The sequence below is a fragment of the Psychrobacter sp. APC 3279 genome (assembly GCF_030407795.1).
GTDB lineage: Bacteria > Pseudomonadota > Gammaproteobacteria > Pseudomonadales > Moraxellaceae > Psychrobacter.
Genome location: NZ_JASDCR010000012.1, coordinates 1 through 57671 on the forward strand (window position 1 = coordinate 1; position 57671 = coordinate 57671).

General features: G+C 43.8%; 42 protein-coding genes, 2 tRNA genes and 1 rRNA gene (1 of these 45 running past the window's edge). 27 read left to right on the top strand and 18 right to left on the bottom strand.

Going from position 1 to position 57671, the window contains the following annotated elements:
- The first annotated feature begins 6 nt into the window (after positions 1-6).
- Positions 7-120, top strand: a 5S ribosomal RNA gene (gene rrf, locus QL898_RS07830).
- A gap of 376 nt (positions 121-496) precedes the next feature.
- On the opposite strand, the gene QL898_RS07835 is transcribed toward rrf, so the two are convergent.
- Complete coding sequence (locus tag QL898_RS07835) at positions 497-2215, bottom strand: hypothetical protein (protein ID WP_290176401.1); 1719 nt, start codon at positions 2213-2215, stop codon at positions 497-499.
- A gap of 121 nt (positions 2216-2336) precedes the next feature.
- On the opposite strand from QL898_RS07835, the gene QL898_RS07840 reads away from it, so the two are divergent.
- From QL898_RS07840 to QL898_RS07850, 3 genes are all read left to right on the top strand, one after another.
- Entirely contained in the window at positions 2337-2750 is a 414-nt protein-coding gene (locus QL898_RS07840; RefSeq protein ID WP_290176402.1) for an OsmC family protein, read from the top strand.
- 1 nt (position 2751) lies between these two features.
- The gene (locus QL898_RS07845) at positions 2752-3216 is read left to right on the top strand and encodes a flavodoxin family protein (protein WP_290176403.1); all 465 of its coding nucleotides are present in this window, start codon (positions 2752-2754) and stop codon (positions 3214-3216) included.
- A gap of 100 nt (positions 3217-3316) precedes the next feature.
- On the top strand, positions 3317-3976 hold the full coding sequence (locus tag QL898_RS07850) for a DUF938 domain-containing protein (protein WP_290176404.1): 660 nt from the start codon (positions 3317-3319) through the stop codon (positions 3974-3976).
- Between the two features lie 114 nt (positions 3977-4090).
- On the opposite strand, the gene QL898_RS07855 is transcribed toward QL898_RS07850, so the two are convergent.
- Positions 4091-4882, bottom strand: coding sequence for a dienelactone hydrolase family protein (locus tag QL898_RS07855; protein ID WP_290176405.1), 792 nt, complete (start codon positions 4880-4882; stop codon positions 4091-4093).
- Between the two features lie 551 nt (positions 4883-5433).
- On the opposite strand from QL898_RS07855, the gene QL898_RS07860 reads away from it, so the two are divergent.
- Together QL898_RS07860 and QL898_RS07865 are read left to right on the top strand one after the other, a co-directional pair.
- Complete coding sequence (locus tag QL898_RS07860; RefSeq protein ID WP_290176406.1) at positions 5434-7521, top strand: catalase; 2088 nt, start codon at positions 5434-5436, stop codon at positions 7519-7521.
- Positions 7522-7834: 313 nt separating this feature from the next.
- On the top strand, positions 7835-8623 hold the full coding sequence (locus QL898_RS07865) for an MBL fold metallo-hydrolase (RefSeq protein WP_290176407.1): 789 nt from the start codon (positions 7835-7837) through the stop codon (positions 8621-8623).
- A gap of 102 nt (positions 8624-8725) precedes the next feature.
- Here QL898_RS07865 and QL898_RS07870 read toward each other — a convergent pair.
- From QL898_RS07870 to leuS, 7 genes are all read right to left on the bottom strand, one after another.
- Positions 8726-8801, bottom strand: a tRNA-Lys gene (locus QL898_RS07870).
- A 160-nt stretch (positions 8802-8961) separates the two neighbouring features.
- Positions 8962-9037 (bottom strand) — tRNA-Lys (locus QL898_RS07875).
- Between the two features lie 194 nt (positions 9038-9231).
- Positions 9232-11181, bottom strand: a complete 1950-nt coding sequence (locus tag QL898_RS07880) for a MacB family efflux pump subunit (protein WP_198327634.1) — start codon at positions 11179-11181, stop codon at positions 9232-9234.
- A gap of 332 nt (positions 11182-11513) precedes the next feature.
- Positions 11514-12839: an efflux RND transporter periplasmic adaptor subunit gene (locus tag QL898_RS07885; protein WP_290176408.1), complete on the bottom strand. Its 1326-nt coding sequence runs from the start codon at positions 12837-12839 to the stop codon at positions 11514-11516.
- A 281-nt stretch (positions 12840-13120) separates the two neighbouring features.
- Complete coding sequence (locus QL898_RS07890; protein ID WP_290176409.1) at positions 13121-14221, bottom strand: DNA polymerase III subunit delta; 1101 nt, start codon at positions 14219-14221, stop codon at positions 13121-13123.
- 162 nt (positions 14222-14383) lie between these two features.
- Positions 14384-15097 carry a hypothetical protein gene (locus tag QL898_RS07895; protein WP_290176410.1) on the bottom strand — a complete coding sequence of 238 codons (714 nt, stop codon included), beginning with the start codon at positions 15095-15097 and terminating at the stop codon, positions 14384-14386.
- Between the two features lie 66 nt (positions 15098-15163).
- On the bottom strand, positions 15164-17851 hold the full coding sequence (gene leuS, locus QL898_RS07900) for a leucine--tRNA ligase (protein ID WP_290176411.1): 2688 nt from the start codon (positions 17849-17851) through the stop codon (positions 15164-15166).
- 226 nt (positions 17852-18077) lie between these two features.
- Between leuS and QL898_RS07905 the strand changes: the two genes are divergently transcribed.
- Positions 18078-18449, top strand: coding sequence for a Spx/MgsR family RNA polymerase-binding regulatory protein (locus tag QL898_RS07905; protein ID WP_290176412.1), 372 nt, complete (start codon positions 18078-18080; stop codon positions 18447-18449).
- Positions 18450-18576: 127 nt separating this feature from the next.
- On the opposite strand, the gene argB is transcribed toward QL898_RS07905, so the two are convergent.
- The 5 genes from argB to QL898_RS07930 all read right to left on the bottom strand — a co-directional run bounded on the left by argB (position 18577) and on the right by QL898_RS07930 (position 25749).
- Complete coding sequence (gene argB, locus QL898_RS07910) at positions 18577-19488, bottom strand: acetylglutamate kinase (RefSeq protein WP_057758912.1); 912 nt, start codon at positions 19486-19488, stop codon at positions 18577-18579.
- Between the two features lie 77 nt (positions 19489-19565).
- Positions 19566-21368: a phosphomannomutase/phosphoglucomutase gene (locus tag QL898_RS07915; protein ID WP_201547613.1), complete on the bottom strand. Its 1803-nt coding sequence runs from the start codon at positions 21366-21368 to the stop codon at positions 19566-19568.
- A 137-nt stretch (positions 21369-21505) separates the two neighbouring features.
- Positions 21506-21970 carry a dUTP diphosphatase gene (gene dut / locus QL898_RS07920; protein ID WP_290176413.1) on the bottom strand — a complete coding sequence of 155 codons (465 nt, stop codon included), beginning with the start codon at positions 21968-21970 and terminating at the stop codon, positions 21506-21508.
- A gap of 191 nt (positions 21971-22161) precedes the next feature.
- Positions 22162-23565 (bottom strand): magnesium transporter, encoded by a 1404-nt coding sequence (gene mgtE / locus QL898_RS07925; protein WP_290176414.1) that lies wholly within the window; start codon positions 23563-23565, stop codon positions 22162-22164.
- Between the two features lie 150 nt (positions 23566-23715).
- A complete protein-coding gene (locus tag QL898_RS07930) occupies positions 23716-25749 on the bottom strand; it encodes a UvrD-helicase domain-containing protein (protein ID WP_290176415.1) in 2034 nt (677 codons plus the stop codon).
- A gap of 845 nt (positions 25750-26594) precedes the next feature.
- Here QL898_RS07930 and ndhC point away from each other — a divergent pair.
- From ndhC to QL898_RS08000, 14 genes are all read left to right on the top strand, one after another.
- Complete coding sequence (gene ndhC / locus QL898_RS07935) at positions 26595-27218, top strand: NADH-quinone oxidoreductase subunit A (RefSeq protein ID WP_290176416.1); 624 nt, start codon at positions 26595-26597, stop codon at positions 27216-27218.
- Between the two features lie 174 nt (positions 27219-27392).
- Positions 27393-28061 (top strand): NADH-quinone oxidoreductase subunit B, encoded by a 669-nt coding sequence (locus QL898_RS07940; RefSeq protein ID WP_101206265.1) that lies wholly within the window; start codon positions 27393-27395, stop codon positions 28059-28061.
- A 152-nt stretch (positions 28062-28213) separates the two neighbouring features.
- Complete coding sequence (nuoC, locus tag QL898_RS07945) at positions 28214-29989, top strand: NADH-quinone oxidoreductase subunit C/D (protein ID WP_290176417.1); 1776 nt, start codon at positions 28214-28216, stop codon at positions 29987-29989.
- 166 nt (positions 29990-30155) lie between these two features.
- Positions 30156-30665 (top strand): NADH-quinone oxidoreductase subunit NuoE, encoded by a 510-nt coding sequence (nuoE, locus tag QL898_RS07950; protein WP_058024550.1) that lies wholly within the window; start codon positions 30156-30158, stop codon positions 30663-30665.
- Entirely contained in the window at positions 30662-32086 is a 1425-nt protein-coding gene (gene nuoF / locus QL898_RS07955; RefSeq protein WP_290176418.1) for an NADH-quinone oxidoreductase subunit NuoF, read from the top strand. The genes nuoE and nuoF overlap by 4 nt, the downstream gene beginning before the upstream one ends.
- 10 nt (positions 32087-32096) lie before the next feature.
- Positions 32097-35177, top strand: a complete 3081-nt coding sequence (gene nuoG, locus QL898_RS07960) for an NADH-quinone oxidoreductase subunit NuoG (RefSeq protein ID WP_290176419.1) — start codon at positions 32097-32099, stop codon at positions 35175-35177.
- Between the two features lie 52 nt (positions 35178-35229).
- Positions 35230-36222, top strand: a complete 993-nt coding sequence (nuoH, locus tag QL898_RS07965; protein WP_179798733.1) for an NADH-quinone oxidoreductase subunit NuoH — start codon at positions 35230-35232, stop codon at positions 36220-36222.
- Between the two features lie 55 nt (positions 36223-36277).
- Positions 36278-36826 carry an NADH-quinone oxidoreductase subunit NuoI gene (gene nuoI / locus QL898_RS07970; RefSeq protein WP_010198902.1) on the top strand — a complete coding sequence of 183 codons (549 nt, stop codon included), beginning with the start codon at positions 36278-36280 and terminating at the stop codon, positions 36824-36826.
- The gene (nuoJ, locus tag QL898_RS07975; RefSeq protein ID WP_290176420.1) at positions 36823-37554 is read left to right on the top strand and encodes an NADH-quinone oxidoreductase subunit J; all 732 of its coding nucleotides are present in this window, start codon (positions 36823-36825) and stop codon (positions 37552-37554) included. Before nuoI ends, nuoJ begins: the two co-directional genes overlap by 4 nt.
- Before the next feature lie 98 nt (positions 37555-37652).
- On the top strand, positions 37653-37961 hold the full coding sequence (gene nuoK / locus QL898_RS07980) for an NADH-quinone oxidoreductase subunit NuoK (RefSeq protein ID WP_025653102.1): 309 nt from the start codon (positions 37653-37655) through the stop codon (positions 37959-37961).
- Between the two features lie 4 nt (positions 37962-37965).
- On the top strand, positions 37966-39840 hold the full coding sequence (gene nuoL / locus QL898_RS07985) for an NADH-quinone oxidoreductase subunit L (RefSeq protein ID WP_201547621.1): 1875 nt from the start codon (positions 37966-37968) through the stop codon (positions 39838-39840).
- A gap of 3 nt (positions 39841-39843) precedes the next feature.
- Positions 39844-41469 carry an NADH-quinone oxidoreductase subunit M gene (nuoM, locus tag QL898_RS07990; protein ID WP_201547622.1) on the top strand — a complete coding sequence of 542 codons (1626 nt, stop codon included), beginning with the start codon at positions 39844-39846 and terminating at the stop codon, positions 41467-41469.
- 3 nt (positions 41470-41472) lie between these two features.
- Positions 41473-42951, top strand: coding sequence for an NADH-quinone oxidoreductase subunit N (locus QL898_RS07995; RefSeq protein ID WP_201547623.1), 1479 nt, complete (start codon positions 41473-41475; stop codon positions 42949-42951).
- Positions 42952-43144: 193 nt separating this feature from the next.
- Positions 43145-43972, top strand: coding sequence for a ferredoxin--NADP reductase (locus QL898_RS08000; RefSeq protein ID WP_201547624.1), 828 nt, complete (start codon positions 43145-43147; stop codon positions 43970-43972).
- A gap of 108 nt (positions 43973-44080) precedes the next feature.
- On the opposite strand, the gene QL898_RS08005 is transcribed toward QL898_RS08000, so the two are convergent.
- Positions 44081-44860, bottom strand: coding sequence for a hypothetical protein (locus QL898_RS08005; protein WP_290176421.1), 780 nt, complete (start codon positions 44858-44860; stop codon positions 44081-44083).
- Positions 44861-45441: 581 nt separating this feature from the next.
- Here QL898_RS08005 and QL898_RS08010 point away from each other — a divergent pair.
- Positions 45442-46329, top strand: coding sequence for a TonB family protein (locus QL898_RS08010; RefSeq protein ID WP_290176422.1), 888 nt, complete (start codon positions 45442-45444; stop codon positions 46327-46329).
- Between the two features lie 116 nt (positions 46330-46445).
- Positions 46446-47321 (top strand): mechanosensitive ion channel domain-containing protein, encoded by an 876-nt coding sequence (locus QL898_RS08015; RefSeq protein ID WP_290176423.1) that lies wholly within the window; start codon positions 46446-46448, stop codon positions 47319-47321.
- 49 nt (positions 47322-47370) lie between these two features.
- Here the strand turns inward: QL898_RS08015 and ybeY are convergent, their stop codons facing one another.
- Both ybeY and QL898_RS08025 read right to left on the bottom strand, forming a co-directional pair.
- On the bottom strand, positions 47371-47970 hold the full coding sequence (gene ybeY / locus QL898_RS08020) for an rRNA maturation RNase YbeY (protein WP_290176424.1): 600 nt from the start codon (positions 47968-47970) through the stop codon (positions 47371-47373).
- A gap of 319 nt (positions 47971-48289) precedes the next feature.
- Positions 48290-49393: a PhoH family protein gene (locus QL898_RS08025; RefSeq protein WP_290176425.1), complete on the bottom strand. Its 1104-nt coding sequence runs from the start codon at positions 49391-49393 to the stop codon at positions 48290-48292.
- 600 nt (positions 49394-49993) lie between these two features.
- Between QL898_RS08025 and QL898_RS08030 the strand changes: the two genes are divergently transcribed.
- The 3 genes from QL898_RS08030 to QL898_RS08040 all read left to right on the top strand — a co-directional run bounded on the left by QL898_RS08030 (position 49994) and on the right by QL898_RS08040 (position 54042).
- Positions 49994-51322, top strand: a complete 1329-nt coding sequence (locus tag QL898_RS08030) for a UbiH/UbiF/VisC/COQ6 family ubiquinone biosynthesis hydroxylase (RefSeq protein ID WP_290176426.1) — start codon at positions 49994-49996, stop codon at positions 51320-51322.
- A gap of 167 nt (positions 51323-51489) precedes the next feature.
- Positions 51490-52773 (top strand): FAD-dependent monooxygenase, encoded by a 1284-nt coding sequence (locus tag QL898_RS08035; protein WP_290176427.1) that lies wholly within the window; start codon positions 51490-51492, stop codon positions 52771-52773.
- Between the two features lie 36 nt (positions 52774-52809).
- Positions 52810-54042 (top strand): PIN domain-containing protein, encoded by a 1233-nt coding sequence (locus tag QL898_RS08040; RefSeq protein WP_290176428.1) that lies wholly within the window; start codon positions 52810-52812, stop codon positions 54040-54042.
- Between the two features lies 1 nt (position 54043).
- On the opposite strand, the gene QL898_RS08045 is transcribed toward QL898_RS08040, so the two are convergent.
- Positions 54044-54955: a lysine exporter LysO family protein gene (locus QL898_RS08045; RefSeq protein WP_160021578.1), complete on the bottom strand. Its 912-nt coding sequence runs from the start codon at positions 54953-54955 to the stop codon at positions 54044-54046.
- Between the two features lie 265 nt (positions 54956-55220).
- Here QL898_RS08045 and QL898_RS08050 point away from each other — a divergent pair, with 265 nt between their 5' ends.
- Positions 55221-57671: the 5' portion of an alpha/beta fold hydrolase gene (locus tag QL898_RS08050; RefSeq protein WP_290176429.1), read on the top strand. 243 nt of this gene lie beyond the right edge of the window; only the first 2451 of its 2694 coding nucleotides appear in the window; its start codon is at positions 55221-55223; the stop codon falls past the right edge of the window.

Sequence of the window (57671 nt, forward strand, 5' to 3'; positions counted from 1 at the left end):
CCCTTTGCTGACGACAATAGCGCGATGGCCCCACCTGATCCCTTCCCGAACTCAGAAGTGAAACATCGTAGCGCCAATGGTAGTGTGGTTCGCCCATGTGAGAGTAGGTCATCGTCAGCTCTCTATTCTAGATAAATCCCCCGACATTAGCTTGTCGGGGGATTTTCTTTGTGTCTATCTTTTATTTCTAGTGACTTACGTAACAATTCGTATTTAAGGGTGAGCAAGGAGTAACGACTGTCTGGGAGACAGTCGTCCGTAGCGCAAGACAAGAGCTGTGCTCGCAGTTAGCAGTGCGCTGCCTTAACGGCGCTCTTCTCGTTCGTCAGCTCTCTATTCTAGATAAAGCCCCCAATGCTCACGCGATGAGGGCTTTTCTTCGTCTGTAGATTGGTGCTGAAAAGCTACTAGTAATTGAGTTCATGAATTTTCCCTATGATAGTCAAATAAGACTCTTATACGAAAAATTTGTCTAGAAAATATATAAAACAACAGATCACGATACATGTTTCTTGTCGAATATAAATACGTTGTGATGAATTGCTTCATTAGTCTTTTGAATATTAAATGTTTTCTTATCTTCAGGTAATCGTAGTACTTTTGGTAGTCGTGCTATTGCCATTTTTTCATTAGCAATGGCATAGTGACGATAGTATTCATTTAAGATTTCATTGCAGTCAAATTCTACGTAAACAATATTATCATTATGTTTTTTAGCTAAATTTATTATGGACAGAAAAAACTCATTTTTCGCTTCATTTTTTGAATGTTCCACATCTTCTAAAGTACAATTTGGTGGGAAACCGACCTTTATTTTTTGCCAAATACTACCATTTTCCTTAGTTTCAAGATAAAATTTTAATTTTTCTTCTAATTGATTCAACTTTATCAGGTTCTGTTCAGTACTATCGAAAGCTTCCTTAACAATTGCAATTATTTCTTTAGAAGCATTAGTGAAATTTTTAATCTCAAATTTTTTATCCTCTAATGAATCATAAATCGTATCTAGAAAATATTTGAAGCTAATTAGCCTGGCAATCATAATTTCTACATTAGAAGAGTATGTAGCGATAGGTCTTAATTGAAAGTTTTGGAGATTATCTATAAGTTTATTAAAAATTTTAGTCAAATAATAGAATAAATAGTATCGATCATCACTATCAGTGACTGCATTATTAATTATATTAGGTAATTTATTCAAAATCGAAATTGTGATTTGGTGCTCATAGTCATTCATACGCTTACTGATATGATACTCTGTCTCTTCGCCGTCTTTTTTCAATTCTTTTTTGAGTAGAGGTATAATTTGTGTCTTACAGAGATGTTGTGCTTCTGCTATAAATTTGATGATTGTGTCTGATACACCAGCATCCAAAGTGTATAGTCGACTTGTACAGTATTTAACGTGTCGTATATAACGTTCTTCATCTATAAGCTCTTTTCTAATGACAACGTGTGTCAGATATACAAATAAATCATTACTACCGCCATCTTCATGTAAAAAACGTTTAATAGAATAAGGATTTTGTCTTGATTTGTCGGCAATACCTATTAAAAACCAGTAACGCTCACTTTCAATGACAAAGAACTTTTTACGCTTTGCCTCTCTTCTTATAATATCAGGTAATTTGTCTTGTTCCTGAAAGTCTATATCAGTAGAATCCCATGCGCGAAAGTCTCGCCCCTGAATCTTTTGCTTAATAAATACTTCTTTAAAGTATGTTTTTACGATATCAGTATTTAAGTGCCTTATACCAGGTTGTACTATGAGATTTACATTATCGATCCAAAATGCTAAATCGTACAAAAATGCTTTTTTTATACTTTCACGACTTTTTTGGTCTAAAATATGATCACCTATATCAATACGGTTAAGATAATCGATCATCGCCTCTACTTTATCAGCAAGTTCAATAGCATCATATGAATCCGGCTTGGACTCAATAAATTTCAACATCTGTATAGCAATTGCTTTTAGCTCTCGATGACGAATTGCTGTTTTAGATAACAAACTTCTCAAATCATCTGGAATAATATAAGTAAAATTTGGGCTAATGTTCCTTTTTGATAATATTTTTTCGTACACACTTTTACGACTGGGTATATCGAGCTGCGGCAAAATACTGATAAGAATGGTTTTCCAGTTACCACCTAATGCTGGGTCTATCGATTTTAATTGATAAACTTGGTATTCTGAGAGCTCATATACATACATATTACAATTTCCTTTACAGAACTAATGTTTGCACAAATGCTCGCTATCTTAGCATCTATCAAATAACTATCACAGCATCTTTATTTCTCAGGCAGCTAGTTTAATAAATTAAGGCAAGATTATGACTACCTCAAAAGTAACTTACCAAGGCGATTTGCGCACCCAAGCTATCCATTTGCAGTCGAATAATCAAATCATCACTGATGCGCCGACAGACAATCATGGTAAGGGCGAAGCGTTTTCTCCCACTGATTTGCTAGCCACTAGTTTGGGCAGTTGTATCTTAACGATTATCGGTATCAAAGCCGAAGCGATGGATATCGATATTTCAGGTACGACCGCAGAGGTCACCAAAGTCATGGCTGCCAAACCAAGACGTGTAAGTGAAATACACGTTGTAGTCAATTTTTCGAAGGCACTGGATGAGAGTACCCTAAAACGATTTTATAAAACCGCATTGACCTGCCCAGTAGGCAATAGCTTGGATCCTGCCATTACTCAAAATCTAGTGTTTAACAATGGCACAGACGCCTAATATGTCCACTAAGACTTTACTCATCGTCGCTCATGCGCCATCGCCCAATACTCAGAAATTGGCGCAGGCAGCTTATGACGGTGCTAATCATCCTGATATAGATATCACTGTCATTTTGAAATCACCGCAGGATACGCAGCCTGAGGATGTGTTGGCTGCTGATGCGTTGCTGTTAGGCACGACTGAAAATCTGGCGTATATGGCAGGGCTGACTAAGGACTTTTTTGATCGTTGCTACTATCCTGTGTTAGAAGAGAAGCAAGGCATGCCGTTTGCGGTATATATACGGGCAGGGCATGATGGTACAGGTACCAAGCTTGCACTCAAAACGATTGCAACGGGGCTACGTTGGTCGTGGATTCAAGAGGCGCTGATATTACAAGGCGATTGGCAAGAGAGCTTTGCTGAGCAAGTAGAAGAACTTGCCATGACGCTTGCCGCTGGGGTAGAGGCAGGTATTTACTAATTGTAAGTTGTTAGGCGGCCACTAGGTTAGTATTAGTCAGTGATTGTTAATCTACTGCTATCAATATTGAGAGTACAATAGACGGTCTGGGAGAATAGCGATGCAAGACGATAATCTGGATAGTGATAATCCAAATAATAAAGTAGATATTTCTGCATTGCCGTTTTCTCAAGCGTGTGAAAATAATAAGCAGCCTATTCTAAAAGTACTTCAAACAGAGTTGCAAGGCTTTAATCATGTGCTAGAGATTGGTTCTGGGACAGGTCAGCATAGTGTTTACTTTGCGCCTAATCTGCCTGAGATACAGTGGCAAACGAGTGATGTCACTGGTAATCACCGCCATATCATTGCTTGGCACAATGCGTATCCTGCACCTAATTTATATGCCCCTTTAGCGTTTGATTTGAGTACGGATTCCGTACCTGTCAATAGCCAGTTCAACTTACCTTATGATGCAATATTTACAGCCAATACTTTACATATCATTAGCTGGGCTTTGGTGGAGCGTTTACTTGCATTGGCTGGTGATGCGTTACCTGTGGACGGTAAGCTGATTATATATGGCCCATTTAATGAGCATGGTAACTATACCAGTGAGGGGAATCGGCGATTTGATGCGATGTTGAGAGCAGGTAATCCTGACAGCGGCATTCGCGATAAAGAAGATATTGTTAGTCTAGCAAATGCTTATCATCTACAACTTTCGAAAACGTATGTAATGCCTGCTAATAATCAGCTATTAGTATTTCAAAAAATATAAAGCATCAAATTCTTAGAACAGAAAAGCCACCTCAATTATTAGAATATGATCGATTGAAGTGGCTTTTTAATTAGGTTTTCTTATTTAGGCTTTCTTATTTTTTACGCTGTTAGACTATTTATATTCTTCTGCTAAAAAATCCAAGTAGCGTTTCCAAGAGCGTTCATCGGCGCGGGCATCATATCTATCGCTGCCAAATACGCTAAAAGCATGTGGTGCGCCGCTATAGGTAACCATCTCGTGAGGGATTTTGGCTGCTTCTAAGGTCTTGCCCAAAGTGGCAAAGCTCTCTAGCGAGACAGATTGGTCAGCAGAACCGTGGAATACTAGGATTTCTCCTGTAGTTTTGTCATAGCTTTGACCGGTTGGAATATCGAATGCACCGTGGAAAGGTACAAAGGCTTTTTGCTCAAAACCTGAGCGTGCTAGCTCTAACGCGACCGTACCACCGAAACAATAGCCCATAGTCGTGCCTTTACGCACATCATTGCCTTGTAGTTGTCCTGCCGTTAATGCCCCTGCCAATATGCGACGCATTTTATTACGATCATCATATAGCTCCCCAGTTAGGCGTTTGTTTTCTTCGATAGAAGTGGGGCGAATGCCTTGTCCAAACATATCGGCTGCCAGTACGTTGTAGCCTTCAGCCGCTAACATATCAGCACGTTTACGCTCATAGTCAGTTAGACCATCCCAATCATGAATCAATAAGATAAAAGGTGCGTTTAGCTTGTCTGCCTTGGCGTAATAGCCTTCGTATGCTTTATCATCGACCGTATAGGTCACGTTTTTGGTTGTGATAGCAGCAGCCGTTTGACTGAACGTTAATGCCATTAGACCCATTGACGCGCCTACTAGCAATGAGTGATAAGGTTTTTTAGTCGAGGAGCTTAGAGTTGGTAACATGGTAGGTAGCCTTATAGTTATATAAAATAGTCGCATCATCAAATCCCTACAAATCCGCTACATTATCATCCTCGCTAACCATACTAAGGTATAGCTTGCGCTCGGTTCTCTTGTAACGAAATCATTTGAATTCAACGATATAAAGAAGATAAATATAAGGCTAAAACCCTGCCAATTTATTTATCAATAGTCTTTGGTACTTCATAAAAAGCATACCTTAAAGAATAACTACATTACAAGATTCTATTGTTAACGTTTATGCGCCTTTAAGACCATCTAAAGTAGTCGTTTTATGGTGTCTATAAACGTTAACTAAATATCAACAAGGTTTACTATATACGCAACTATATTTGACTTATTTTTTGGGTAGTATAAGTCCTAAGCCTATTATTCCTTTACGAATTTTAGTGCGGTATCAATTTAACGCTCGGCAATGCTGAAAACACAGATAAACAAATGAAGTCACCATTATCTCAAAGGATATCAAACCTGTGTAGGCACTCTTTTAGTGAGTTAAAAGAGCACTCTCAATCTATTAGCTAGGACTTTTTATGAATAATAATATCGATCATACGGACCCCGCCAAAGACATGAATACGGAACGTGGCAATGGTGGTGAAACCCATCAGCGCGCAGGTGACGACACTAAAGTATTAACCACTCAACAAGGTGTGGCAATCGCTGATAACCAAAACTCTCTAAAAGCAGGCTCACGTGGGCCAACGCTATTAGAGGATTTTGTATTACGTGAAAAAATCAATCATTTTGACCATGAGCGTATCCCTGAACGTATCGTCCATGCTCGTGGTAGTGCAGCACACGGTTATTTTGAGCTGACAGAGTCACTAGAAGAATATACGACTGCCAAAGTATTGACAGAAACAGGCAAGCAAACGCCATTGTTTACGCGTTTCTCAACGGTAGCAGGTAACAAGGGCTCAAAAGATACGCCACGTGATGTGCGCGGTTTCGCTGTGAAAATGTATACAGAAGAAGGTAACTGGGACATTGTTGGTAACAACATGCCAATCTTTTTTATTCAAGATGCGATGAAGTTTCCAGATTTGATTCATGCGGTAAAACCAGAACCAGATCGCGGTTTCCCGCAAGCAGCGTCTGCTCATGATACGTTTTGGGATTTTGTCTCGTTAAGTCCTGAAACCATGCACAATCTAATTTGGCTGATGAGTGATCGCGGTCTACCACGTAGCCTACGTATGATGGAAGGTTTTGGTATTCATAGCTATCGCTTAATCAATAAAGACGGTAAGAGCACCTTTGTACGTTTCCATTGGAAGCCAGTATTGGGCGTACAGTCAACCACATGGGATGAGGCAGTGAAAATCTCAGGCGCTGATCCTGATTATCATCGTCGTGACTTGTTTGAGTCAATCAATAACGGTGACTATCCTGAGTGGGAGTTTGGCGTACAGTTATTTACTGAAGAAGAAGCCAACGAATTCCCATTTGACCATCTTGATGCAACCAAACTGATTCCAGAAGAATTGGTACCAGTGAAAGTTGTGGGTAAAATGGTATTGAACCGCTATCCAGATAATTTCTTTGCAGAGACTGAGCAAGTAGCATTCTGCCCATCGCATCTGCCACCGGGCGTTGACTTTAGTAATGACCCATTATTGCAAGGTCGTCTGTTTAGTTACTTAGACACTCAGCTATCACGTCTAGGGTCGCCAAACTTTGCCCAGATTCCTATCAATGCACCAAAATGTCCGTTTGCTAATAATCAGCAAGATGGTCATATGCAAATGCAAGTGCCTAAGACACGTGTACTCTATGAGCCGCAAAGTCTAGATCCAACTCGTCCTCGTGAAAGCGCTAAACGTGGTTTCAACTCATTCCATGAGCAGCTAGATGATGGTGTAAAAGGTCGCGTACGTGACGAGAGCTTTGCAGATCATTATAGCCAGCCACGTATGTTCTACCGTAGTCAGACAGCAACTGAACAAGCACATATCGCAACCGCTTATGCGTTTGAGCTAGGTAAAGTAGACACAGCCCATGTACGTACGCGTATGCTTAGCCATTTGATTCATATCGATGAAGACTTGGCCAATCGCGTAGCAACGGCATTGGGTATGGAGTTACCAGAGCCAGCTGATGCAGTTGCACCGGTGCAAGACTTAGGAACGTCTAAAGCGGTACAAACTATTGGCCTAACGCCTGATAGCTTAAAAGGTCGTATGATTGGTATATTAGTCGCGGAAGGTTCTAATAGTAGTGAAGTCAAAAAGTTCGAAGATGCTGCCAAAGCGCAGGGTGCTAGCGTCAAGATTGTAGCGCCTAACAAAGAAGTCGTATTGGATGATGGTACACGTATACAAGCTGATGAGCGCCTCGCTGGTGGTCCGTCAGTGATGTTTGATGCCGTCGTTAGTATCATCATGCCTGACCAAGCGAAAAAGCTCGCAAAAGACAGCTCTGCGTTAGATTGGTTCAACGACGCGTACAACCATTGCAAAGCCATCGCTTATTGCGGTGCGACTGATGAATTTATCCTAAGTAAACTGCCAGTTGAAAAAGATGAATTTGTCACACCATTGGCCGAGCTAGATGCCTTTATTAGCAATGCTAAGTCTCGTCTATGGGAGCGTGAGCCAAAGGTTCGTGATCTTGCATAGTCGATAAGTAGATAATTTACAAACTCTCTAAGATAACAAATAAGATATTAAGTGTTTCCTTAAACCCAGCCTAAGCGCTGGGTTTTTGCTTTTTATTAATAAGTGAAGAATTGTATAGGCGGTTATTAATAGTGAGTTGTGCATAGTTAGTTATTAGCCGCATCGTCTCTGTATGTCGCATTACTTTTGTATATAGTCACAAGCGTTCACTCAAAGTCGTTTTATTTATGGTGACGGGCGCTATACTAAAGATTGGTTATAAAACTGAACAAAAGCCTCACAATAATAATGACGAATGAGGTAGGGAACACCAATGAGTCTATGTGAAATTGTACGATTAGAAGGATATATCCAGAGTAGCTATCTGGCAGTATATCCAGATAAAATAATGCTGTTAGATGGCTGCTGCCGTGCTGATGTACCGATGGTGCTTGACTATATTAAAACAACGTTAAAACGACCCGTCACCGACCTAAAAGTAGTAGTGGTCACGCATATGCATCCGGATCATGCAGGCGGTGCGAATAAGTTTCGAGAAAAGACGGGCTGTCTAATTGTCTCAGCAGATAGAAAAAAGCAGTGGTATAGCGGTATTGGTGGGCGCACGATGCACTTCGTAGATATACATCTAGGATATTATGTGGCCAGACGTCAAGGACGCCCACTTAAAAACCTATATTACTCGGCAAGTCTGAAACCGGATATCACTGTCACAGATGGTGAGATTGTGCCACATTTTGATGAATGGCAAGTACTAGAGACGCCAGGTCATACGGATCGTGATTTGTCTTTGTTTCATCTGCCCAGTCGCGAAGTATACACCGCTGATTTAATTATTAAGTTGCGCCATAAATTTGTAGCGCCATTTCCTGTCTATTACCCTAAAAACTATGTCCAGTCGCTAAAAAAAATTAGAGCTTTGCAACCGTCAATGGTGATGATGGCACATGGACGAGAGTTGGCGATGAGTGAGGCAGAGTTTGATGAGTTTATCGCTCATGCACCTAAGCATCCACGTACCATCAAAGATACGATTAGACATAAACTACTATGGCGCAAGAGAGATAACTTTCGACTGTTTAAACGCAGGCATAATAAATAGAGGTATATAAAAGCTAAGAAACTAATAGCTAAAAAACAACGTTTAAAAAACCTAGACGAAAAAAAGCCCAGTTACTAAGATAGTAACTGGGTTTTCTAAATATGGTGGGCTGTCCGCGACTCGAACGCGGGACCAATTGATTAAAAGTCAACTGCTCTACCAACTGAGCTAACAGCCCTGAAGAGTATATAAAAAAGCGATGCTTTTTTAACTCTGCAAGAGAAAATTCTAACTAAAGAACTTTCTAAAACTAAACATCTTGACGATGTCTTTTAAACTTACCTTTATTAGTCTACTACCGGATAGGGTAGAACGATTAATAAAGATTAAACTAAATATGGTGGGCTGTCCGCGACTCGAACGCGGGACCAATTGATTAAAAGTCAACTGCTCTACCAACTGAGCTAACAGCCCTAACGTTTAAAGTGTTTGTATCCCTAAACGTGAGAGCACATTATATATATTATTATGACAATTACAACCCCACATGATAAAAAAAGTGTAATTCTCTTATAAAATTGCCAATTTATTTTAGTTTCTTTAAATTTTTGCCATTATATCGATATTGACTGCTCTAGATTTGGTTAAAACGAGTCAATAATCGATTATTAGTCTCGAGAAAGTGCTTCAACAGGATCTAATTTGGCGGCATTACGTGCTGGCAAGAATCCAAATACTACGCCAATTAACGTCGAACAAACAAAAGCGGCAATAATAGAGGTTGATGAATAGATAACTTTAAAATTATCACCGCCCACACTATTAATCAGCTCGCCAATGGCAAAGGCCAGTCCGATACCAATCAGTCCCCCTAAAATACAGACCAGAACAGCCTCAATAAGGAACTGCTGCATGATATCGCTCTGACGTGCGCCTACTGCCATACGGACACCAATCTCGTTGGTGCGCTCAGTGACAGAGACTAGCATAATGTTCATCACCCCAATACCGCCGACGATTAATGAAATGACCGCGACTGATGAGATAAGTAGGGTCATCGTACCTGTCGTCGACTCGATCGTTTGACGAATAGAGTCTGAATTGCGCAGCTCAAAGTCATCTTTGCCATGGCGACTCTCTATCAAGTCAGAGATGGCCGTCTCTGCGGCGCTAGAAGAGATACTATCGTCTAATAACGCTACAAAGCGGTCGATATTGGTACTACCCGTGACACGCGACATTACCGTCGTATAAGGCATATAGATGGTAGGCGTTGTCACACTGGGCCCAAAACCACCATCGCTCTCTTCGAGTACGCCAATCACGCGTCCAGGCACACTACCAACCAATATCACTTCGCCAACAGGATTATCAATATCTGAGAAAAAGGTCTGCTTAGCATTGTCATCGATGATGATATCTTGACTACGTAATGTGACGCTTTTTGCATCAAACCCTTGGCCCAATGCCAATGTCTCACCAGTGACGGTTAGATAGTCTTCGCCAACGCCGTTGACGGTAGCATCCTCTTGTATACTACGATAGCGAACGCTAGAGTTGGCATTTACCTGAGGACTGACGCTGATAATATAGGGTTGATTGCCTACCGCTTCTGCGTCTTCTGGCGTCAAGTTGTCATCATTGTAACGGCGTCTAGGGTCGCCTCTAGGGTAGCCATCATTGACGGTAATAGTATTGGTGCCTAGCGAGCTAATATTAGCGAGGATTTGCTGCTGAGAGCCTTGTCCAAGACCTACGATAGATACGACCGCAGCGATACCGATGATAATGCCGAGCATAGTCAGTAGGGTACGCATCTTATGCGCGCGCATGGCAAGCAAAGACATCTTAAACGCTTCAAGCAGTCGATCAATAAAGCTACCAAAGGCACTTTTACGGTGTTCACCAAGGATAGATTCTGGTTTTTTGTCTGTGTGCTTATAATGTTCAGTTTGATAATCAGCGATGACATAGCCGTCTTTTAGCTCAATCACACGCTCCGCTTGCGCCGCTAGCTTTGGATCATGAGTTACCATGATAATGGTATGACCTTGTGCACTGAGGTCATGCAAAATTGCCATGACGTCTTCGCCAGACTTGCTGTCTAGGGCACCAGTTGGCTCATCTGCCAAGATCACGTCACCACCATTCATCAGTGCACGAGCAACAGAAACACGCTGCTGCTGTCCACCTGAGAGCTGATTGGGACGGTTATTGACCTTATTGCCAAGGCCCAAATCCGTTAATAGCTTCTCAGCACGATTGGTGCGTGCCTCGGTATCCATGCCCGCATACACGGCAGGGACGGCGACGTTGTCTTTGGCACTGATATCACCAAGCAAATGATAGCGCTGAAAAATAAACCCAAAATGCTCACGGCGCAGTTCGGCCAGCTGATCGGCATCAAGCTTACGCGCAGATTGACCATAAATCTTATAATCGCCAGCAGTGGCTTGATCCAAGCAGCCTAAGATATTCATCAAGGTGGACTTACCAGAGCCTGATTGTCCAATGATAGCAACCATCTCACCTTGATTGATGGTTAGATTGATATCATGCAAGACGCGAATCGTTTGCTCACCAGCAGGGAACTCTCTGATAATGCCAGACAACTCCATAATGGGTTTGCCTGGTGCAGGGAGATTAACGGTATTGGTTTTTGCCGGATTATTTAAGTTATCGAAGTTATCTGAGCTGTCTAAGTTACTTAAGTTATCCAAATTGTCTAAATTTTCTAAATTATCTGAGCTGTTTGAAGGGTTAGCAGAAGTGTGTGACCCTAAGTTTTGAGCCGTGCTACTTTCAGAGCTATCTTCAGTCGACGGTTTAGGAGATTGAGATATAGTCATAGCAGTGTCTTTAATAAAGGCTAATAAGCGTTATAGCGTTGTTATGAAAGGGCTTCTATATTTAATAAGCCCTTTTTTATTCAACATAGTCAAAGAACAAGTTACATTCGAGGTCCACCAGGGATACGGCCGCTACCTGATTTCTTACCGCTTTCTTCACTGATGATTACTTCTTCCCCTTCTTTCAAACCACTTAAGATTTGCGCGTTTACTCGGTTATCGATACCGACTTCTACAGTACGCTCTTCTACGGTTCCGTCCTCTTTTAATACACGTACAAACTTGCCAGTGGCTGCTTTGCCTTTTTCTTTACCTTTAGAGCGTTTTTCTTGTATCACTGTTGACGGTACTAATAAGGCGTTTTTGGCTTCATTGACGATGATATAAATCTGCGCGGTCATATCAATGCGGAACAAGCGGTCAGGGTTTGGCACTTCTACGTAGCCGACATAATAGATAGCGGCGTCTGTTGAGCTGGTACTACTAATTTGCTCTGGGGCAGGCTCGATAGCAGTCAACGTCGCATCATATTGCTGATCTGGATTACCGATAATATTGAAATAAGCAGGCATACCAGCACTGACATTGATAACGTCAGCTTCCGAGATTTGCGCGTTGATACGTACGGTCGATAAGTCCGCTAACGTCACTAGTGTGGGCGCTGTTTGATTAGCATTTACGGTAGTGCCTTGCTCAGTCGTAATAGAAACGACAGTACCTGATATCGGGGCGCGAATCGTGGTATAGCTCAAATCTTCTTCAGCAGTACTGACGTTGGTTCGAGATTTGCGTAACGCCGCTTGCTGGCTATTGATATTGGCTTCGGTGGTCGCAATTGCGGCTTTTGCTGTATCGATAGCAGCACGTGCATTGGCAACCGCTGCTTTTGCGGTGTCGACACTGGTCGCTTGCGTGTCGTATTCTTGCTGAGAAATAGCGTCGATAGCGACTAAGTCTTGCAAACGCGCAAAATCAGACTGTGCTTGTTTGAGCTCAGACTGACGGCTGGCAAGATCGGCATAGGCACTTTTTAGACTGGCTTGTTTGCTCAACGATTCTGCTTGGGCACTTTGTAGCGCGGCTTCGCTTTGTTCAAGACTGGCTTGTTCATTGCTCAGGCTGTTCTTCTGAGTCACTTGATCAATCTGCGCAATCAAATCGCCCTGTTTGACTTCGTCACCGACTTCAACGTACAGGCGTTTTACTTCACCAGACACCTGTGCCCCTACATCGACGGTATTTAACGCTTTTACTTTACCGGACGCCATGACATTGTTTTCAATATCACCGACTTCAACGGTTGCGGTTAAATAGTTAGGTGTGGTTTCTTCTGGTTTTAAAAAAGTATAGGCCAAAGCCCCTAATGCTACGATAATTAAGGCAATAACACCCCATTTGATAGCAGACTTTTTGCTTATTTTGCGCATGACAACAATCCAATCACAATTAAATCAAGTGTAGATATAGTAGAGACTTCACCTACAAAAGGGAATGGAAATTAGTTTACGAAAGGTTAAGGTAGCCAAGAATAGAGACAGGTACAGAAAAGAAACGCTTACTAAAAATCAATAAAACGGAGATTATAGGAGAACAAAATAGGGTAGTAAAATCTGGATTTATAGCGTTTAAATGTATAAACCAGTAAGAGAAGAGATGGATAACTTGTTAATAAGAAAAATAATATAAGGTGGTGACAAGCGGATTAGTCTTAGCGCATAGTAAATAAACGCTTACCTGCGAGCTCTAGTGCTGCTTGCAATAATAGCTCCCATGCTGGCTGGCGAATAAGTCCTTTGATAGCTTGGTCACAGCGATAAAGCAGGGCAGGCCATTCGCTCGTTTGTTGTTTTGACTGACGGCGGCAGGCTTGTTGGTACAACCCTTGTTTACTACGCCAAATACCTAATGCTTGAGGGTCTTGACCGTCCATAAGTTGAATGATTTGACGCATGTCTTTGCTAATAGCCCAGAGCACTAAAGTAGTGGGCTCATCGGTCGATTTTAGCTGAAACATGATTTTGGCGACCTGCGTACTATTACCCGCGAGCATCGCATCAGACAAATCAAACACACTAAATTGCGCGTCGCTGACCAATGCTGCTTGTAGGTCTGCAATATCCAATGCCACATTATTCACAGGTTGTGAAAAGCTATTAGATTGTTCGGTACTTGTGTCAGTAGCACTATCTTTGCTAGTACTGTTATTAGCAACTAGCTGCGGTGCAAACAAATAGGACAATCGCCATAGAGTTTGATAAGCACTTAGCAAATGGTGTTCAGTGTGTGACATGAGTAGCTGCCACGCTTCTTGAGACAGTCGTAAGCCAAACTTCTGAGCTTGTATCTGTAGTAGCTGTTGGCGCTGCTGCTCATTGTATAAATTGCAATCAATGACATTGCCATATTGCGCAAAAGGAGCAAACCATTTGCTGCTCTGGCTGCGTTTGTCTTGCTTAGGTGTAAGCCACAACACACTATGACCATGTGTGCCAGCTTGTGCCTCGACCGCAAAACGTTCCAGCTCGGCGATAACTGCTTTGTCAGGCTTATGATTGCCCGTCACGATTACCGCACTGGCGTCATCAAATAAAGACTGGCTGCCAAGCTCGGACAGTACTTCTTGCCAGCTTTTGACGGAAATCAGCTCTATGCGTTTGATTGCATAGTTCTGCGCGCGCCAGTGTGGACGCAGCGCATCTATCAACCATTGACTCAGTAGTGGCTCGTCACCGTGCGCCAGCCACAAGCCAGCTACCGCAACGGAAGGCTGCAGTAGTTTTGGATAGGCTTTTATGAAAGTATCTTGCATAGCGTGGTGTTACACAGGTTGATGAGCAGGTAATACCAATTCCAAAAATATGATCAGCATTGCCAAGCTAGCTTAGTCTACTCAAGGTAGTACTTACGCTAGCTTATTTTGCTACTCATACTTCTAGAAATGGTGTCGTTTGATAATCAGAACGACTAACTCTTACGGTTGTGGTACGACGACAACGGTTGGCGTCACGCCTTTATTTATTTGCAGAGATTGTTTGGCAGCAGGTGCGACTTTTGGAAGCGAGATTGCGACATATTGGTCAGTGATACGGCGAGCTAAAGTATCATAGAGCCAATCGCGAGTCTGATCGCCTTGCTGATCGTCAGTACTAACAGATGCTTCGTTGTACTGGTAGCTTCGCTCGACCTGAATGGGGTTGCTCAGGGTTACAGGCTTACCATTTTCCATCGTTTGATAGCTGACATCTGCTGATAGTACCAAGCGAATCTCTGTTAATACGCCAACCAATTCGTAACGCTTAAAACGTACATTACGAATGTCGATAGCAGCAATAGACTCAGCCCCTGCTTGTTGGTTATTACGAGCAACTTCTTCTGAGCTCATATTACTAATAACATCGACACCTAACGTCTTTAGGCGACGCGTCAATGGTAGTTTCAGCGGGAATGAGGTGCGATTGTCTTCGATAATGACCGCTGTTTTTTCGACGTCAAGCAGCATCGCTGAGTCGTAGCCACGCAGCTGGAAGCCGCAGCCGCTAAGAGCCGTCGCTGCACCTACCACGGCGAACATTGGCAGCGTGGCAAGTAAGACTGCTCCGAGCTTTTGGCCATGGGACTTTCTGTTAGCTAGGCTGTATGCGCTTAATCTTGGTTGCGCCTGCTCAGCTCGATGCTTGTATGACATAAACGCTATCCTCATATGATAAGAAGGCTTAGAGCACTAAGCCTAAAATACTTAGCTCAAGATACCTCAGCCTACAACCACGATGTTAACCAATTTGTTAGGAACAACGATTTCTTTTTTGATCTCGCCCGTGATGAATTTTGCCACGCTTTCCATAGTGCGAGCTTGCTCTTTTAGCTGCTCAGGATCGCTGTTTGGTGCGACATCCATCTTACCACGCATCTTACCATTGACCTGTACCACCATGGTGATCATGTCCTGTACCAGCGCACTTTCGTCCACGGTTGGGTAATCTAAGGTTAAGGTATCAAGACCCAACTGCTCAAGCAGATGCTCGCCAACGTGCGGCGCATATACAGATAGCATAATCAGCAGGTTGGTCAACGCTTCGTGTTTGACGTGCAGCTCTTGCTCATTACTCGCGTTAAAGCCAGTCAGCTCATTAGCAAGTTCCATCAGGCTTGATACTGGCGTGTTCAATGCCAGACGATCACCCAAATCACTATCAATCTTAGCAATCGTTTCGTGCGTTTTACGGCGTAAGTTTTTGGCTTCTTTGCTTAGACCGTCTGTGTTCAAGGTAGCACTGTTCAGCGTATCAATGCTGATATTGGCGGCTGTTAGCGCTTGCATATGGTCGGTTGCAATACGCCATACTTTTTTCACAAAGTTATAAGGGCCTTTTAGCGCGTCGTCTGACCATTCAAGCGTTTGATCCGCAGGCGCAGTAAATAGCGTATATAGACGAACCGTATCAGCACCATATTTATCAATGGTTAGCTGTGGATCTACGCCATTGTTTTTTGATTTAGACATTTTTTCGATTTTGCCAATCGTCACTGGCTGACCATCTGACTTCAAGATAGCTTTAATGGGTTGACCACGTTCGTTGAAGTCAATATCGATATCTTCTGCAAAATAGTAGGTCGTACTGCCATCCGCATTGACGCGGTAGAACGTACCAGCAAGAACCATGCCTTGAGTCATTAGATTGGCAAATGGCTCATCACCTGTGACTAAATTTTCGTCGCGCATCAGCTTATGGAAGAAACGTGCATACAACAGATGCATCACCGCATGCTCGACACCGCCGACGTATTGATCAACAGGCAACCATTTATTGGCAGCAGACTTGTTGACCATGTTTAGTGCGTCATTTGGGCTAGCAAAGCGTGCATAGTACCAGCTAGATTCTACAAAGGTATCAAAGGTATCGGTCTCACGCTCAGCAGGATTACCACATTTAGGACAAGTAGTATTGACAAATTCTGGGATGTTCTTGAGTGGGTTACCGCGACCATCAGGTACGACGTCGGTTGGCAATACAACTGGTAGGTCTTGCTCTTCAACAGGCACAGTACCACAATGCTCACAGTTGATCATTGGGATAGGGCAACCCCAATAGCGCTGGCGAGACACACCCCAATCACGTAGCCGGTATTGAATTTTTTTCTTAGCCAGCTCTTTTGGTTCAAGCTTGGCTAGCATTGCTTCAAATGCTTGCTCAAAATCTAGACCATCAAACTCACTTGAATTAACCAAGGTATTGCGTTCAGTATAAGCAAGATTCACTTCACTATCGTTCGCTTTGGCATCTGCTTTTAGCTCATCAAAATAGCCATCAGGGGTATTGATGACTTGCTTGATTGGTAGGTTGTACTTAACCGCAAACTCATAGTCACGCTCATCATGAGCAGGTACTGCCATGACTGCGCCTGAGCCGTAGCTCATCAGCACATAGTTGGCAACCCACACTGGCACTTCTTCACCAGTCAAAGGGTGCGTCACAGTGAGGCCTGTATCCATACCGATTTTTTCAGCTTTGGCCAAATCCGCTTCAGCGACTGAGCCTTTTTTACAAAGCGCACAGAATTGAGCGATTGCGTCATCTTGCTCAGAGGCATACTGTGCAAGTGGATGCTCTGCGGCCACGGCAACATAAGTCACACCCATCAAGGTGTCAGGACGAGTAGTGAACACATCTAAGGTGTTTTCTTCACCAGCAAGCTCATAAGGGAAGTGGACTTCCATACCAGCACTACGACCAATCCAGTTGCGCTGCATAGTCAGTACTTCAGATGGCCAATGACCTTCTAGCTGATCCAAATCATCTAATAGCTCATCAGCATAGTCAGTGATGTTGAAGTAGTACATAGGGATGTCGCGTTTTTCGACCGCAGCACCACTACGCCAGCCTTTACCATCGATGACTTGCTCGTTTGCTAAGACGGTGTTATCAACAGGATCCCAGTTGACCGTCGATAGCTTTTTGTAGACTAGTCCTTTTTTGTACAATTGCAAAAATAACCACTGCTCCCACTGATAATACTCAGGGCTACAAGTGGCAAACTCACGTGACCAGTCAATAGACAGGCCTAGCAATTTAAGCTGTGCACGCATACTGTCAATATTGGCAAATGTCCATGCAGCAGGTGGCGTTTGGTTAGCAATTGCCGCGTTTTCTGCTGGCAAGCCAAAACCATCCCAGCCCATTGGCTGCATGACTTCATAGCCTTTTAGGCGATAATAACGGCTTAATACGTCAGAAATCGTATAGTTACGGACGTGGCCCATATGCAGCTTACCACTTGGATAAGGGAACATCGACAGCATGTAACGGCTTGGCTTGTCGCTTGGCTCATTGCTTACTTCAAAGCGCTTGTCAGTTGCCCATTTGGTCTGCTGCGCGGCTTCTATCGCTTGTGGGTTATAATAATTGTTTTCTGCTTGGTCTGCTGTCACGGCGTTGCTCATAGTCGGCTCGAAATTGGTTGATACTGATTTGTTTAATACGGATTTGTTTAATACTGATCAAAATAGGTGGAATTTGACAATGCCATAGCATAGCGTAATTTGGCGAAAATTGCGACGATATGATGCAGTTGCTTACTAGGTTTGACGATTAAAAGTAATGCATTCTCTATATCCCGTCAGCCTTAGGTATAATAGACAAATTAATGAATATTTATGAGGATTTATCATGACCATCACCATTTACGGTATCAAATCTTGTAGCACGATGAAAAAAGCGTTTACTAAGCTAAACGATCTAGATGTCAGCTATGATTTTCACGATTATAAGAAACAAGGTATAGAGAAAGAAACAGTACAGCGCTGGGTAAATGAACTAGGTATCGAAAAAGTGCTCAATAAGCGTGGTACGACATGGCGCAAGCTAGACGACAGTCAAAAGCAAGCGGCTGACGCTAATGTAGACAACGCGATAGATTTACTCGTGGAAAATACCAGCATGATTAAACGTCCGATTGTAGAAGGTCAGTTGGCAGATAGAGATCAAGCCGTATTACTATGCGGATTCGATGAAGCGGAGTTTGATAAAGCTTTTTCGTAAAATTAATTTATAAAAATTAAGCCAGTTTCATTATTAAAGATAAAACTGCACAAAAAAGCCCGAGCGTTTATATTAACTCGGGCTTTTCTATATTTAGCTTTTTTACATTTAGTATTGCTAGATTTTGCTAGCTCAATGATGAGTCTATCTCACGACTAATGAGCGTACCAACCCCTTCGTTGGTAAAAATCTCAAGCAAGGTCGCATGAGGAACGCGTCCATCGACGATAACGGCACTTTTGACGCCGCTACGTACCGCATCAAGCGCACATTGAATCTTAGGAATCATACCGCCTGAGATAGTACCGTCTTCGATTAAGCTATCGACTTTCTTTGGTGTGAGTCCAGTCACCACTTCGCCATCACGGCCCAATACACCTTTGATATTGGTCAATAGCATCAGCTTCTCTGCTTGCAAAAACTCCGCTACTTTACCTGCAACGAGATCAGCATTGATATTATAGGTGTTACCTTCAGCATCAACGCCAAGTGGCGCGATTACAGGAATAAAATCCGAAGCAATCAGCATGTTAATCACATCTTTATTGACGCTGACTACATCACCGACGAATCCTAAGTCAACTGGTACAGCGATACCGTCTGCGCCAATTTTTTCCATCATCAGTTTTTTGGCTTGAATCAAATTGGCATCTTTACCTGTAAGACCAATCGCGCGACCGCCGTGTTTGTTAATCAAGCTAACAATCGATTTGTTGACGCTACCGCCCAAGACCATCTCTACGATATCCATGGTGCTTTTGTCAGTGACACGCATGCCATCGATACGGTCTGATTGACGACCGAGCTCTTTTAGGAGGTTGTCAACTTGCGGGCCACCACCATGTACGACTACTGGATGCATACCGACGGTCTTTAACAAAACAATATCGCGAGCAAATGAGCTCTCAAGCTCAGGGTCGGTCATGGCGTTGCCGCCGTATTTTACGACGATGAGTTTATCAACAAAACGCTGGATATAAGGCAGAGCAGTGGTCAATACTTCAGCGGTGTTTTTGGCATCATCTAAATTAAGCGTCATTACAAACTCCTAAGGGCCGGGTTTAAATTGGTTGTTTTTCTATTATGTCTAATGAGACAGCTATATGTCTTATGAGGCTACTCCGCAGGAATAGCAAGAATCTGTTCAGCTAGCGCTGCGTTAAATGGTCGGCATAAAGTGGCAAATGTCGCCTGAATACTTTTTAGGTCATCTACACTGTCACCTGCAAAGCGCGCGGTCAGGCTATTGCTGGTATTTGATTGACGCAGTACGCCAAAACCATGCGCAAAATCCAAACGCACACCATCGATACAGCTCAGTTTAGTTCCCATAGGTAATAATTCATGCGTCTGTTTTACTGCTATTTGCGCCTTCGCAGTAGTGCAAGTACACGCTGATGACTTGCATGTTGTGGCGGGCAGGCAAGTACCTTTTAACTGCTGACTAGATGAAGAATCAGTATGAGTAGACATATCTACTAGATACTGCAAGTAATAACAAAATCTCGTTAGTTGCTCTACAAGTGAGCAGTCGGTAGTAGCGGTCTGCGGCATTGGCAAATAATGGTCAGCAGTACTGACTATAGTGGGCAAGTTTTGGATGATATCTGATAACGGTTTTTTATCGTTAATACCATTCTGAGTTTGGTCAAGCCAATGCAGCAACCGTAATGCAGCATACATCGCATCATCGTAGGGAATAAAGCGGCTGTCATTAAAGATGAAATGCCCTGATAATTCACCAGCGAAGACAATCTGATTGTCAGGATGCTGTACCTGCTGGCGCATAAAGCTGCTGCCAGTCTTGCTAATCACAGGTGTAGTACCAAGCTCAGATAACAGTCTTGGCAAATGATGGGCGCACTTAATATCGAAAAGAACTTCAGATGCTAATAAAGAGTCGCTAAGAGAGTTAGGATGTTCAGTAATAGCAATACGTGCCAATAGATAGAGCAAATGATCGGGCGTAACTATTTTGCCGTTGTTATCAACGATCATCAAACGATCGCCATCGCCATCAAACGCCAAGCCTATATCTGCTGCATTCGAAACAACGGCTCGTTGCAATTCGTTCAAGCGGTTTGGTTCGGTGGGGTCTGGATTACCAAGGGGGAAATTACCATCGGGTATGTCATTGAGAAAAATAACATTCTGACAAAAACGTTCGAACAAGCGTTGAGCAATTCTACCAGTTGCACCGTGCATACAGTCAATAACCACGATCAAATCAAGTTTATAAGCGCTTTTCTGATTGTCTGCAGTTGCCGAGTGATGGTGTTGAAATAATTGTTCAAATACCTGCGCAATAGCATCGATATAGACGCTTGCTACTTGATGAGCAGGTAGTTGCTCAAGCAAATCAATTGGTAATTTTGAGTCGTGGCTACTCTTAAGATTTTTAATGCCTTCTGAAAACCAGATAGGGTTGTTAGCTTGATTATCGGGATAGGTGTGATGACCATGATTGGCGGTGAGTTGATGATAGAGCGTCTGTATCTCTGAGCTACTAGGGGACTTGTTATTTACTAACCATTTGATACCTAGTATGTCTTTAGCAGAATGGCTCGCTGTTACGACAATGCCATGACCTTGATACTGCATTGCCCAAAATGCCATCATCGGCGTGGTAACCAGACCTAATTGGATTACGCGTAAACCCTGCTGAGCTAGTACAGTAGAGAGCGTACGTGCAATAGCCTCACTACCAATGCGCATATCATAACCAATAACGACAACATTCTGCTTAGTATCAACAGAGGCATTAGCATTGTTGTTTTGAGTCGGTTGGCTATCTTGGGCATTGTAGAGAGTAGCAAAAGCATTGCCTAACGCTTGTATAAAACTGCTAGTAAAATACTGGTTGGTACCACGAATATCATAAGCACGGAATAAGGATTGCTGCGCCGCAAAAGGTGGCATTGCTTACTCTCCTTATAACCATGATAGATGTTCAATGATAAATAAAAAATGAATAGCGCAAGGCTTTATATATAGCTCAAGCAAAATTCTAATCGCTATCTAAAAATTACTAACAGGATGGACCATCAAAATAGCTACTATTGGCGACCTGAGTGTCCAAACCCGCCCGCACCGCGTACGCTTTCATTACTAAATTCTGCAACCACTTCAAACTCAGGACGAGCAACAGGTACCACGATGTACTGTGCCATACGCTCAGCTGGGTTAAGAACAAAGTCGTCGCTACTGCGGTTCCAAATACTAACCATCAGCTCACCCTGATAGTCGGCATCAATTAGCCCAACCAAGTTACCCAAGACGATACCGTGCTTATGACCAAGACCTGAACGCGGTAAAATCATACCTGCATAGTTAGGGTCTTGAATATAAACCGCAAGGCCTGTGCCAATTAAATGGGTTTCACCTGCTTTAATCGTTAATGGCTCGTCAATACAAGCACGCAAATCAATACCTGCACTGCCATCGGTGGCACGAGTTGGTAAAGAAAACGCTTTATCTTCAGTAATTTTAGGGTCTACCACTTTAACTTGTACAGCTTGCATAACACACTCACTTAACGATTTGATGGTTTTTAAATTATGATTTTAAACTAGGGCCTTGAACTATGATTTTAAATAAATCTTATTCGACATTTTTATATAAATAACAATTCTATATTTTAATTATTCAGCAATTCAGCAATTCAGCAATTCAGCAATTCAGCAATTCAGCAATTCAGCAATTCAGCAATCAGCTATAGTATCAACACGCTGGCCAATCCTAAAAAGGACATAAAGCCGACGATATCCGTGACGGTCGTTAAGATAACCGAAGCAGATAGAGCAGGGTCGATATTCATCCGTTTTAGCATCAGCGGTATGCTGATACCCGAGACATTAGCTGCAGTCATGTTGATCGCAATGGCAAAACCGATGACGGCACTGATCTTAATATCATGAAACCATAACTGAGCAATAAACGCCATAATTATCGCCCAGATGATACCGTTTATCGCACCCACCCACAGCTCTTTATTTAACAGCCAGACACGGTTGGAACCACCGATTTGACCCATCGCCATCCCGCGGATAACGACCGTTAGCGTCTGCGAGCCAGCAATACCGCCCATACTGGCGACTACTGGCATCAATATCGCTAGCGCCACGACTTGTGCCAATACTTCTTCAAACTGTCCAATCACAGCTGCGGCCAATAGGGCGGTACATAAATTGATACCTAGCCAAACGCTACGGCTTTTGGCACTGGTTAGGATAGGAGCAAACAGCTCTTCATCTTGGCTAACACCAGCGAGGTTTTTCATGGTGCTGTCGACATCATCTTGGATGATTTCCATGATGTCTTCACCGTTTAGTTGACCAACTAGCTCGCCATGGCTATTGATAACGGGGGCAAAACGAATGTCTTCTGAACGAAAAATCGCGGCTGCATCTTGAATATCCAAGCGATCATTAATTGTAATGGCAGTGTCAATCAGATCCGAGACTAATGTATTCTGTTTATGCTTGATTAAATCTACTAGACTCAGTAGTCCCAGTAATTGCTGGCTTTGATCGACAACGAGTAGCTCTTGGCTCTCGTCATCGAGCAGGTCATCGTTTTCACGCAGCCACTCTTGCACACCAGCCAAATAGATATCATCCCTTATCTGGATAATATCTGGATCCATATAGCTACCCACTTCCCAGTCGGCATAAGTATCAAGCTTATTGACTTGGACCCGAGTCTCTTCGTCGAGCGTTGCCATAACTGAGGTACGTACGCTCTCAGTGACAGTGTCTAAAATCTCAGAGATATCTTGAGCATCAAGATCTTGGGTGAACAAAGAGATTTCTTGAGAAGAAATGTTCTCCATCAATGGCTGACGTGTATCGACATCTAGCTCGGCAAGCACCTCACCTTTGATGTGCTCTGGGACTTGCGCCCAAATCAACAGACGGTTTTGAGTTGGGAAGGACTCTAGTAGGTTGGCAATCTCATATTCGGACTGCTTTTCCAAAAACTCTGTAATGGCCTCGTATGCTTTATCAGCAACCAAACCCTGCAGATACAGAAGCTTATATTCGGCACTATATTCAGCCGAGTTATAATCTCCTGACAGCATGGCGGTTCGTTCCTGATTGGGCGTCGGGGTAGGCATAAGTGTTCCAAGTTTTTACAGTCAAATTTTTACAGTATATAAAGAACAATAACGATTATAACAATCGCCTTTCGCGCAGTCTAAAGCGTGTTCTCGCAAGCGTTTTACTTAGGTGTTTATTACTCAGGTGCTTAAATGTTTTGGTTAAGATCAACGCTTGCCCAGTAACGCTCGAATATTTGCCAAATATTCGTCAGCGACGGCCTCTGGGTCTTTGGTCGCTTTTTTCTTTTTCGCTTTAGCAGGCCAATCAATATGATCTTCAGGTAGCTCATCCAAAAATCTTGATTCTGAGGTAACGCGCATTTGACCACCAGCACGGCGCTGGGTCGCGAGTGTCAATGTCAGCTCACGGCGCGCACGGGTAATGCCCACGTACATCAGACGGCGCTCTTCTTCGACCGTCTCACTCATAATAGAGTTGCGATGCGGCAGCATCTCTTCCTCAAGCCCCATGATATAAACAAAATCAAACTCCAAGCCCTTTGCCGCATGTAAGGTCATTAAGTTAACTTTGTTGGTATTCTCTTCTTCTTGCTGTTGCTCGAGCATATCAAGCAATACCAGCTTACGAATGATGGTATCAATCGTCCGATCTTCGTCTTCTTCAGCACGATTAATCAACGACTGAATGCTGGTATAAAGCATATCGATATTATCAATACGGTTTTTTTCTTGTTGCGGCGTTTTGGCGTCGCTACGCACAAAATCAATATAACCCGTCTCATCAATCATCTGGCGTACGATTGGTACAGGGTCAGGATGTTGATCCAACTCACGCGTATAGTGCTCAATGAATTCACCAAACTCTTTTATCGTACCATAAGCCTTTGAGGGCAATACATGAGTTAGGCCAGCGTGGGTGCAAGAGGCCAATAGTGATATGCTGTGTTCTTGCGCAAACAAACCAAGCTTTTCTAGCGTGGCTGGTCCCATACCGCGCTTAGGTGTATTGATAATACGTAAAAATGCACTGTCATCTTCAGGGTTCAAAATCAGGCGCAGATAGCCCATGATGTCTTTGATTTCACTACGGGCAAAGAATGACTGACCGCCTGATAACTTATAAGGTACTTGCAACTGGCGTAATTGTGCCTCTAGCATACGTGCCTGAAAGTTACTGCGGTACAGTACGGCATACTGTTCCCACTCATTGCCGAAACGCAGCTTGTGCGTGACAATTTCTTTGGCCACGCGCTCGGATTCATCATCGTCATTACGACAGTTAATGATGCGGATTTTTTCGCCTTGACCTTTATCCGACCACAGTTTTTTCTCGAATAAATGCTCGTTATTTAGAATAACGGCGTTGGCCGAAGTCAAAATACGCGTGGTTGAGCGGTAATTTTGCTCAAGCATAACGATTTTTAGTTTTGGAAAATCTTCTTTGAGTAGTGCCATGTTTTCAGGCTTTGCTCCGCGCCATGCATAGATAGATTGGTCATCATCACCCACCACGGTAAAACGACCTTGCGGGCCAACCAAATGCTTAATCATCTCATACTGGGCTGTATTGGTATCCTGATACTCATCGACCAATAGATAGCGAATACGGTTTTGCCATTTGTCTCGCAGTTCTCTGTTCTCACGTAATATCTTGGTTGGCAGTACAATCAAGTCATCAAAATCGACGGCATTATAAGCGCGCAAGTTACGCTCATAAAGCGCGTACAAGGTCGCAAAAATCATGTCTTCTGGATCGTCTAACGTTTCCATCGCCTTATCAGGCTCGACCAAGTCATTTTTCCAATCAGAAATCATTTTGATGGCTTTACCGACCAACTCACGGCTTTCAGCGCCACTCAAGTTGTCGCGCATCATTAGCTCCATCAACAAGCGTTTACTGTCATCGCTGTCCATAATGGAAAAGTTGCCTTTTAGCGGGGTATGAATCAGCTCATAGCGCAAAAACTGTAGACCAAATTGGTGAAACGTCGACACCGTCAGTCCACGCATTTTTTCACTGGGTAGCAGTTTGCTTACCCGCGCTTTCATCTCACGTGCCGCTTTATTGGTAAAGGTCACAGCGGTGATGCGCTCAGCTGGCATGTCACATTCTTGGATTAAGTAAGCAATCTTACGCGTGATCACAGAGGTTTTGCCGGAGCCCGCACCTGCAAGGACAAGTAATGGACCAGATACGTAGAGCATGGCCTCGGATTGTTTGGGATTGAGTTGACTCATAACGTGACCTGTAAGACAAAAGCAAAAAAGAGGGTAGCGCTGATATGACAAAGATAGATAAACGCAGCGCGCATCATCAAAATTCGTATCGTTGCGATATTTTAATAATCTTTATTATAAGAATAATAGAATTTAAGGTTTGATGATGCCATATCATAAAAATCTGGTGGGTCATTATAAAGCAAAAATGCTCACTTTGGGGGAGGACTTGGGTGATGAAAGTGGGGTATTTGGACACTTGATTTTTGACAAATAGCGTGGCAGTGTTTGCTCATAGCCAAATGTACGGATTTGGGGTTAATATAAGGTAAGGTCTATATCATAATTCATAGTAAAAAAAACACATTTTTTTTACACAGAAAGTGACCGTTCAATACAGTTAAAAACTAGCTTTTAGGCACTGATATGCGTATAGTACGTAAATAATTTATGCCAGTTGTCACGTCATTGTTGACCACGTGTAATGAGCTATTAAATCAATTAAGTAAGCAGTCAGATATGATATTGATTTAATACGTTGATCTTACGTTGTTAGAAGATGCGTTGGGCGACCAGCCTTTATCCGCGCGCATACCGGAATCTCTACAGTTGGTCACGTCTGACATCGTCGTCAATAAGCTTGATAGTTGGTTGTTACCAGAAAAATACCTAACATGTGACTCAATGACAGTTACTTAAACACAGTGACAGTTGCTGAAGTGCAGTGACAATTACTTAAATAAAGTCACTTTTTAAATAAAGTCACTTTGTGTTTTCGTCTGCGTTATACCTGTCGCAACATGGCCTGAGTGGGTCAGTGCTTGCGCTGTGTCTAACACTCGATTGGGTGAGGAGCACGTATTATCATGTCTGCTTTTAATTGGTCAGCCATTGCTTTTATCTTAGCCGCCATTGGGCTAGTTGTCTTTATGCTGGTCGTACCGCGCTTACTTGGCGGTCGCTCTCAAGGCTCACAAAAGGAAGAAGTATTTGAAGCGGGTGTTGTCGGATCTGGCAACGCCCGTATTCGTTTGTCTGCCAAATTTTATTTGGTCGCAATCTTCTTTGTGATTTTTGATTTAGAGGCGCTATATCTCTACGCTTATGCTGTGTCAGTACGAGAGGCGGGTTGGCTTGGCTTTGCCGCCGCTGGCACGTTTATCACTATTCTGATTATCGGTTTGATTTATGAGCTGAGCTTGGGTGCGATGAACTGGGCACCTGCTGATAAGTTACGCAAAAAAGCACGCCTATATGCGGCGCCTGCAGGCTTTAATTTGGCAGACATTACCAAATTTGATGGTGCTCATGAGCTAATGGTCGATCCGACAGGTAAAGTGCCCGCGCAGTCATCCGGTCAAATCAATGTCTCAAACAATATTGAGACCAATCGTCGTCATCTACAAAACATCGATCATATTAATACCACGGGTAACGTTACTTCTGTGGATTTTGCGACGTCTGCTCAGCAGGACAGAACTGAACGTTAATAGCAGTTGATGCTCAGCCTATAGCGTTTGCAAAAACGAGCAGCAAAGCATGAAAGCGTCAGTTCTGTTTGTATTGATGATCGCTGATGATTAGCCACTTATTAATAATAAAATTATGGCGACAGCGCGAGCAAGATGATTGCCACGCCAAGCCTAATATGAAGGTTGTATGTTATGAAATACACATTAACAAAAGCCAACCCCGATGCAGATACCTATCCTGCACAGACCAGTCAAACGGTCAACGATCCTATCGAAGATGAAGTGAATAAAAACGTCTTTATGGGTCGTCTTGAAGACCTCGTTCATTCAACAGCAAACTGGGGTCGTAAGAACTCACTGTGGCCATTTAACTTTGGTACCTCTTGCTGTTATGTCGAATACGCTACTACCTTAACCGCCGTTCATGATTTGTCACGTTTTGGGGCAGAGGTTATTCGTGCCTCGCCTCGTCAGGCGGACGTCATGATCGTCGCTGGTACTTGTTTTGTCAAAATGGCCCCTGTCATCCAGCGCCTATATGAGCAAATGCTTGAGCCAAAATGGGTTATCTCTATGGGTGCCTGTGCCAACTCGGGCGGCATGTATGATATTTATTCTGTCGTACAAGGCGTCGATAAGATTATCCCTGTTGATGTGTATGTGCCAGGTTGTCCGCCGCGTCCAGAAGCGCTTATTCAAGGCTTGATGTTATTGCAAGAATCTATTACTAAAGAGCGTCGTCCGCTGGGTATCCATGTCAATGAGCAGGGTATCTATCAGCCACAAATGACGCCTGAGCGTGACCGCAAGCAGGCAGATCGTATCGCTGTCAAAAACTTGCGCAGCCCAGACAGTATTTAAGTTTCAAACAGCATTTAGACTTGTAGCAACAGTTTCAATATTTTATGCGCTTATCATAGTTCGGTTATGATTAACATAGCTCAGTTATGGTTGACATAGTTCGGTTATGACTAACATAGTTCAGTTATGATTAATGAAGGAATACATCATTCATGGTCACGGTAGTCGAAAACATAGATCCTAAGATCAAGCCCGTCCCAGCAATTATCACAGAGCTGGAGCAAAAGTATGCTGGTAAATTTGTCGTGCAGCAGACTGTGGATGAGATTCCAACGGTTTGGGTGGCGCGTGCTGATTTATTAGATATTCTCTTATTCTTGCGCAAACTGCCTAAACCTTACGTCATGCTATTTGACTTGTCAGCGATAGATGAGCGTTTACGCCAGCATCGCGCAGGTTTACCTGACAGTGACTTTACGGTGTTTTATCACTTGATGTCGCTTGAGCGCAATAGTGATGTACGTATCAAGGTCGCGCTGAGCGAAGATGATGTCAATGTACCGAGCGCCACCAATATTTGGCCAAACGCCAACTGGTATGAGCGTGAAGTATGGGACATGTTTGGTATTGTTTTTACAGGTCATCCGCATTTGACCCGTATTTTATTGCCAAAATACTGGGAAGGTCATCCACTGCGTAAAGAGTATCATGCGCGGGCGACTGAATTTACCCCGTATTTCTTGAATACCGCCAAGCAACAATACGAGCAAGAAAACCTACGTTTTGTCCCAGAAGAGTGGGGCATGAAGCGTTCAGGTCGTGACGAAGACTTTATGTTCTTGAACATCGGTCCTAACCATCCCTCTGCTCACGGTGCGTTTCGTTTGGTACTACAGTTGGATGGTGAAGAAGTCGTCGACTGTATTCCTGATATTGGCTATCACCATCGCGGCGCAGAAAAGATGGCTGAGCGTCAAACTTGGCATTCATTTATTCCTTATACCGACCGTATCGATTATCTTGGCGGTGTGATGAATGAGCTGCCGTACATCATGTCGGTCGAAAAGCTGGCTGGAATCACCATTCCACCACGTGCTGAAACCATTCGCGTAATGATGAGTGAGTTCTTCCGTATTACCAATAACTTACTATTCGTCGGTACGTTCATTCAGGATGCGGGCGGTATGACCCCTGTATTCTATATGTTTACCGATCGCCAAAAAGCCTATGACGTTATCGAAGCCGTGACTGGCTATCGTATGCATCCCGCTTGGTTCCGTATTGGCGGTACTGCTGCTGATTTGCCACGTGGCTGGCAGCGTTTGGTACGTGAGTTCTTAGATTGGATGCCAAAACGTCTGGACGAGTATGTCAAAGCAGCATTGCAAAACAGCGTGCTCAAAGGCCGTACTCAAGGGGTTGCTCAGTACAATGCTAAGCAAGCACTTGCTTGGGGTGTGACCGGCGCAGGTCTGCGCGCGACAGGTGTGGATTTTGATCTGCGTAAAGCACGTCCGTACATGGGCTATGAGAATTACGATTTTGAGATACCCGTTGGTTACAACGGTGATGCTTATGACCGCTGTATGGTCAAAGTCGAAGAGATGCGTCAGTCATTGCGTATCATCCGTCAATGTATGGACAATATGCCACAAGGCCCTTACAAAGCGGATCATCCACTGGCCGTACCACCACCAAAAGACCGTACGCTAAATGATATTGAGACGCTTATTAATCACTTTATCTCAGTATCTTGGGGTCCTGTGATGCCAGCGGGCGAATGTACGACGATCGTCGAGGCGACCAAAGGTCTGAACAGTTATTACATCACCTCAGACAAGGCCACGATGAGCTATCGTACCCGTATCCGTACACCGACATTTGCGCATTTGCAGCAGATGCCATCGGTCATCAATGGCTCGCTGGTTTCTGATGCCATTATGTATTTGGCATCGATCGATATTGTGATGGCGGATTGTGATCGTTAAGATATTGATCTTTAAGGTTAAACCGCTGCTTCAAAAGTATTTGTTCATCAACATATTATTGCCTGATGGCACACCAAAATGCTGTCACTCGCCAATATAACTACAGTTGTATCAGACTGATATTGGCTTGTGATAGAGCAGGATGAGTGAGGAAAGACAGAAGATTATGAAAATTGTTTCCGACAAAATGCCAAAAGTAGATGTGGAGAGCATCCTCACCACTGAGGAAATCGCTGCCATTCATGAGTTTATGCATCATTATCCGCAGGCGCGTGCCGCCTCGCTAGATGCGCTAAAAATCGTGCAAAAGCGCAACGGCTGGGTCGATGATGCGCAAGCAAACGCTATTGCCAACATCCTAGACATTCCGATGTCAGACATGGATGGGGTCGCGACTTTCTTTAACCGTATTTATCGCCAGCCTGTCGGTCGCCATGTGATTCTCATATGTGACTCAGTGGCCTGTTACTTGACAGGTTATGAAGCGCTATCAGCTGAGATCAGATCGCAGCTAGGTATTGAGTATGGTCAGACCACGGCTGATGGCCGTTTTACGCTATTGCCAATTTGCTGCTTGGGCAACTGCGATAAGGGGCCAGCGGTACTGATTGATGAAGACACTTACGGCCCTGTCCAGCCATCCGAGGTCGCGCAATTATTGGAGCTATACGCATGAGTTTAACGATTTCAGAGCAGATTGCTCGTCGCGGTCAAGGTCAAGCACCAAGCCAGCTAAATGCACAGCGTGTTCCAATCTATGGTGATAAAGCGACAGCCACTAGCGAAACTAGGCCATTAACGTGGCGTCTAGCACATCATGATGCCGTGCTTGATTTAGCCACTTATGAATCTCTAAAAGGGTTTACAGGTCTAAAAGAAGCGCTATCCAAGTCGCCTAAAGACGTCGGCAATATGATTAAAGCGGCCAATGTTCGAGGTCGCGGTGGTGCAGGTTTTAACGCTGGTCTTAAGTGGTCATTCATGTCGCCGCCAGATGGTTTGCCGCGTTATCTTATCTGTAATGCTGATGAAATGGAGCCGGGCACGTTTAAAGATCGCTTATTGATGGAGCGTTTACCGTTTCAGCTGATCGAAGGGATGCTGATTACCGCTCATGCGATTGGAGCAACTGACGGCTACATCTTTATCCGTGGTGAGTATATTTTGGCAGCGCAGCGTTTGGTGACGGCTATCGAAGAATGCTTGGCCAACAATCTCATGGGCGATAATATTTTAGGCTCAGATTTTAGCTTTAATTTACATGTACATACCGGTGCTGGGCGTTATATCTGCGGTGAAGAAACAGCGCTAATTAACTGTCTAGAAGGACGCCGTGCTAACCCACGTACTAAGCCGCCGTTTCCACAAATCTCTGGTGCATGGGGTCGTCCAACCGTTGTTAATAACGTTGAAACGCTGTGTAATATGCCAGCGATTTTGAATCATGGCGTTGAATGGTATCAGTCGTTATCTGAAATTAAAGGCAAAAGTAAAACGCCAGGCACCAAACTATTCGGCTGCTCAGGATTGGTAAACGATCCAGGCCTATGGGAATTACCGTTTGGTTATACAGCTCGTGAAATCATTGAAGATTTGGCAGGTGGTATGAAGGAAGGCAAAACCCTCAAAGCGTGGCTCCCTGGTGGCGCATCGACAGACTTTTTAACCGCTGATCATCTAGACGTAGTCGTAGATTTTGACCCAATTCAAGAAGCGGGTAGCCGTATGGGTACTGGTCTGATTATGGTCGTTGATGAATCACAAGACATGGTGCCATTACTGCGCAATCTTGAGATTTTCTTTCAACGCGAGTCGTGCGGTTGGTGTACGCCATGCCGTGATGGTCTACCGTGGGGCGTTAAACTGCTTACCGCCATCAATGATGGTGAAGGGCAAGTGGGCGATGTAGAAAAACTAGAAGGCCTGACGCGTGACTTATGGATTGGTAAAACATTCTGTGCGCATGCGCCAGGTGCGATGGAACCACTAATGAGTGCGATTAAATATTTCCGTCCAGAGTTTGATCAAAAAATCGCGCAGGCGGTTGGTGTCGATGTTATTGATGCTGCAGCCAACCAACAGCCAGTAGTGAAATAAGGAGAGCGGCATGGCAGTCATACATATTGATGGAACCACTGTCGAAGTAGATAGCGCAGATAACTTGCTACAAGCCTGCTTATCACTCGGCATTGATGTGCCGTATTTTTGTTATCATCCAGCCCTTGGCTCAGTAGGCTCGTGCCGCCAGTGCGCGGTCAAGCAATTCCAAAATAAAGAAGATATGGAAGCAGGTCGCGGTCGCCTTGTGATGTCATGTATGGTCGCTCCTGGCGATGACATGTATATCTCGGTCACTGACGACGAAGCCAAAGCATTCCGCAAGTCGATGGTTGAGCTACTCATGACCAACCATCCACATGACTGTCCAACTTGTGAAGAGGGTGGACATTGTCATTTGCAAGACATGACATATATGTCAGGTCATAGCCGTCGTCGCTATCGCTTTACCAAACGCACGCATCACAACCAAGAGCTTGGTCCATTCATCGCGCATGAGATGAACCGCTGTATCGCTTGCTATCGTTGTGTACGTTTTTATAAAGACTACGCAGGCGGCGAAGATTTGGGTGTTTATGGCTCAAACAATCGCGTTTACTTTGGCCGTGATAAAGATGGTCAGTTCGAAAGCGAATTCTCAGGCAACTTAACTGAAGTATGCCCAACCGGTGTCTTTACCGATAAAACCCACTCTGAGCGTTATAACCGTAAATGGGACATGCAGTATGCGCCAAGCATCTGTCATGGTTGCTCAGCTGGCTGTAATATCTCACCAGGTGAGCGTTATGGTGAATTGCGCCGTATCGAAAACCGCTATAACGGCGAAGTAAACCGCTATTTCTTATGTGACCGTGGCCGCTTTGGTTATGGCTATGTCAATCGTGAAGATCGTCCAACGCAAGCGCTTGAACGTATCAATGATAAGCATGTCAAAATCAATATTGACTACGCACTTGATGAAACCATCAAACGTATCAAAGATAAAAAAGTCATCGGGATTGGCTCACCGCGTGCCAGTTTAGAGACCAACTTTGCGCTAAAAAATCTCGTTGGGTTTGATAACTTCTCAACAGGTTTGAACCATCAGCAGCAAGCACTGGTTAATAAATGTATCGAAGTGCTCAGCACGGAAGGCATTTATAACCCTAGCATGACTGATATCGAAACGCATGATGCCGTGCTCGTATTAGGTGAAGATATCACGCAAACTTCATCACGTGTCGCGCTATCAGTACGTCAAGCCGCAAAAAATGAAGGCTTAAAAATGGCGGCGGCGCTGCAAACACAACCTTGGCTTGCTGAACCAGTTAAGCGTATCGCTCAAGATGCGTTAAGCCCAGTCTATGTCATCGATGTGACCCAAACCAAGCTAGAAGACATCAGTAAAGTGAGCGTAGTGGCGACACCTGAAGACATCATTAAACTTGGCTTCAAAGTCGCTGATGAAATTGCCAATTTCGCTGATGATTTAGCAGACATAACAGATCCACAAGCAGCTGAACAAGATGCTGATGCAAGTACTGAAATTGATGGTATGCAAGCACTGGCACAGCAAATCGCTTATGACTTGATTCAAGCCGATAAGCCGTTAGTTATCTCGGGTAGTAGCTTGTCTTCTACCGCATTGATAGAAGCAGCAGCACAGATTACCCAAGCGTTGACCCAAAAACGCTTGGCAATCAAAGCGACTGAGCAACAGCAGGTTGAGGCACACAATGCCAAAGTACAGGCAGCCCAAGCAAAAGCGGCTAATGACCAGCCTGAAGAAGACCAAGATTTATCTGCCAAGCCGAACAAACCTGAAACGGGCGTAAATACAGAAGCGCAGGATGATGTCGAGCGTGAGCCAGCAGAAAGCCTTGAGTTAAAAGAAGTAAACAAACAGTATCAAGCACAAGCAGGTATCTACCTGACTGTTCCTGATGCCAATAGCATGGGCGTTTGTATGCTTGGCGGTCAATCAGTTGAAGAGTTGCTAGCGACTGATTACGATGTGGTTGTGGTTGCAGAAAACCAGCTAACAGATGCGATTGATGCCAATAAATTAACGCAGCTATTGACTGATAAAACGGTCATTGCGTTAGATCATCAGCTCCTTGATTGGCACAAAGACGTCGATATTGTATTGCCAGCGGCTAGCTTTGCAGAAGCGGATGGTACATTGATATCAGCTGAAGGTCGTGCGCAGCGTTTCTTCCAAGTTTACGATAACGAATACTACCATCCGATGAGCAGTATTAAAGAAGGCTGGCGCTGGATACATGCTGTGCATAGCAGCATCGAAGGTCGTGATGTCGACTGGACGCAGTTGGATGATGTGATCAATGCATTGATTGCCACCCATCCTAAACTTGCGGGTATCAAAGGCGCTGCGCCTGATGCTGATTACCGTATAACGGGTCTGAAAATCGCGCGTCAACCGCGTCGTTATTCAGGTCGTACTGCTATGCGTGCGCCAATCTCAGTGCACGAGCCAATGCAGCCAAAAGATTTGGATACTGGTCTAACTTTCTCAATGGAAGGTTATAGCGGTAAAGAAACGCCAAGCTCGATGATTCCTTTTGCCAATGCGGCAGGTTGGAACTCACCGCAAGCATGGAACAAATATCAAGATAAAGTTGGTGGTCATTTGAAAAATGGTGATCCAGGTGTACGTTTGTTCGATCAGCTAGAGCGCCTAGCCACTCGTCAATATGTGGCGCCAGAAGCGATGTCTTCGAATACAACTGACTTACAGCAAGGCCAAGCGAAACTGGTACCGATTCATAATATTTATGCCAGCTCAATGATGGCATCACGTAGCCCTATCGTCGCAGAGCAACTACCTGTTGCAACATGGCGTATCGGTATAGATGATGCCAAAGACTGGAATATCGCTGCTGGTGATTACTTGGCGATTGAAATCGATAAGCAACAAATTACCTTGCCCGTACAGCTGGTCGGTTATTTGGCAGAAGGCTGTATCGGTTACCCCGTTGGGCAGGTGAGTATCATTCACCCATCAATGCCAGCATCGGTACGTAAAGTGGATGCACCAGTAACGATGATGGGTAGCATGGCTAACGATATGATTAATGATAATGACACAGCGCAAATAAACGCAGCGCCGACCACCACACAGGAGGTGTAATATGCAAGTTACTCGTATTATCCCTGATGTGCCAAGCTTTTTGGCCAATAGCATGAGCTTTGATACTTGGTCTATTCTATTTTTGGTGGGTCAATCGCTAGTCATTTTTTTGGTCGTGGTATTGGTTGCGGCGATGATGATTATCTATGAGCGCCGCATGCTGGCCTTATGGCAAGATCGTTACGGTCCAAACCGTGTCGGGCCTTTTGGTTCGTTACAGTTAGTCGCCGATATGCTCAAAATCTTCTTTAAAGAAGATTGGACACCAAACTTTACTGATAAGTTTATGTTCACCTTGGCACCTGCAGTCGCAATGTTTACTGCCTTGGCTTCATTCGCCATTATTCCTATCTCGCCAACGCTTGGCGTGGTTGATTGGGATATCGGTATTCTGTTTTTCTTTGCCATGGCTGGTATTGCTGTCTATGCGGTGATGTTCGGTGGTTGGGCGTCTGCCAACAAATTCTCGCTACTCGGTGGTTTGCGCTCAGCTGCACAAACGATCAGTTACGAAGTGTTTTTAGGCTTGTCGTTGATGGGCGTTGTTGCGCTAACAGGCTCATTTAACTTACGTGCCATTGTCGAAGCACAAGCAGACGGCTGGTATATCATCCCGCAGTTCTTTGGCTTTTTGACCTTTGTCGTGGCTGGTGTGGCCGTTACGCATAGACATCCATTTGACCAACCAGAAGCAGAGCAAGAGCTGGCTGAAGGCTATCATGTCGAATATTCTGGCATGAAGTTCGGTATGTTCTTCATTGGTGAGTATGTCAACGTTGTCTTAATTTCTGCCTTGATGACTTGCTTGTTCTTTGGCGGTTGGCTTGCGCCGTTCAATTTAGATATTCCATTTATTCCACCAGCTTTTTGGTTCATGATTAAAACGCTGTTCTTTATGACCATGTTTGTTTTGGCTCGAGGCTCACTCATGCGTCCGCGTTATGATCAGGTGATGAACTTTGGCTGGAAAGTATGTCTGCCCGTAACCTTGATCAATTTGTTGATTACTGCTGCGGTCATTTTGATCTTTTCCCCAACGTTATAGTCATTACTAGCCATCACTGATGAACTAGGGTAAAGCTGATAAGGATAATAATCCCATGTTTACTACCATAAAAAAGACCGTCATTGGTATATTTACCATTGTCCGCAGCATGTGGATGGTCAATAGTCATGCGCTCAGACCGCGTGACACCATCCTTTATCCTGAAGAGCCGGTACCTGTACCGCCGCGTTTTCGTGGACGTATTGTCCTAACGCGTGATCCTGATGGAGACGAGCGCTGTGTCGCTTGTAATTTGTGTGCGGTGGCATGTCCGGTAGGGTGTATCTCATTACAAAAAGCCGAGCGTGAAGATGGACGCTGGTATCCAGAGTTTTTCCGTATTAACTTCTCACGCTGTATCTTTTGCGGTTTGTGTGAAGAGGCCTGTCCAACGACAGCGATTCAAATGACCCCAGATTTTGAATTGGGTGAATATAAGCGCCAAGATTTGGTCTATGAAAAAGAGCATTTGCTCATTTCAGGACCAGGTAAATACCCTGATTATAACTATTATCGTGTGACAGGTATGGCGGTAGCAGATAAACCAAAAGGCGCAGCACAAAATGAGTCTGCACCGATTGATCTAAGGAGCTTGCTACCATGATGAATATTTTGAACCATCCTGAATTGGCTGGGTTTTATTCGCTTGCAGCAGTGGCGATATTTGCCAGTCTGCGCGTAGTGACTCAGGCCAATCCAGTGCATGCTATCTTATCGATGATTGTATCGTTGCTGGCAATTGCTGGGATATTTTTTGTATTAGGTGCGCCGTTTGCAGGTGCGTTAGAAATTGTTGTCTATGCCGGTGCCATTATGGTGCTATTTGTTTTCGTTATCATGATGCTTAATTTAGGCATGAGTAATGACGAGCGCGAAGAGCGTTGGCTCGATGCTGGTACTTGGGCGATACCGACAGGATTGACGATAATCATTGCCGTTGTGCTCTATGCGATGATTGGTCTTAATCACGATGAAGCTGTCATGATGGGTGGCACGACTATCTCTGCCAAAGCAGTCGGTACGGTGTTATTTACCAAATACATTATGCTGGTTGAAGTAGCCGCATTGCTATTATTGGCAGCCTTGGTCGCCGCTTATCATTTAGGTAAAGAGACAGTCGACGATGAGGTCATCGGTAATGATAGCCAAAATTTCAAGCCAAGCGTAGGCAGTATCAAACAATACGACAATGATAGTACGCTTACACAGCATGACGGCGTAGAAATGGCTAAGCCTTACGAATATAAAGATGTTGATCCGCATGACTATGTAGGTATGAAGGTAGGCAGTCAAGTAGGTGCGAACAAAGTTACGCGCAAGGAGGCAGACTAATGGTACTAGCAGCAAGCGTGGCACAAGATGTGTCAAACGTGCCGTTTGCCCACGAGGTGGCAGGCTTAGTACAGCCAGTTGCTGAGGCGCAAAATGTACTGGGTATGATACCCATGAGTCATGGACTGATTTTGGCAGGTATTTTATTTGCCATCGGTCTGTGCGGCGTCATGGTACGACGTAACTTCCTATTCATGCTAATGAGTCTTGAAATCATGATGAATGCGGCAGCATTAGCATTTGTAGTAGCAGGTAGTCGCTGGGTCGATCCAGACGGACAGATTATGTTTATCTTTATTTTGACCTTGGCCGCGGCTGAAGCGTCAATTGGTCTGGCAATATTATTGCGTTTTTATCATCAGCGTGGGCATCTCGATGTCGATAGCGCCAATGAGATGAAAGGATGATGTCATGAGTTTATTACCATTAACCTTTATATTCCCGCTCATTGGCTTTTTGATTTTAGCCTTCATGCGCGACAAATTATCAGAGACGGTCGCAGCGATTGTTGGCGTGGGTAGCATGCTGTTATCAGCACTATGTACGCTAGTGGTTAGCTATACCTTTTTGACCACCAATCCTGCCGGAACGGTCGTACAGGTTCCGCTGTGGACATGGTTCCAAGTGGGCGACTTTGCGCCGCATTTTGGCTTGAGCTTTGATGGCTTAGCACTGACTATGACCGGCGTTATCACTGGCATCGGCTTTTTGATTCATCTATTTGCTTCTTGGTACATGAAAGGCGATACTGGCTTTGCTCGTTTCTTTAGCTATATGAACTTGTTCGTTGCCAGTATGTTGTTATTGGTGCTCGCAGATGATTTGTTCTTGCTATATCTCGGTTGGGAAGGCGTGGGTATCTGTTCGTACCTATTGATTGGTTATTATTATCACGACAGAGCCAACGGCCGTGCCGCGATGAAAGCCTTTACCGTTACTCGTGTCGGTGATGTGTTCTTAGCCTTCGGTTTGTTTTTATTATTCCGCGAATTCGGTACGCTTAATATTCAAGAGATTATTACGCGCGCGCCAGAAGTGTTCGATGTTAATAACCCAACGATGATGCTAACGACGATGATGTTGGTCGGCGGCGCGATGGGTAAATCAGCCCAGTTGCCACTACACACATGGCTTGCTGATGCGATGGCAGGCCCGACACCAGTATCGGCATTGATTCACGCGGCAACAATGGTGACGGCAGGTGTTTATTTGATCGCCCGTCTACATCCATTGTTTGAGCTGACTCCAGGTATTTTGTTGTATTGGGTTGGCGGCGTAGGGGCATTGACGTTGGTTGTTGCTGGATTCTGTGCACTCGCGCAAACAGACATCAAACGTATTCTTGCTTATTCGACCATGAGTCAAATTGGCTATATGTTCCTAGCACTTGGCGTGGGCGCATGGCAAGGGGCAATCTTCCATCTGATGACCCATGCTTTCTTTAAAGCATTGCTGTTCTTATCATCAGGTGCGGTTATCCTTGCGGTACATCACGAGCAAGATATCTTTAAAATGGGTGGTCTGCGCAAAAAGATACCATTGGTATTTTGGTGTTATATCATCGGTGGCGGTGCACTCGCTGCGATACCTTGGGTTACCGTTGGTTTCTATTCTAAAGAAGCAATTCTTTGGGAGACCTATGCGACTGGACACTTAGTACTATTTTATATGGGTGTATTTGGTGCATTCTTAACGGCGATTTATACGTTCCGTATGATTTGGATTATCTTCTTTGGTGAAGAGAAAACCCATGCTCATAAGCTATCAGGGGTGTCGTATTGGTTACCTTTAACTGTATTGCTAGTGTTATCTACAGCCGTTGGTGCTTGGATTACGCCACCACTAGATGGTGTATTGCCAGAGAGCGTTGGCCATCTATTAGAAGTCGCTGGTCAAGCACATGCTAAGCACACCGCAGAGTATATCGCGATGGGTGCCATGGCAGCAGGTTTGATATTGGCAGCACTGTTGTATGTGGTTAATAAAGGTCGCTTGCTCACTAGCTTTAAGCGCTCACGTATTGGTGGGGCGCTATATCACTGGTGCTATCATGGCCTAGGTTTCGACGCGCTATATGATGTAATTTTTGTAAAACCCTTTTTATTCATCGGCCGCTTATTAAAAGCCGACCCTATCGATAAAGCGTGGCTCGTCTTGCCTAAGCTGGCCTCAGCAGGTAATAAAGTATTGTCTGCGACACAAACAGGGTCTCTTCGAGGTTATGCCACAAGCTTTGGCTTGGGTATGGCTGTATTGCTGGTGCTGGTAATGATGACGGTGGTATAAAAGATGATTGAGTTACAACAAACGTGGATGCTACCAGCATTAATTGCAATTCCTTTTATTGCAGGATTGCTATGCTGGGTAGTAGAGCGATTTAATAAACGTCTGCCGCGCTGGATTGCCTTGATCGGTATGATGTTGACTTTTGCTTTGTCGTTGGTACTTTGGCAGCAAGGTAATTTTAGCGGTATGAGTAAGCAGGTCATTGCACCAGATGCTGCCGTGCCTTGGGTCGCTGAATTTAGTGTGCCATGGATACCAAGTTTCGGTATTAGCTTTCACTTAGCACTAGATGGTTTGTCACTGATGATGGTGGCTCTAACAGGTTTGCTTGGTGTGGCAGCTGTTGCTTGTTCGTGGAATGAGATTCAGCGCCGTGTTGGTTTCTTCCATTTAAACTTGCTATGGAGTTTGGGCGGCGTTATTGGTGTTTTCTTAGCGATTGACCTATTCTTATTCTTCTTCTTTTGGGAGATGATGCTGGTTCCTATCTACTTCTTGATCGCCATTTGGGGTCATGATGTGGTTGGCAAAACCAAAGAGTATGCCGCAACTAAGTTCTTTATCTATACCCAAGCGTCTGGGCTTATCATGCTCATCGGTATTTTGGTATTGGTCATTATCAGCTATGCCCAAAAAGGGGTAGTGAGCTTTAACTATAATGACCTGCTCGGTACGTCACTTGGCGGCTGGGAATATCCAATCATGCTGTGCTTCTTCATTGGCTTTGCGGTGAAGTTACCAATCATTCCTTTCCACGGCTGGTTGCCAGATGCGCATGCGCAGGCACCAACGGCAGGTTCGGTGGATTTGGCAGGTGTACTAATTAAAACTGCTGCATATGGTTTGATTCGTTTTGTGTTGCCGCTATTTCCAGCAGCCTCACAAGAGTTTGCACCGATAGCAATTACCCTAGGTACGATTGGTATCTTCTACGGTGCATGGCTTGCGTTTATGCAGACCGACATGAAGCGTTTGCTGGCCTATACCAGTATCTCGCATATGGGTTTTGTGGTACTAGCAATTTATGCTGGAACATTGCTCAGCTTGCAAGGTCTGATGATTCAGATGCTTGCTCATGGTTTAAGTTCAGCTGCACTATTCATTATGGCAGGACAGCTATATGAGCGTCTGCATACACGCGATTTGACCTTAATGGGTGGTATGTGGGGACAGTTCCGCTATTACGCACCGATATTGATGTTCTTCTGTGCCGCGCTGCTAGGTATTCCTGGTACGGGTAACTTCATTGGTGAGTTCATGATTTTATTTGGCTCATTTGCTCAGTATCCAGTGTTTGTGGTTTTTGCGACATTCAGTTTGGTATTAGCAGGTCTTTATTCGCTGATTTTGATTCATCGCGCACTATTTGGTGAAAACAACATCGCTGCATTGGCAGAGCGAGAAACTAAGTCACATGGCTTACCTGCACGTAAACTAAAAGATTTGGGCAAGCGCGAGCTGTCATTACTACTGATGTTAGCTGCTGGTTTGGTATGGCTCGGACTGTACCCACAGCCGTTCCTTGATACCTCAAGTCACGCAATGCAGTGGATCAATAACGCATATATATACAGTCAAGTGACACAGGTAGATGCGTCGCAGCTGCTTGATGTAATGGAGGCACGTTAAGTCATGAATGATATTACGATGAATGATTTGATAGGATTGTTGCCTTACGCGCCGATTATCGCCGTAGTGATTACGGTACTGACGGTTATGATCGCGATTACCTTTAAACGCTCGCACATGGTCACTGGTACGATTACGGTGGCAGGCTTGAATGTTGGTCTATTTACCCTTATCGGGCAGATGATCGGTGTGATTGACAGCGGGTCTATCGCGCCAAACGCTGAGCAGTTATTTGTTATAGATAACTTTGCTCAATTTAATATGGTGGTGATTTTTATCTGTGCTTTGGCTTGTTGTACGCTGTCTTATGCGTATCTGGCCAATCTCAAAGATAACAAAGAAGAGCTGTATTTGCTCATGCTGCTATCGACCATTGGTGCATTACTCATGGTAAGCGCGCAGCATATGGCGTCATTCTTTATGAGCTTGGAGATGCTGTCAGTACCGTTATATGGTTTGCTTGCTTATACTTATATGCGCAACCAGTCACTTGAGTCGGGACTGAAGTATTTGGTATTGTCGGCGACTGCATCAGCGACATTGCTAATGGGTATGGCCTTTATCTATGCAGAAGTAGGCTCACTAGCATTTAAGCCAATCAGCATGGTGCTGGGCAATATCTTTGAGTCGCCACTACTGATATTAGGCGCGGCAATGATGATGTTTGGTATCGCCTTTAAACTCTCGGCTGCTCCTTTCCATATGTGGACGCCAGATGTTTACGAAGGTGCACCAGCGCCTATCGCTACCTTTTTAGCATCCGTATCAAAAGTGGCGATGATGGCACTAGCCGTGCGTTTCTTAATCGATACTGCTTTGCTAGCATTGCCATCAGTGCAAATGCTATTGATGGTCATGGCTACTTTATCTATCTTGGTAGGTAACTTGTTGGCAGTACGTCAAACTAGCCTGAAACGTCTACTTGGTTACTCATCTATTGCCCATATGGGTTATGTGATGATCGTGATTGTCAGCATTGGCTCGGCCGCTGATAGTATCTCTAGTATGTATATGGCGGTTTATGCCTTTACCTCTATCGGTGCCTTTGGTGTAGTGACGTTGATGTCGAGTCCGTATCGCTTATCTGGTGAAGCTGATGAGTTGACGCATTATCAAGGGCTATTCTGGCGTCGTCCATTATTGACCGCTGTCATGACTATCATGATGTTGTCATTGGCTGGTATTCCGTTGACGGCAGGCTTTATCACTAAGCTATTTGCTATCTTAGCTGCAGTACAAGGCACCAACTGGTTCTTGGCTGCGATGATTATCTTGGGCAGTGCGATTGGTCTATTCTACTACTTACGCGTTTTACTCACGCTGTTCAAACGTCCTAAGCAGTTCATCGAGTTTGACGTGTCTGGGCAATGGGGTATTCGTACCGGTGGTATCATGGTCATTGCTGTGACGGCGATTATTCTATTCTTTGGTATCTTGCCAAATAGTATGATTGAGTGGGCAAGTTTGGCTCGCATTTGGTAATGTCGCTGAGTTAATACAACAGATAAGTCGCTGCGATCTATCTGTTGTTACGGTTAAAAAACCAAGATGCGCCAGCTTTATGATAAGCTTGGCGCATCTTTTTTATGCTTACCTTTTTGGTATTTATTTTCTTTTGCCTATCAAAGGTATCTTATAAAAATACAGTTTAATAAAGTATAAGTGACGAATAATTATGAGTGATAATATTCAAACAGTAACGGTGCTCAGTAAAACCACATGGACGCCAAATTTATTTAGCTTTACCGTCAGCCGTCCCGATAGTTTTAAGTTTACAGCGGGGCAGTTTGTACGCTTGGGCGTTAATCCTAGTCAATTAAAATATTATCAACAGACTGAGGCAAGTGACGAGAGTTCTGATACCGCATTGAATGAAGATGTTTTTCGCGCGTATTCGATTGTCTCTTCGCCCTTTGATGAGGTGATAGAATTCTTCTCTATCGTAATTCCTGACGGTGCATTTACCTCGCAATTGCAGCATTTACAAGTGGGCGATGAACTGCTGCTCAACACCATGCCATTTGGGTTTTTGACGTTAGCACGTTACCAAAAACCATTGCCAAAAGACTTATGGCTGCTAGCAACAGGGACTGGCTTAGCACCGTTCTTATCGATGCTACAAGATTTAAAGACATGGGAAGATTACGAGCACATTGTATTGGCTTATAGCGCACGCACGCTCGATGAACTTGCTTACGTTGAGAAAATAGAGAGCCTACAAGAAGACTTCGGTACACTGGTTGATAATCCAGCAAAGCTTATCTTTATCCCAATCGTTACTCGTGAGCCTGTCGATGGTGCATTGTCAGAGCGTCTGCCGAAGCTGCTGCTAGAGGGTACGTTGCAAGCGCGCGCGGGTATCGCATTAGATATTGATACTACGCATGTCATGCTATGTGGCAACCCAGATATGGTAGAAGATACCAAAGAGGCATTAAAGACACTGGGACTAGTAATGAATCGCCGCGGTGAGGGTAATATTGCCGTAGAGAACTACTGGTAGTTGACGACTTTAATAAAAAAACGCTGCATCTATAAGGCCAATAACCTCTAAGCTGCAGCGTTTTTTTATGGGATAAAACATTGTCTTATGGGATGAAACATTAGCGACTTACTCTTGGCTTGGTTCAGTCGCATCGTCTACAGGGTTAATAGGGCCTTGCATCAATTCAGGATCATCATCATCACCGATGATATCTTCGTTACTGCTGGCAGCCAGTAAATCACGATAGTTGATTTGAGCCTTCAAAATCATTTGCTCTTCTTCTAGCTCGCCATAATTTATCTGTACCTTATGCAAGGTACTCATGATTTTCTTATTGTTTTTTAACCAACGATGGATATCGAGATAAATCACTTCGTCTTTTGCGCGAGCAATATTGACGTACGACAGAATAAATCCTAAAGGGTCTTTTTTGAGGACGCTATGATAAAACCAAATCGCCAGTTTGACACCTTGACGTTTGATAAAAGACTCGCAGCGCAGATTTAACATATCGGTATAAGTTTGCTGACCAAATACAAAGCGCTGCACATTGCGATCGAGTTGGACGTGAACTAGGCTAAAGTTACTTGCTACTTCGGCATAGATGCCGCCTGCATTGACAGTGCAGTACAAACGAAACCAATCCTCATGCATCTCGACACGTAGCTCTAAAATGGCTTTTACATTGTCGGTGACGAATTTTTGTAGTGCATCATTAACGTAAGTCTGTGCCACTGGCAATGACAACTCATCTTCGAACTTGTCCGTCGTCTTATTATAGATATCTTTAACCGATTGGGCGATACGCTCCCAACCACTGCCGAATGACTCGTCAAAACGATAGCCAATACTCTCGAAGAACTCATCAAAATTGTCTGAATTATTCACGTTATCAAAGTCACTCAAACTTATTATCCTTATAGGGCGCGTCATTCAATCGGTGACGTAAAAATGGCTAAACAAACTTTGCATGCTATCGTTAATTTGAACGAAAGCTAATCATCTATAATTTCTAAATATCTACGACCATTAGTAATTTTTATACTGATAGGTAGCAAAAGCGAAAAACTGACCTCTGATACTGGTGCATAGTGAATCTACATTTACTGTGCTGCTTAATCATCTGCCGTGCCTAATCAACACGATGCACAGTTTTGATTGTTGCAAAGTATCGTGCTACTAATGCTATTATGCTAAAGCAGTATATAACAAATACAGTGGCTTCAAAATGAACACATGCGTTTTATAGCAATTCATTTGGTATAGACAGTGTTTAGTCTGCCTTATATATTCTCAAATGCATGTTTTTCAATCAGCGGATAAGGTTACCAATACTGTATGGCAGATGTCAAAATGCCGTCTCAGTGCTTATACTGGCGACATAATTCTATGTCATGTTATGATAGCGCCAGTATAAATCATGCCTATCGTTACAACACTTGTTAAATAGTGCTTTGTACTGATGTGCTCATAAGCTGAGATTCATTGTGGCCTATATAAAAGACTCACAGAGCTATCATTTTTCCGCGCAAGCGCCCAAGCGCGATATAAGTTTGCCTGTCGCCATTGTTATTGCGGTGGCTGTTCATGTGCTGATTATTTTCGGAATTAGCTTCTCTATGGGAAAAGACCCAGCTGCTATGATGCAAGATGTGGCAAAGGTACTGACCGATAACATGCAGCCCAATGAAGATGCACACTTTATTGCCAACGCTTCACAAGAGGGCGGCGGTACAATAGAAGAGCAGCTCAGACAAGAGAACAATCAGTTAAGTGCAATGTCTGCTGAGCAAATGAGTGAGACTCAAGATATCGTTAATTTACAGCGTAAAGTACGTCAGCAGCGTTATCAAGAGAGTTATCTGCGTACGACGTTAAGTTGGCGTCAGGCCACTGTAGAGTCGGATAATGACAGCGAGCAAGCGCAAGATGATGCGATGGCACAAGAAGAGCGGCTACGTAAGCAGATTGCAACCTTAGAAGCTCAGCTATCTCAGCGTCAGCAGGTCTATGCGACCAAATCCAAAGTCGTGACGATGGATAGTAATTCGACCACACGGGGTGCGGCAGCCGATTATATCAATACATTTCGCGAGCATGTCGAGCGTGTGGGTAACTTGCATTATCCCGTGCAAGCGCGCGCTCAAGGCATTACGGGTGAAGTACGGCTAATGGTTATCATCAGTAACGACGGCAATATCAAAGCCATTCGTCTGCTTGAAAGCTCGAACTCTACGATATTGGATGAAGCGGCCAAGCAGTCGGTACGACAAGCTGCACCCTTTGGTAAATTCACTGAAGACATGAATGATATCGTTGAGCTGCGCTTGATACGTACTTACCGCTATAGTGATACAGTCGAAGTAACGTACTAAGGTTAATGTATTCATGCACTAAGAAGATAGGTGCTAAGAATAACGCTTAACGCACTATTTTTTATAATCACAGATATCCAAGTTCATAACACACAGCTATAAAATAAAGAGTCAGTATGGAATTTTTAGGTTTTACCGTAGATGTCGCTACCTTAACGAGCAATGCCTTAGAGCTGGTCCTTAAAGTCGCTTTAGCAATACTTATATTTATCGTTGGACGCTGGCTTGCTAAAAAAGCAGTCGCTTTTTCTGATCGCTTGATGACGCGTAGCCATCTGGATGAGACAGTTGCTAGCTTCTTAAGTCGTCTATTGTATAGCGTACTACTGGTCGTGGTGATTTTAGCTGCACTTAGCAAAGTCGGTGTGCAGACTACGTCTGTCGTCGCAATCTTAGGTGGTGCCGCTGTTGCCGTTGGTTTGTCGCTAAAAGACCAGCTATCGAATTTTGCCGCTGGTATTATGATTGTGACGTTTCGCCCGTTTGTACGCGGCGATTATGTACAGATTAGTAGCTACACAGGTACGGTGACTGAGATTACCTTGGTTAATACCCATCTGACGACTATTAACAATCACGATATCATCATTCCTAATAGCGATATCACGACTTCACCTGTGGTCAACTATACAGCACTACCCAATCGCCGCGTCGATATCACCGTCGGTATTGGCTACGATGCTGATATCAAAACGGCCAAAGACGTGATGTTAAGTCTGGCAAGAAACAACCCATTGGCTTTCACTGATCCTGAGCCTATCGTGCGAGTGACCAATCTAGGCGACAACTCAGTAGATCTTACCCTAAACGTTTGGACAACCAATGCCGATTGGTGGTCGATGCAGTGCGAGCTACTAGAGCAATTCAAGCAAGCTCTAGATGATGAGAAGATTGAGATTCCATTCCCGCAGCGCAGTGTCCATGTTAAAGGCTTAGATCATATGATCAACCAAATGGGTCAAGCGCAAAAGTTGCCACTATCTAAAGATTAATTGATAGCTGCTTAATAGTTAGAAGACTGTTTATTAAAGCAGTGCTAGTTTAAATATAAGGGTTTGGTAGGTTTAGACCTGCCAAAATCTCAATTTCAAAGTACTCCATCTCATCTTGCTCAGCTTGTCCGAGCTCGTGATCAAAACCCAGTAGGTGTAGCACGCCATGCACTAGCAAATGGCTGATGTGCTGCGCCACGGTTTTGTCCTGTTCAGCCGCTTCACGTACCATCACTTCATGACAGATAATTAACTCTCCAAGAGGCAATGTTGGCATTAGCTCAATGACGGCAGCAGGTAATTCGCTTGGATAAGACAAAATGTTGGTCGCATAGTCCTTACCACGTGCTTCTAGATTTAAAGCACGGCCTTCGACGCCATCAGTAATATATATATCTAGAGTTTTAGACTTTTCCTGCCAAAGCTCAGGATCAATATCTGCAAAATAGGGTAGGGTCAGACCATTATTAATACGACCGTCTATATAATCTAAAGTCGCCATCATAACTGATAGTAAATGCTCGCGATTATAAAAAGTATCTAATATTTCATCATCAATACTGTCGGTCGCACTGATATCAAGTGCTGCTAAGCTGGCATGGTTGCTAGCGATCTTGTCGTCAAAATTAGTATTGTCAGGTTGGCTCATGTGACTGTCCTTTTTATTATAAATAAATGTGTTTTTAAGGCTGTATCGTCTGCGTTATTTACTTAGTGGTTTTTTTATCATAAAAGTAGTTCAATCACTGTTTATCTCATCGCTAAAGTGTTGGCTAATAAATAGAGGCCAATGTATAGAATGTATAGAGGCTACTATAGCTAAGTTGCTGGTAGGCGACTAGTAGCGAAAGAGCTAAATTCAATAAATTACCGGTAAGAAAAAACCGGACTACTTTTAGTAATCCGGTTTTCTTATGCAAGATAAACGCTTATAGCAAATGATTGTAATTCGATGATTAGCTTAATTACTACAGATTTGCTGCTGCATTAGCGACGGCTTGTCTACGCTCTTGTTCTTTAATACGTTCAAACTTACGTTTTTCTTCTAAAGCCATTTGCTCTTCATCAAACACATCATAGGCTTCAACAATTTGTTGTACCAATTGATGTCGTACGACGTCTTTTGAATCAAACTTTGTGATATGAATCTCTTCGATATCCTTTAGAATATCCATTGCTTGTGCTAAGCCTGATTTATGACCACGTGGCAAATCCACCTGAGTAATGTCCCCAGTAATGACGGCACGTGAGCCAAAGCCTAGACGCGTCAAAAACATTTTCATCTGTTCAGGCGTGGTGTTCTGCGCTTCATCTAGAATGACAAACGAGTTATTCAAAGTACGACCACGCATATAGGCAAGCGGTGCCACTTCAATAATCTGACGCTCAATCATTTTACCGACTTTCTCAAAGCCTATCATCTCATAGAGCGCATCATATAGCGGACGTAAGTACGGATCGATTTTTTGGGTCAAATCACCTGGCAAGAAGCCCAGTTTTTCGCCAGCTTCTACCGCTGGACGCACTAGCAAAATACGCTCAATCTCATTACGCTCAAGCATATCGACGGCACACGCCACCGCTAGATATGTTTTACCCGTACCAGCAGGCCCAATACCAAACGATACATCAGAGCTCAGAACGTTTTTTACATAGCGTTGTTGGTTGCCACCACGCGGAACGATGCGACCCTTACGTGTACGTAAGCTGATGGGCGTAAAATCGCTAGCCTCATCCAAATCTTCATCATATTCCATATCATCATGGTCTTGCTCGTCTTCTTCCATGTCTTCATCACGAGAAAGGCTAGATTGGATGATGAGGTGCAGCTCTTCTGCACTGATGTCTTTGGTGTTCTGTGCTTCATCTACCATTTTGTAGATAATACGTTCACCGCGTTCGACATTGGTCACATCGCCACTCAGGCAAAAATCGCCTTGGCGCTGCATGATTTTAATATCGAGGCGTTCTTGGATATATTTCATGTGATTGTTATATTCACCAAGCACGGTTTTTAGCTGTGCTGGGGTTAATGATTCAAACTTTATACGGCGGCTCATGGAATCAGTCAAGCGATTATCCTTTTATTGTGTACCCGACGCTATGATTTGGTTTTAATTGCGTGACGGGTTGCAGAGATAAAATAGTTAGTGGCGTTACAGTGTTTTAGGTGATACAAAGATTGTAGATGATAAAAATGACGGCGATATTATTGTTGTTTTTGTGAAAGGTGATAAATGAAAGTAATGAAAGTCTTGCCTTCATTATGGTAGAGAATTTTTAAATTTCAAGCCATACATCAGATAGATAACGCTGTTTTTGTATGCGGATTGCAACCGCTACAGCGATTTTCTATAGATCGATTTGATATTGCTATCAGTTCTATATAATTCATCGCTACCCACCATATGATAGTGCTTTAATAAAATTAATATATTTGAGTTTTATGAATATAAACCTCGTTTATGATGAGAGTGAAGAAACGATTTGTCTACGGTTAAGACCACGGCAGAATAGACAATTTGTGGTAATCTATGGGCGATACCATAGGTTGCTGCAACCCATCTAATAACAGCAGCGACATGATAAAAATTATAAAATAAAGTCAGTGACGAGCGGCTATCTATCATTAATAAATTGCTTGTCCAAAAAATTATAATAGGAAAATAACAATGCAAGATACTGATTCACATTTATCCAATGCTGGCAGCATACCTAAAAAGTTCGACAGCATCTCTAAAAACAAAGAAGCAATAACTGACCAGCAAGTGCTTATCGCAGGTGGTGGTCATGTTGGTTTGTCTTTTGCATTGCTATTGGCCCATCACGGTATTGCGAGCACCTTATTAGAAAAAAACAGCTATCCAACCATCAGTCCAACGGATGACAGTACTCGCAGCCATTATTTAGACAGTCGCAATACGGCATTATCACGGCGCACGGTACAGATATATCAAGAGATTGGACTGTGGGATGAATTACAAAGCCATGCTTGCCGTATCGATACCGTACAGATTAGTGAGCAAGGCAGTTTTGGGCGCGCGCAGCTGAATAAAGCAGAGGAAAAGGTTGAATCATTTGGGCAAGTTATCGAAAACGCTTGGCTGGGTTGTAAGCTTTTATTAGCCGCACAGCAAGAGCCACTAATTACCTTGATAGATAATGCCAATGTGACAACTGTCCAACAGCAGGCAGATAGTGTGACACTTAGCTTTAATTATAACGATGAAGCCGAAAACGAGCAGCAGCTGCAAGCTAGCGTATTAGTCGCTTGTGATGGGCGCGACTCTACGGTACGCCAACTGCTAGATATCAGTACAACCACGTATGATTATCAGCAAACGGCCATCGTCGGCGTAGTAGAGACAGATACGCCACACGAGCATGCAGCGATTGAGCGTTTTAGTCCAGCTGGCCCACTTGCTGTGCTCCCACTGACTGATCCAGAAGGCGATGGCAACGATGAGTATCAGCAAGGTTACAGGCGCTCTGTCGTGTGGGTATGCCCAACAGGTGAAGAAACCAGATACTTAGAAGACGACGCCCATTTCTTGCAGACCCTACAACAAGCTTTCGGTCAACGCGCTGGTAAGTTTACAACTGCAGGTCGCCGCGGCGCTTATCCATTGACCCGCGTACTAGCAGATAAGCAGGTAGAAGGGCGCTGCGTCATTATGGGCAATGCTGCTCACACCTTACACCCTGTCGCTGGTCAAGGGTTTAATCTCTGTATGCGAGATGCGCATGTGCTGGCACAGATGCTGAACACACAAGTGCTCAAAGGCGCAGATATCGGTGATGCACAGTTATTAAAACGTTATGAGAAAGCACGTCAAACTGACCAGAAGCGAGTGATTCGTTTTTGTGATGCGGTAGTACACGGCTTCACGCATCCTAACCCAGCGATTAAGCTAGCGCGAAATATGGCGTTGTTGGCCTTTGATAAATTGCCAAATATTAAGCCATTAGTTGCTACTTATGCGATGGGTCTAAAATCATAGCGCTATAGTTAAATCCTCTTTAAAAGAGTGACAGCGTTAACCTCGCTTGAAGTATTGCCTATACATCTACACTCGGTTGTCTCGTCTCTCTTTTAAACTGAATCAACTAACTGTAATTAAGATTGATAATCATCATTCTAATATTGAGCAATATTGAGAGACACCTTATGAAAAACAACCATACGTTGATTATCGGTAGCGGTATCGTTGGAGCGACGCTTGCTCTAAAGTTGGCACAAGCAAAAATGCCAGTGACGTTGATTGATGCCCGTCCTGAGCGTGATGAGTCAGCTTGGCAAGATGTACTTAGCAAACGTGATGCACGTGTCTATGCACTCAGTATGGCTAGTATTAATCTGCTCAATGATATTGGTGCGTGGCAAAAGATTGCCGCCTCTAAACGCAAAGCAGACTACTCGCAAATGCAGGTATGGCAGCTAAATGGGATGAGTGAGTTATTATTTGGCGAAAGTGAAGATAGCAGCGCCGAGGATAATAGTAGTGAAACTCATGAACCTACATTATTAGGAAGTATGGTCGAGCCTGCTGTTATCGAGCACGCATTATGGCAACGCTTGCATGAAGATGATGTCAGTGACTATCTGACCCTTATCGCTGGTCACAAAGTTGTCAATATGGATTGGTTAGGGGCGCAGCAAGGCTACCGTGTAACTCTGGACAATGGCGAAGCGATTGATACGCGTCTATTAGTTGGCGCTGATGGGCGCGGTTCATTTGTCCGTCAGCAAGCAGGGATTGGCGTAGATACGTTAGACTATAACCAAACTGCCATCTGCTGTGCGATTCAGACTGAGAAACCGCATCAGGCAACTGCACGCCAAGCTATGCTACCGACGGGTACACTGGCACTATTACCTTTGGCCGACATTACCGATGCTGATAAGACAAATCCGCAGCATTGGCAGTCGATCGTATGGACATTGCCGCGCAATCAAGCATTGGCACTGATAGAGGAAGAAGAGCGTTTTATTGCTGATAAGTTAGCAGCTGCTAGCAATTACGAGCTGGGTGCGATTAATCAGATTGAGTCTATCGCTAGTTTTCCATTAGCGGCACAGCAAGCGAAAAGCTACGTGGCTGATAACTTGGTACTGATCGGTGACGCTGCTCATGGCGTACATCCGCTGGCAGGTCAAGGACTGAACCTCGGTATGCTCGATGTAAAAATATTATGTGAGCAATTAGCGCACGACTTTGCACGTAGTGGCGGTACGCTTTGGGGCAGTAATCAAACGCTACGTCATTATGAGCGTTCGCGCCGTCCGCATAATAGTCTAATGATGCACAGCTTTTCTGCGCTTAACTGGTTATTTGCAGGGTCGCTTGCACAAGTGCGTCCCGTGCAGCAGATACGTAATGAGGGTATGTACCGAGTCAGCAAAATCAAGCCATTGATGCGCTTGTTTGCTAAGCAGGCGAGTGGGGTGTAGGAATAATAATTTAAATTAAATAATAAGAATATTTTCATGAAACACATTTTAATCGACTATGAGAACATTCAGCCCAAAAGCTTCGATAATGTAGAGGTGGATGAATGCCATGTATGGCTGTTTTTGGGTATCAATCAGCAGAAGAGTTTACCTCTTGAATTGGTTGAAAACTTGCTCAGGTTTGATAATGAAAATGTGCATATTATTAAGATGCAACATGCAGGGAAGAATGCGCTAGATTTTTACTTGTCTTTTTATCTTGGCAAAATATCTGAAATTGATCCTAGTGCTGATGTTTGTATTTTAGCAAGAGATAGTGGTTATGATATCTTGGTTGAGCATCTCAATAGTGCCTATGATGGTATGAGTATCATGCGGTTAGAAAATGCTAATCAGCTAACTGTGGCTTACGAGTCAAACATAGAAAGTGCATCAGATATAGAAAAAAGCCAACTTGTCATCGAAGACAGTCATCATGTTTTGTGTGATGACGTTACTAGCGTTACCATGGACAATAAGAAATCTTTAGCGCAAAGCCTTGAAGATAGTGTTCCTAAATCGGTTATACATGAGTGTTACGTGTTGGTTTTTGATAGCATTGTCAATCGTAAGGTGTTTTTACCGAGCTATAAATCCAACCTATTGTACTCGATAAAGAAGTACGTTCCAGTGACAGTGCTAGAGAGATTTAATAGTACTGAGCAAGATTATATTTTTGAGAAGGTTTTTGAAAAATTTAACAAAGCAGGACTTATTGACCTTGATGAAAATGAAGAGAAATTAATTTATAAAATAGATAGTCAAGGAATATTAGATTTAGTCACTGATCAAGTTTTACGAAGTAAGGCAAAAGAAATTGATGGATTAAATAATGTGATAAAGCAAAAACTTGCAAGTTATCGCCAAGCAAATAGTCAGGATCAAATTGATTTAGTTGTAACTTACCTCAAAAAGAAGGAAATAATAAAACAGGATAACAAAGCTATCTATTACTTACCTTTCGATAATATCAAAGGAAATTCGAGTAAAGTTTCACAAGATGATAATAAGAATAGCAAAGACTCTGCTACAACATATCAACGTGCAATAGCACAGCTAAAAAATAGACCAGCAGGTACTCGACCATCCAAAAAATCAAGCTTAGTAAATTATCTTAAAAGCTATCTACGCAATGAAGACCCTAAAACCATTGATAAGCTAGTTAAACAGATGGTTAGTAATAAAATAATCGTAATATCAAATACGAATAAGCTGATCTACAAAATATAGCCTACCCAAGCGCCGAAAAGAACACCATCAGCACTGGCGAGACAATATTAATCAAAAAGCCAAAGCTAATCGCTAGTGGCACGACTTTTAGACCACCTGACTGCTGAATGATAGGCAAAGTGAAATCTAAACTGGTCGCGCCGCCAAGCCCAACCGCAGCGGAGGGGTATTTGCGCATAAATACTGGAATAAAGATTAACGCAAAGAACTCACGTACCAAGTCATTAAACAACGCGACACTACCCCAAACCGCGCCATAAGCATCGGTCATGACAATCGCTGATAGCGAGTACCAACCAAACCCTGACGATAGTGCTAAGCCTTTCGTCCATGAGACATCCGTAAATAGTAGCGCGAAAATAAGCCCGCCTGCCAATACTGCTAGCGTAAAGATGACACTCATTTCTACGCCGCGTTTATTAAGTAATACTTCTTTTAAGGTGATGCCCGAGCCTTTTAAGCCTATACCAACCAGTAAAATCAAAATCATCAGCATGACGGTCATAGAGTTTTCAGGCGGCATATAATCAGCAGGCAAGAAATAGCCAATCACCATCCCGATCACCACACAAACCACTTGCGCCAAGCTACCTCGAATGCTCACCCGATGCTCTTTAGATTTTACACTTGGTTTTTTGGCATGCCATGGACGCAGATGGTCAAACAGCATAAGCGCAAACAATCCTGTACCAATTGTTAATATTGATAGGACGGTGACATATAGAGCAATTTCACCCAGCTGATTACCTAGACCTTCTACCTGAGACAGCTCAATACCGATCAGCGCTAGGATGATAAATACTAAGTATGATAGACCTTTGTCGGCCACTTTTGTCATGGTAGGGTTAGACGGAATGGCAAAGCCAATAAACATTGGCATTAGAACCAGAACAAGGGTGACTAGGCTTTCCATGATAAAGGGCTCGCAGCATTTTTAATAAGGCGTTTTTAAGAAGCTGAAGATTGTACCATATAAGGTCAGCAATACTGATATGAGCCATTGAGATTCATTGCAAATCATCGCTCATTGTTGGCCAAAATATAAAAAACTGGACGATTATAATGACGATAATAAATATCTTTTTCAAAATGTTTGAACGTTTTTGAGCGCTTTGTAATTCTTTACCTTATAAACTTTTGTTGCTACATTAAAGTACTGAAAATATTTGGCTAGACTCATGTCGCTATATCAGCTCAAAACTCAGTTTCAAAATCAACTACGTCCGATGAGTAATGCGCTGGTTGAGCAAAACATTACCGCTAACCAAGTGACAGTATCCGCTGTTTTATTAAGTATCGGTACTGCCTATATCATTGCCAAACCAGCGGCTGAACAGCATAGGCTGTGGCTTTTATTGCCTTTATCATTGTTTGTACGTATGGCACTCAATGCTATCGATGGCATGATGGCGCGTGAGCATGGACAGGCCTCAAGGCTCGGAGCCGTGTTAAACGAGGTAGGTGATATGGTTGCCGATACGGCGCTATTAGCGAGCCTGACCCCTCATATTCTGACCCATCATATCAATGATAAAGAACAGCAGACGTTAATAGCCAACTTGCCAACGAATATATCAACTTCTCAGCATCATATCACTGCTCTGATCGCTCTTAGTATTGGCACCGAACTGTTAGGCGTTACTAGTAATACCATGTTAGGTGTTCGTGCTAACCAAGGGCCTTTGGGCAAAAGCGACCGCGCCTTCTTATTAGGGGTGCTTGGTGCCTTTATGGGTAGCAGAGCCAAAGCGCCAGTAAGTATTAAAGGGCAGGTGGCTTCGCCTGCCGTCAGAATAGATCAATTATTTATACTAACAGAAATCATGCTACTAAAGACCTGTCTCAATCGACTACGTTATATGACAGAGTTATACTTGATGCACAATCCACCTGAGCTGCGATCCGTACTGGGTGAGTCAACAAACAACTCACTCTCTCTTACTGTTGTTTTGCCAAATACTTCTACTGATAACGTTCGCCCATTGGAGTTCAAAGAAATGCCAACCACAACCGTTGATAGTCAAAAATCCGAAGAACAGGCCAGTGTTGGTTTTGATTTGCCCGCATCTAAAATCATCAATGGTGAGAGCTGTTATAACGCTTACGATGGCACTGCTATTTATTATCGCTATTGGCTAACGACGCCTTTAGAATATATTAAGCAAGCCAACCAACCGTTGCGCCAAGTTATCTTATTGCACCGAGGACATGAGCATTCGGGACGATTGACAGAGCTGGGAGAGCAGTTTGCAACAGCTGGCTATCAAGTGTTTGCTTGGGATGCGCGCGGCAATGGTCGCTCAGGGGGCATTAAAGATCATGCAGAGAGCGTCACAGAGCTTGAGCGAGATTTAGAGGGTTTCGTCCAGTTGGTGATTGGGCAAACAGGCATTGCTATCGAGGATACATTGATTGTCGCCAGTAGTATCGGCGCGGTATTGGCAGCAGCATGGGTACACGATTATGCGCCTAATATTCGCGGCATGATACTTGGCACGCCTGCGCTCAGTATTCGTCTATATCTGCCCTTTGCTATACCATCGCTAAAGGTGGCACGTACGCTAGGTCTGATGTCACGTGTCAGCAGCTATGTTAAAGCACAAGTACTGACCCATGATAAAGACGCGCAGCAGGCTTACAATGCCGATCCATTGATATCGAATAGTATCTCGACTGATTTACTCATTGATACCCATGCAACGGGGCAGCGTCTACTCGATGATGCTGGTGCTATCACCGTACCGACGTTTGTCTTATGTGCGGGCAAGGATTATGTGGTCGATAAACAGGCTGAGCGGAAATTCTATGAGGCGATTAACACACCGATCAAACGCTGGCAGTTGTATCCAGACAGCTATCATGCAATCTTTCATGAGACCAATAAAGCCGATGTATTTGCCGACTGTATTGAGTTTGCTGAGCAAGTATTTAGCGCACCAGTCCAAGCCCCTGATCTGAGTACCGCTCACTTAGACAGTGCCAGTAAAGATAAAGTAGACCGTTTGGCGATTAAACCATTCAATCCAAACTTTGCCATTACCCGTTTTGCGATGCAAAAGTTCGGTCACGTCAGCGATGCGATTGCGACAGGGCTTGAGCATGGATTTGATTCAGGTCACTCGCTGGATCATGTCTATTACAATCAGCCCAGCGGGCAGAATAAATTTGGACAGGCAGTCGATAAGTTTTATTTAAATAATATTGGTTGGCAAGGTATTCGTATTCGCCGTGAGCACATATTGGAGTTGGCACGCTTAGCACTTACAGATATTGAAGATAAAAATCAGAGTAACGCCAAACCATATCAACCAAAACTGTTAGATATCGCCAGTGGCCATGGTTTTTATGCGTTTGATCTGTTGACTGAGTTTACCGATTTGCAGGCAGAGCTACGAGATTATGAGATGCATAATATACAGGCATTACAAGCAAAAGCGGAGCATTTGGCCATGAGCAGTCGAGTCGTGACCAGTAAAAAGGACGCCTTTGATCCTATTAGTTATATTGATGCACATACGAAAGACACTAGCACCGATACTAAAAAATCAGATCTTGCTATTGCTTCAGGGTTGTTTGAATTGTTCTCTGATAATGCGCTACCAGCGACAGCCTTAGCGGGTATTTATGAC

Excerpts from the sequence above, each read along its gene's own strand:
- QL898_RS07835 (WP_290176401.1), bottom strand. The coding sequence starts at position 2,215 with ATGTATGTATATGAGCTCTCAGAATACCAAGTTTATCAATTAAAATCG.
- QL898_RS07840 (WP_290176402.1), top strand. The coding sequence starts at position 2,337 with ATGACTACCTCAAAAGTAACTTACCAAGGCGATTTGCGCACCCAAGCT.
- QL898_RS07845 (WP_290176403.1), top strand. The coding sequence starts at position 2,752 with ATGTCCACTAAGACTTTACTCATCGTCGCTCATGCGCCATCGCCCAAT.
- QL898_RS07850 (WP_290176404.1), top strand. The coding sequence starts at position 3,317 with ATGCAAGACGATAATCTGGATAGTGATAATCCAAATAATAAAGTAGAT.
- QL898_RS07855 (WP_290176405.1), bottom strand. The coding sequence starts at position 4,882 with ATGTTACCAACTCTAAGCTCCTCGACTAAAAAACCTTATCACTCATTG.
- QL898_RS07860 (WP_290176406.1), top strand. The coding sequence starts at position 5,434 with ATGAATAATAATATCGATCATACGGACCCCGCCAAAGACATGAATACG.
- QL898_RS07865 (WP_290176407.1), top strand. The coding sequence starts at position 7,835 with ATGAGTCTATGTGAAATTGTACGATTAGAAGGATATATCCAGAGTAGC.
- QL898_RS07880 (WP_198327634.1), bottom strand. The coding sequence starts at position 11,181 with ATGGAGTTGTCTGGCATTATCAGAGAGTTCCCTGCTGGTGAGCAAACG.
- QL898_RS07885 (WP_290176408.1), bottom strand. The coding sequence starts at position 12,839 with ATGCGCAAAATAAGCAAAAAGTCTGCTATCAAATGGGGTGTTATTGCC.
- QL898_RS07890 (WP_290176409.1), bottom strand. The coding sequence starts at position 14,221 with ATGCAAGATACTTTCATAAAAGCCTATCCAAAACTACTGCAGCCTTCC.
- QL898_RS07895 (WP_290176410.1), bottom strand. The coding sequence starts at position 15,097 with ATGTCATACAAGCATCGAGCTGAGCAGGCGCAACCAAGATTAAGCGCA.
- leuS (WP_290176411.1), bottom strand. The coding sequence starts at position 17,851 with ATGAGCAACGCCGTGACAGCAGACCAAGCAGAAAACAATTATTATAAC.
- QL898_RS07905 (WP_290176412.1), top strand. The coding sequence starts at position 18,078 with ATGACCATCACCATTTACGGTATCAAATCTTGTAGCACGATGAAAAAA.
- argB (WP_057758912.1), bottom strand. The coding sequence starts at position 19,488 with ATGACGCTTAATTTAGATGATGCCAAAAACACCGCTGAAGTATTGACC.
- QL898_RS07915 (WP_201547613.1), bottom strand. The coding sequence starts at position 21,368 with ATGCCACCTTTTGCGGCGCAGCAATCCTTATTCCGTGCTTATGATATT.
- dut (WP_290176413.1), bottom strand. The coding sequence starts at position 21,970 with ATGCAAGCTGTACAAGTTAAAGTGGTAGACCCTAAAATTACTGAAGAT.
- mgtE (WP_290176414.1), bottom strand. The coding sequence starts at position 23,565 with ATGCCTACCCCGACGCCCAATCAGGAACGAACCGCCATGCTGTCAGGA.
- QL898_RS07930 (WP_290176415.1), bottom strand. The coding sequence starts at position 25,749 with ATGAGTCAACTCAATCCCAAACAATCCGAGGCCATGCTCTACGTATCT.
- ndhC (WP_290176416.1), top strand. The coding sequence starts at position 26,595 with ATGTCTGCTTTTAATTGGTCAGCCATTGCTTTTATCTTAGCCGCCATT.
- QL898_RS07940 (WP_101206265.1), top strand. The coding sequence starts at position 27,393 with ATGAAATACACATTAACAAAAGCCAACCCCGATGCAGATACCTATCCT.
- nuoC (WP_290176417.1), top strand. The coding sequence starts at position 28,214 with ATGGTCACGGTAGTCGAAAACATAGATCCTAAGATCAAGCCCGTCCCA.
- nuoE (WP_058024550.1), top strand. The coding sequence starts at position 30,156 with ATGAAAATTGTTTCCGACAAAATGCCAAAAGTAGATGTGGAGAGCATC.
- nuoF (WP_290176418.1), top strand. The coding sequence starts at position 30,662 with ATGAGTTTAACGATTTCAGAGCAGATTGCTCGTCGCGGTCAAGGTCAA.
- nuoG (WP_290176419.1), top strand. The coding sequence starts at position 32,097 with ATGGCAGTCATACATATTGATGGAACCACTGTCGAAGTAGATAGCGCA.
- nuoH (WP_179798733.1), top strand. The coding sequence starts at position 35,230 with ATGAGCTTTGATACTTGGTCTATTCTATTTTTGGTGGGTCAATCGCTA.
- nuoI (WP_010198902.1), top strand. The coding sequence starts at position 36,278 with ATGTTTACTACCATAAAAAAGACCGTCATTGGTATATTTACCATTGTC.
- nuoJ (WP_290176420.1), top strand. The coding sequence starts at position 36,823 with ATGATGAATATTTTGAACCATCCTGAATTGGCTGGGTTTTATTCGCTT.
- nuoL (WP_201547621.1), top strand. The coding sequence starts at position 37,966 with ATGAGTTTATTACCATTAACCTTTATATTCCCGCTCATTGGCTTTTTG.
- nuoM (WP_201547622.1), top strand. The coding sequence starts at position 39,844 with ATGATTGAGTTACAACAAACGTGGATGCTACCAGCATTAATTGCAATT.
- QL898_RS07995 (WP_201547623.1), top strand. The coding sequence starts at position 41,473 with ATGAATGATATTACGATGAATGATTTGATAGGATTGTTGCCTTACGCG.
- QL898_RS08000 (WP_201547624.1), top strand. The coding sequence starts at position 43,145 with ATGAGTGATAATATTCAAACAGTAACGGTGCTCAGTAAAACCACATGG.
- QL898_RS08015 (WP_290176423.1), top strand. The coding sequence starts at position 46,446 with ATGGAATTTTTAGGTTTTACCGTAGATGTCGCTACCTTAACGAGCAAT.
- ybeY (WP_290176424.1), bottom strand. The coding sequence starts at position 47,970 with ATGAGCCAACCTGACAATACTAATTTTGACGACAAGATCGCTAGCAAC.
- QL898_RS08030 (WP_290176426.1), top strand. The coding sequence starts at position 49,994 with ATGCAAGATACTGATTCACATTTATCCAATGCTGGCAGCATACCTAAA.
- QL898_RS08035 (WP_290176427.1), top strand. The coding sequence starts at position 51,490 with ATGAAAAACAACCATACGTTGATTATCGGTAGCGGTATCGTTGGAGCG.
- QL898_RS08040 (WP_290176428.1), top strand. The coding sequence starts at position 52,810 with ATGAAACACATTTTAATCGACTATGAGAACATTCAGCCCAAAAGCTTC.
- QL898_RS08045 (WP_160021578.1), bottom strand. The coding sequence starts at position 54,955 with ATGGAAAGCCTAGTCACCCTTGTTCTGGTTCTAATGCCAATGTTTATT.